Source organism: Mesorhizobium sp. M1142, assembly GCF_040318565.1.
GTDB lineage: Bacteria > Pseudomonadota > Alphaproteobacteria > Rhizobiales > Rhizobiaceae > Mesorhizobium.
Map to the genome: position 1 here is coordinate 114,935 of NZ_JAMYMK010000004.1, position 55,630 is coordinate 170,564.

The following is a 55,630-nucleotide window of genomic DNA, read 5'->3' on the forward strand; positions in this document are numbered from 1 at the left end:
TGCGACAGAACAAGACCTCGCCCGGCCTTCGAACGGAGCCAGACCCTTGCGGCAGACAGGCATTCTTCCCGATCAGCATATTTCCGAGCTGTTCCAGACGGGCGCGCTGAAATCGCCGCGCATGCTCGATGCCGATCAGATCCAGCCGGCCAGCCTTGACCTCAGGCTCGGCGACAAGGCCTGGCGAGTGCGTGCTTCCTTCTTGCCCGGCCCGGACCACAGGGTTGTCGACAAGCTCGACCGGCTGAAGCTGCACGAGATCAACCTCGCCGAAGGTGCGGTGCTGGAAACCGGCTGCGTCTACATCGTGCCGCTGCTCGAAAGCCTGGCGCTGCCCGCCCATATTTCCGCCTCCGCCAACCCGAAAAGCTCGACCGGACGGCTCGATATCTTCACCCGCGTAATGACCGACCGTGGCCACGAGTTCGACAAGATCGCCGCTGGCTATGAAGGCCCGCTCTATCTGGAGGTCAGCCCGCGCACTTTCCCGATCATCGTGCGGACCGGCTCGCGGCTGTCGCAGATCAGGTTCCGCACCGGCAATGCGCTCTTGTCGGAAAGCGAGCTGCACGAGTTGCACCGCGCCGAAATGTTGGTCGCCACCGAACCACCCAACATCTCAGGCGGCGGAATCGCGCTGTCGATCGATCTCGACGGCGACAAGGACGGGCTGGTCGGCTATCGCGGCAAGCACCACACCGGCCTGGTCGACGTCGACAAGCGCGCCGCGCAGGATGTCGTCGATTTCTGGGAGCCGCTCTACAAAAGCGGCGCCGGCGAGCTGGTGCTCGATCCGGACGAATTCTACATCTTGGTGTCGCGCGAGGCGGTCCATGTGCCGCCACTCTACGCCGCCGAAATGACGCCTTTCGACCCGCTGGTCGGCGAGTTCCGCGTCCATTATGCCGGTTTCTTCGACCCGGGTTTCGGCCATTCGGCGTCGGGCGGCACCGGCAGCCGGGCGGTGCTCGAGGTGCGTAGCCACGAAGTGCCGTTCATCCTCGACCACGGCCAGATCGTCGGACGGTTGGTCTACGAGCACATGCTGAAACGGCCGCAGGCGCTCTACGGCACAGATCTCGGCTCGAACTATCAGGCGCAGGGCCTGAAACTGTCCAAGCATTTCCGCGCCGCGCGATGAGTTTGGAACTGCCAATCTCCCCCACGAGGGGGGAGATCACGCTGTCATCGACGCCTCAAAGCGCCTTCACCGCCACCTTCACCGGCTGCTCGATTTCAAGCGGGTTGCGCAGCGGCAGGCCGAAATCCTGCGCCTCGATTTCGAATACGTCACCGGCCTCGGTCCTGATGCCGTCGGCGAAGGACAGTGTTGCCGTGCCGAACATGTGTACATGCACATCACCCGGCTGGCGGAAGGCCGAGTATTTGAAGTGGTGATGCTCGAGATTGCCAATGGTGTGCGACATGTTCGCCTCGCCCGACAGGAACGGCTTTTCCCAAAGCAGCTTGCCGTCGCGCAGGATGCGTGAAGCGCCGCGGATATCGGACGGCAGGTCGCCGATCAGGATCTCCGGGCCGAACGAAGCGTTACGCAGCTTGGAATGGGCGAGGAAGAGATAGTTCACACGCTCGGTGACGTGGTCGGAAAACTCGTTCGACAGGGTGAAGCCGACGCGGAATGGGGCGCCGTCGTCGCCGATCACATAGATACCGGCGATTTCCGGCTCCTCGCCGGCATCCTGGGCGAAGGCCGGCGACACAAGCGCCGCACCGGGCGCCACCGCCATAGTGCCGTTGCCCTTGTAGAACCATTCCGGCTGCACGCCGATCTGGCCCTTCGCCGGCTTGCCACCCTCAAGCCCCATGCGGAACATCTTCATGGAATCGGTCAGCTGTTCCTCGCCGTCCGTGCTGAGCTTCTTGTGCATGGAATCGCGGGTCGCGGCGGAGCCGAGATGCGTCAGCCCGGTGCCGGTGAGATGGAGATGCGCCGGATCGGGATGGTTGATCGGCGACAGCAGTCGTCCCTTCTTGTAGGCTGCGTCCAGATCGATGGTTTCGCCGAAGCCCTTGCGCTCGATCAGGGCGACAAGCCCGCTGCCGGTGCGCGCGGCTTCCATCGCCAGCGAATAGACGCTGCGCGCGCCGTTGATGACGCGGGTCTTGCCGCCGTTGCGGGCAACGACGCGGATCGTCTCGGCGTCGTCGAGGATCTGTGAGATCAGCATGGTAACCCTCTCTGAATTGCGGGCTTGGCGTGCCTTTCTTGGCAAACCCTGCCCGGCGCGGCTCGGACCGTTGTCCGCGCCTCGATTGAAATTCTTCGTCCGGATTGCGCTCGCGGATCAGGTCCCTCGAGGGACTTCTTTGCGCCGCCCGGCAGCGCCGCGATGTGACCCGTATGCCTCCTGGTTGCCTCTCAAGCCTTGTTCTTGTTGTAGACGTCGAAGACGACGGCGCCGAGCAGCACCAGGCCTTTGACCACCTGCTGCCAGTCGACATTGACGCCCATGATCGACATGCCGTTGTTCATGACGCCCATGATGAAGCCGCCGACCACCGCGCCGATGACCTGGCCGACGCCGCCCATCGCCGAAGCGCCACCGATGAACACCGCGGCGATGACGTCGAGCTCGCTGCCGAGGCCGGCCGCCGGCACAGCCTGCCCCAGGCGCGCTGCGATAATCAGGCCGCCGAGTGCCGACAGCACGCCCATATTGATGAACACCATCAACGTCAGCCGTTCGGTCTTGATGCCCGATAGCTGGGCTGCCTTGGCATTGCCGCCCATCGCATAGATGCGGCGGCCGATCGTCATGCGTTTGGTAACGAAGACGAACAACGCGATCAGCACACCCATCACCATGAGAACGATGGGGAGGCCCCTATAGGTGGCGAATTGGTAAACGAGAAACAGCGCCAGCGCGCTGATCACCAGGGTCTTGACGACGAACAGCGAGAAGGGCTCGGCTTCGTAGCCATGCTTCTCGCGGGTGCGCCGTGCCCTGAGCCCGAAATAGGCATAGGCGAGCACGGCGACGAGGCCGATCACGATCGTCGTCAGGTGCAGCGTGAGGCCGCTGCCGACAATGGTTTTGCCGGCGGCGTTCACGGTTGGCGGTATCAGTGTCAATGGGCCGATCAGGTCCGGAATGAAGCCGGAACTGAGCGCCTTGAAGCCGACTGGAAGCGGCCCCACGGAAGACCCGCCACCGAGCAGCGCCTGGCAGATGCCGCGGAAGATCAGCATGCCCGCCAGCGTGACGATAAAGCTCGGTATTCGGTGATAGGCAATCCAGTAGCCTTGTGCCGCGCCGATCGCACCACCGACGATCAGGCAGATGATCGACACCACCAGCGGATTGCTCAATGGGCCAAGCGGCCAGATGACCATCATCATCGCCGCCAGTGCGCCGATGAAGCCGGCGACTGAGCCGACGCTGAGATCGATATGGCCCGAAACGATCACCAGAAGCATGCCCAGCGCCATCACGATGATGAAGCTGTTCTGCTGCACGAGATTGCTGAGGTTCACCGGCTTGAACAGCGTTCCGGACGTGGTGAACTGGAAGAACACCATGATTGCGATCAACGCCAGCACCAACCCGTATTCGCGCAGATTGGTGACCAGCGCCGAGACGGCAATGCGAGGTGCCTGTTGTATATCCTGGGCGACGCCGGTTTGCGGCCCGGGAGCGCTTTCGGTGCTCATGATGCTTTCCCTTCTCCACGGACGATGGCGCGCATGATCTTTTCCTGGCTGGCGTCGCTCGCCGCCATTTCGCCGACGATGCGTCCTTCGTTCATGACGTAGATGCGGTCGGTGATGCCGAGCAGTTCGGGCATTTCCGACGAGATGACGATGATTGCCTTACCCTCGGAGGCGAGACGCGCGATGATCGTATAGATTTCATATTTGGCGCCGACATCGATACCGCGTGTCGGCTCGTCGAGGATCAGCACTTCCGGATTGGCGAACAGCCATTTCGACAGCACCACCTTCTGCTGATTGCCGCCAGAAAGGTTGCCGGTCATCTGGTAGACGCTTGAGGCGCGGATATTGGTCCTGCCGCGATAATCGTTGGCGACGGAAAGCTCGCGCAAATCCTCGATCACGCCATGGCGCGAGACGCCGGGCAGGTTGGCCAGCGTGATGTTATGCTTGATATGGTCGATCAAGTTGAGACCGTAGGTCTTGCGGTCCTCCGTAACATAGGCGATGCCGTGTTCCACCGCCTTGCTCACCGAAGAGACATCGATCGGCTTGCCGTTAAGGAACACCTCGCCCGTGATGCGACGGCCATAGGACCGGCCGAACAGGCTCATGGCAAACTCGGTCCGGCCGGCGCCCATCAGCCCGGCAATGCCGACCACCTCGCCCTTGCGGGCGTTGAGGTTGATGCCCTTGATGACCTGCCGCTCGGCATGGATGGGATGGTAGACCGACCAGTTTTTCACTTCGAGAACGGTCTCACCGATCTTCGGCTCTCGCGGCGGGTAGCGGTCGTCGAGCGAACGGCCGACCATCGACGTGATGATGCGGTCCTCCGAGATGTCCTTCTTGGCCAACGTCTCGATGGTCCGGCCGTCACGGATGATCGTGACCTTGTCGGCGACCCGGTTCACCTCGTTGAGCTTGTGGGAGATCAGGATCGAAGTGATGCCCTGCCGCTTGAATTCGAGCAGCAGATCGAGCAGCGCCTGGCTGTCCTTTTCGGACAGGCTCGCCGTCGGCTCGTCCAGAATGAGCAGCTTCACTTCCTTGCTGAGCGCCTTGGCGATCTCGACCAGCTGCTGCTTGCCGACGCCGATATTGGTGATCAGCGTGTTGGGGTCTTCCTTGAGGCCGACCTTCTTGAGCAGGGCGCTGGTGCGCGTCTCGTTGGCATTCCAGTCGATGACGCCGTATCTGGCCTGCTCGTTGCCGAGAAATATGTTTTCGGCGATAGACAGCATCGGCACCAGCGCAAGCTCCTGGTGGATGATGACGATGCCCTTGCGCTCGCTGTCATGGATGCCTTTAAAATGGCACTCATCGCCGCGATAGATGATCTGGCCGTCATAGGTGCCGGACGGATACACACCCGACAGCACCTTCATCAGCGTCGACTTGCCGGCGCCGTTCTCGCCGACCACGGCATGGATCTCGCCTTCCTCGACCATGAGCTTGACGTTCGACAGCGCCTTGACGCCTGGAAACGTCTTGGTGATGTCGCGCATCTCCAAAATCGTCGATGCCATTGAGAATACCACTCCTGCGAGGTCCGCAAACAATACCGGGCTGGCTCGCCAACGAAAAGGGGCCCTGCCTGCGCAGGACCCCAGGCTTTGTAACCGCGATTACTTCAGTTCTTCGGCCTTGATGTAGCCGGAGTCGACCACCAGCGCCTGGTAGTTCGACTTGTCGACGTCATGCGGCGTCAACAGGATCGAGGGAACGACCTTGACGTCGTTGTTGTAGGTCGTGGTGTCGAGGCCTTCCGGCTTGCCGCCCGAGAGCACCTTGTCGACGAGTTCGACCGTCGCCTTGGCGAGTTCGCGGGTGTCCTTGAACACGGTCGAATACTGTTCGCCGGCAATGATCGCCTTGACCGAAGCGGTCTCGGCGTCCTGTCCGGTGACGATCGGCCATGGCTGATCGGCAGTGCCGTAGCCTACGGCACGCAGCGAAGCGATGATGCCGCGCGACAGGCCGTCATAGGGCGAGAGCACGCCATCGACGCGGCTGCCGTCCGAGTAGTTGGCGGAGAGCAGATTGTCCATGCGGGCCTGGGCGGTTGCCGCCAGCCAGCGCAGCGTGCCGACCTTGTCCATGCCCATCTGGCCGGACTTCACGACGAGGGTCTTGTCGTCGATCAGCGGCTGAAGAACCGACATGGCGCCGTTATAGAAGAAGAACGCATTGTTGTCGTCCGGCGAACCGCCGAACAGCTCGATGTTGAACGGACCCTTCTTCTCGGGATAGCCGAGGCCCTTGAGCAGCGATTTTGCCTGGATGACGCCGACGCCGAAATTGTCGAAGGTGGTGTAGTAATCGACATTTGGCGTCTTCTTGATCAGGCGGTCGTAAGCGACGACGACGACGCCTGCGTCATTCGCCTTCTGCAGCGCATCGCCCATCGTGGTGCCGTCGATCGAAGCGATGATCAGCGCCTTCGGGCCCTTGGTGATTTCGTTTTCCAGCTGGCTGAGCTGGTTCGGAATGTCGTCCTGCGCGTATTGCAGGTCGACAGTGTAGCCCAGAGCCTCGAGCTGGGACTTGACGGCGTCGCCATCGTTGATCCAGCGCTGCGAGGTCTTGGTGGGCATCAGCACGCCGACCAGGCCTTCGCCCGCCTGCGCCGGCAGCGTCATAGCCGCGATGCCTAGGGCCGCGACGGCGGCCAGTGTCTTGATAATCTTCACATTAACTCTCCCTGGTTGATGGACGCGTACCCTTGGGTTTCGTGGGCCGCGCAATCGTGCAGGAGCGCCAAAGGCGCCGCTGCCGTCAATCGATCTCCGGTATCCTCCCAATCGGCCCCGAAACTCTGGGTTCAATCGATACGAGTTTTCTCTCGTCGCCGATCGTCAAGTGTCAGGACGCGCGAAGGGTGTGTCGCTTTGCCATAACTGTCAAATGCGATCTTTGATGGTTGCTATATCGAGACTGATATGGCTTAGGCTAGTGAGGACGCTGCCGGATTTTGCCGGGGCGCCGGGCGTGCGAGTAGGGAAAAATCATGGCGGCGCTGCGAAATCCTGGCGGAATATCAGCCGGTTACGATGAAATCCCGGGCGATGGCGGAACCTTGCTGCGCAGCGGCTTGAGCCTGCGTCACATGCGCATGATCGCAGCCCTCGACGAGCACGGCCGGGTGAGCGCCGCGGCCCAGGTCATGAACATCTCGCAGCCGGCGGCCTCGCGCATGATCGCCGAGATGGAGGCCGTGCTCGATGTCAAGCTCTGCGAAAGGCTGCCGCGCGGCATCACGCTGACGCCCTATGGCAAGGCGTTGGCACGGCGCGCGCGATCGATCCTGCTCGAGATGCGCGAGGTCGACCGTGAGATTTTCGAGCTCAAGGCGGGCAAGGGCGGCTCGGTGTTCCTGGGAGCGGTAACAGCACCGGCGATCGAGCTGGCGGTACCGGCGATCCGCGAGATCCGGCGCCTCTATCCGCGCATCGAAATCACCATGCAGGTCGAGACCTCGAACGTGTTGGCGCGCGAGCTGATCGCCTCGCGCCACGATTTCATCATCGCCCGCATCCCCGACGACCTCAATCCGCGGCTGTTCGAAGCCCGCGTCATCGGCGTCGAGAAGGCCTGCCTGATCGTGCGCCGCGGCCACCCGCTGACCAAGGGCAAGGTGGTGCGGCTGGAAGACACCGCCGCCTATGACTGGGTTTTCCAGTCGGGCGGCTCGCCGCTGCGCCAGGCGATGGAGAGCAACTTTCTGAACCGAAATATCGCGTTGCCGGACCGCATCCTCAATACCAGCTCGCTGCTATTGACTCTGGTCATGGTCGCGCAATCCGACGCCATCGCGCCGGTTTCGATCCAGGTCGCGAAGTTCATCCAGAACCCGGAAGGCCTGGCCGGCGCCATCGATGTTGTCCAGACCGAGTTCGACATCGAGGTCAGACCCTACAGCCTGATCACGGTGAAGAACCGCGCGCTGTCGCCGGCAGCCAAGATGCTGCACGATTTCATTTTGCGAGAGGTGGGCTGAGGCTTGGAGCGAATAGCGGGGCGCATTCCGTGGCCCCGAGCGGCGCCGGTGCACGTTGGCAATAGCGAGGATGCTCAAAAAAGCCCGCCAGCAGAAGCCAGCGGGCAAAGGGTAGACATTCCGGTTGGGGTCATTCGAGGCCCCGCCGACCCTCAATGTGAAATATTCCAGGAACCGGTACATCGGCCAAACAGATGAAAGGCGGCCAGCCGGGTTGCAAAAAACTGCCTATAAATCCGCTGGTTTTCAGATTGGCCAAAACAAGTGCAATGCACTGGGGCAAAAGCTGGAGCGGGTAGCGGGAATCGAACCCGCGCGTTCAGCTTGGGAAGCTGACAAGCTACCATTACATCATACCCGCGCTGGTTCCTCCGATATCATGGCCCGGCGCCGATGCGCAATCCCGGTTTGAGGGCTCGGCTTGATGCAGGGCTGTCAACTGCGTATTTCTGGGCATGTGCCCGAATCGCGGCACCCGACTGTGGAGACAGGCCTTGTCCGCACTGAACCGCTTTCTCGGCGATACGCCGCTCCGGGTGATCCTTAAGCTGCTTGTGGTGTCGTTCCTCGTCGGCTTGGTCATGAATGCCTTCGGCTGGTCGCCGATGGACGTGCTTTACGGCATCCGCAAATTCTTCATCGACCTGTGGAACTTGGGCTTCCACGCCATCGACCGTTTCCTCGGCTACATCCTGCTCGGTGCTGCAATCGTCGTGCCGGCCTTCATCCTGCTCAGGATCGCCAATTTCAGGAAGTGAATTTCAGGCGTATTCCGCAGCCAGCTCGAACAGGATGGCGTGGCGTGCGGCGAGTGCTGCGACATCCGCCGAATAGCCGCCGCCGATGACCCCGCACACCGGGATATCGAGCGTGCGGAAATGGCGGATCACCATATCGTCACGGGCGCGCAGCCCGTCATCCGTGAGCGACAACCTGCCGAGCCGGTCCTCGACATGGACATCGACGCCGGCATTGTAGAAGACGAGATCCCAGCGCCTTCGCGCCGACAGCTCCGGCAGGATGGCGTTCAGCCGCTCCAGATAGGCTGCATCGCCGGCGCCGTCGGGCAGGGCGATGTCCAGATCGGAGGCGATCTTGCGCGCGGGGTAGTTGCGGTCGCCATGCATGGAGAAGGTGAACACGCGCGGCTCGTCGCCCAGGATGTCGGCCGTGCCGTCGCCCTGATGCACGTCGAGGTCGACGACCAGGATGTTTTGGGCAGCAGCTTCGGCAAGCAGCACCAGCGCGGCAACGGCTACGTCATTGAAGGTGCAGAAGCCGGCGCCGTGCGCGCGCCGCGCATGATGGCTGCCGCCGGCGGTGTTGCAGGCGGTGCCGGTCAGCAAGGCCAGCCGCGCCGCCAGCACCGTGCCGGCCGTTGCGAGCTGCGCCCTCAGCGAAACCCGCTGTCCAATGGGGAAACCGATCTCGCGCTCGATCCTCACCGGCACTTCGCAGGCAAGCACCTGGTCGACATAGTCTGCCGCGTGGGCAAGCTTCAGCCATGATGGCCGCGCCGCCTCCGGCATGTTGAGCGCTTTGGGCTGCGCCAGGCCGCGCGCCCGCAAGGCATCCATCAGCAGCGGATATTTGCTCATCGGGAAGCGGTGGTTGACCGCGAAGCCGGCGTCGTAGTCGGGATGATGAACGATCTGCAAGGGCATGGGACGGGCGGTGCGCCAGAGGCGGGTTTCGGTTGACCATAGCGGGGTGGATGGTTGCGCGAGGTCCCCAAATTGGGGCACATCGGCCAGCCGATCAAGCCGCAACAGGAAGCAACACGCGTTTGGAGCAGGCTTTACCCACCGAAGCCCACGCCACCGAAGCCAGGGCCTTCGTCGTCACCAACCGCTCGGTGCTCGCCATCGCCGTGCCGATGACGCTCGCCTATCTGACGACGCCGTTGCTCGGAATCGTCGACACGGCGGTGGTTGGGCAGTTCGGCGATGCCGCCCTTCTCGGCGGCCTGGCGGCCGGCGCCCTGATCTTCGACGTCGTTTTCACCACCTTCAACTTCCTGCGCTCCGGCACCACCGGCCTCGTCGCCCAGGCCTTCGGGCGCGGCGATGCGCTGGAGGAGCAGGCGGTGTTCTGGCGCGCCGTGCTGATCGCGGTCGTCGCCGGCGTCGTGCTTGCCGCGCTTGCGCCGCTGGTTTCCGCCGCCGGGCAATGGTTCATCGGCGCCGAACCGCGCGTCAGCGCGGCGATGGACGTCTATATCCGCATCAGGATGCTCGCAGCGCCGTTCTCGCTGATCAATTACACCATCCTTGGCTACGTGCTTGGGCGCGGCGAGGGCGGGCTCGGGCTGATGCTGCAATTGATACTGAACGGCATCAATATCGCTCTCTGCTTCCTGCTTGGGCTGGAGCTCGGCTGGGGCGTTGCCGGCGTTGCCTGGGCAACGGTCACCGGCGAATTCGTCGCCATGCTGCTTGGTCTTACCATTGTCGGCCGGCGCTTTTGGGCAGCGCCCACGCTGCCGCGCCACCGCGTCCTCGACTTGCCGGCATTCCTGCGCATGATGTCGCTCAATCGCGATATCATGATCCGCTCCTTTTCGCTGCTCGCCGCCTTTGCGCTGTTCACGCGTCAAGGCGCGCAGTTCGGCACGCTGACGCTGGCCGCCAACGCCGTGCTGATGAACCTCTTCCTGGTTGCCGGCTATTTCCTCGATGGTTTCGCCACTGCCGCCGAGCAGCTCGCCGGCCGCGCCATTGGAGCGCGCGCCGCCACCGCCTTTAACCAGGCGGTGCGGCTGACGCTGCTTTGGGGGCTCGGTCTGGCGGGCGCGGCGACGCTCTTCTTCCTGCTGGAGGGCACCGATCTCGTCGCCCTGATCACGACCTCGACGGACGTTCGCGCCATTGCCGACATCTACTTGCCATGGGCGGCGTTCACCGCGCTCAGCGGCGTGCTGGCTTTCGAGATGGACGGTGTCTTCATCGGCGCAACATGGTCGCGCGACATGCGCAACATGATGCTGGTGTCGTTCCTGTCGTTTAGCGCCGCCCTGCTGATTCTGGTGCCGGCCTTCGGCAATCACGGATTGTGGGCGGCGTTGCATGTCTTCCTGCTGGTACGCGGCTTCAGCCTGCTCGCCATATTGCGGCTGCGGGTGCGCACCGCCTTTAACTGATCGCTAAAGCGGTTTCACCGCCCATTGATCGAGGCGGCTGTCGCGAAGCTCGCGCAGCGACTTCAGCCCTTGACTGTCCATGAAACGGGCCATGCCGGAAAGAATGCGCCCCGGCAGCGCGGGCCCAGCATAGATCATGCCGGTATAGAGCTGCACGAGATCGGCGCCGGCGCGGATCTTTTCCAGGGCCGTCTCGGCGGAATCAACGCCGCCGACGCCAAGGATAGTGGGATCCGGGCCAAGCAGTTTTCGCATCCTTGCCAGGACGATGGTCGAGCGCTCGAACAAGGGTTTCCCCGAAAGCCCGCCAGCCTCGCTGGCAAGGCCGGCGCTGCGCAGGCCGGATCGCGCGATCGTGGTGTTGGAGACGATGAGGCCGTCAATCTGCTTCTCGGTGAGCTCGGCGGCGATGTCCTCCAACTCGGCCTCGACCAGGTCCGGTGCGATCTTGAGGAAGACGGGTGGTCTCGCGGATGCTGCCTCACGCGCGGCCATGACACGCGACAGAAGTTCGCCAAGTTGTTCGCGTGCCTGCATGTTGCGCAGGCCCGGCGTGTTCGGCGAGGAGATGTTGATTGCCAGATAACTGGCATATCGCGCAAACCGGACCACGCCGCGTTCATAGTCACTGACGCGGTCAGTGCTGTCCTTGTTGGCGCCGATGTTGACGCCGACGATGCCGGCACGGCCCATGCGGGCGGCAAGGCGCTTTTCCGCGGCCTCGTGGCCCTCATTGTTGAAGCCCAGCCGATTGATCACCGCCCCGTCCGAAGGCAGCCGGAAAACGCGCGGCTTCGGATTGCCGCCCTGCGGCAGCGGCGTGATCGTGCCGACCTCGGCGAAGCCGAAGCCGAGGCCGAGCAGCGCGTCCGGCACTTCGGCATTCTTGTCGTAACCCGCCGCCATGCCGAGCGGGTTCGGGAAATCGAGTCCGCAAAGGTTGACCTTTAGCCTGTTGTCCTGCGGCGGACGACCGGCGACCGGCAGCCCGCATCTCAGCGCGGCGATCGACAGTCCATGCGCGGTTTCCGGATCGAGCGTGAACAGCAGTTTCTGGCCGATCCGGCCGAGCGCGCTCATTCGGCCTCCAGCGCCGGGAATTCATGCTGCCCGTCGGCGCCGAGCGGCAATGCCCGCACCGAAACGACCGCATCGAGGCCGAGCGCGTCGTAGAGATGCGGGAACAAGGCGCCGCCGCGCGAGACCTCATATTTCAGCGCATTGCCAAGGTGCGCGCCGTCGACGGCGACCAGCAGCAACCCGCCCTGGCCGGCGAAATGTTTGGCCGCCGTTTCCCGAACCTGCCCGGCGGTGGAAAAATGGATGAAACCGTCGGCGACGTCGATCGGCGCGCCGGTGAAGCGGCCTTCCCTTTCGGCCTCGCGCCACAGCGCCTCGGGAACTATCTTGTAGATGATCTCGGACATGGTTGCGCTATAGTCCGAACCGACCACGCGGGGAAGGGCAGGCCCGTGTTCTTCCCCATTTCAGGTTCGTCCCCATTTCAGGCGCAAACTGTGATAGATTGCGCTGGATGGCTCATGGAGGAAAACATGCGTCTGAAACACGTCTTGATCCCCGCAGCACTGGTCTCGCTTATAACGGCGTCGGCCTTTTCCGAGGAAGCCGATCGCTACCGGCTGGAAAAATCGGCCAATGGCTATGTCCGCATGGATACGCAAACCGGCGCCATGTCGCTCTGCGAGGAGCGCTCCGGTCAGCTTGTCTGCAAGACGGCGGCCGACGAACGTGCCGCCTTCCAGGATGAGGTCGACCGGCTGCAAAATTCGGTGAAGGCGCTCGACGAACGTGTCGCCAAGCTCGAAAATTCGCTTGCCGCGCGTTTCGAATCGACTTTGCCCAGCGAGGAGGATTTCAACAAGACGATGGGCTACATGGAGCGCTTCCTGCGTAGCTTCATGGACATCGTCAAGGACATGGACAAGGACGAAGACGGCGCCAAGCCCAATTCGCAAAAGACCTAGGCAATTCGCAACAAGACCTGGGGCGGGAACAGCAAGCCGGCCACGCCGAACAGCAGGCGTAGCGTTATGATCGTTCAGATCCTGCAAGGCGGAAAATCGCCAACGGGATTGGGGGAGGGATATCACCGTTGGGCTACACATTCGTCATTGTCGACGATCATCCGCTTTTTCGCGGGGCATTGAGGGAGGCACTCGCGGGCATCGGAGACGTTGCCGCCATTCACGAGGCCGGCGACTTCGAAAGCGCCAAGGCGCTGGTCCTGGCCAATGAGGATGTCGATCTGGTGCTGCTCGATCTCTCGATGCCGGGGGCAAGCGGTCTTTCCGGCCTGATTTCGTTGCGCGGCATCCATCCGGCGGTGCCAATGATGGTGGTCTCGGCGCATGACGATCCGGTGACGATCCGGCGCGCGCTCGATCTCGGCGCCTCCGGCTTCATCTCCAAATCGGCCAGCATGGAGGAGATCCGCAATGCGGTGCAGTCGGTGCTCGCAGGTGATATCGCGGCGCCCGCCGGGGTCGATCTCGGCGTCGAGCGCGATCCCGAGATTTCCGACCTGATCAAGCGGCTGCAGGCGCTGACCCCACAGCAGACGCGCGTGCTCGGCATGCTGGCTGAGGGACTGCTCAACAAGCAGATCGCCTATGAGCTCGGGGTCTCCGAAGCGACGATCAAAGCGCATGTCTCGGCCATCCTGCAGAAGCTCGGCGTCGACAGCCGCACCCAGGCAGTCATCCTTTTGTCCAAAATAGGCAGCGACCCGCTGCAGACGGCCGGCTGATCCCTATTCGGCCGCCGGCGCCAGCGGCCTGACCCTGGCCATCATCGAGCGCAGCATCGCCGGTTTCAGCGGTTTGCTGATCACCGGCACGTCGAGCCTGCCGGCGGCGGCGCGAACCTCGCTGGAACGGTCGGCGGTGACCAGCACGGCCGGCAGGTCCTCGCCATGGATCGCACGCAACTGGGCGATCAATTCGAGGCCGGTCCTGTTGTCGAGATGATAGTCGGCAAGCACGATGTCCGGCCGATGCATGCCGGACCTGTCGAGCTCCTCCGCGCCGGATAGCGTGTCGACGCTGCAGCCCCAGCCCTCGAGCAGGAGCCGCATGCCGTCGAGGATGCGGCCGTCATTGTCGATGCAGAGCACATTGAGCCCGGCAAGCGAGGCCGCGGCACGGGCAGGCGGCTTCGCCTCGGCCTCGCGTCGCGGCGCCTGCACGGCCGCCGCAGGGAGCAGCACGGAAAAGCGTGTGCCCTTGCCGGGGTTGGAGAAGATCCGGATTTCGAGGCGCAGGACGCGGGCGATGCGGTCGACAATGGAGAGCCCAAGGCCAAGGCCTTCCGCCTCGCGCGCGCCCTCGTCCAGCCGGGTGAATTCGCGAAACACGGTGTTCAGCTTGTCGCCGGCAATGCCGATGCCGGTGTCGATCACCTGGATCTCGGCCAGTTCGCCGCGCCGCCGCACGCCGACCAGGATACGGCCACGGCGCGTATACTTGATGGCGTTGGAGACCAGGTTCTGGATCAGGCGGCGCAGCAAATTGCGGTCCGTCATCACGCTGAGCGACGACGGCATGATCGAGAGCTCGAGCTTCTTTTCGGCGGCAAGCGGCCGGAAGTCGTTGCCGATCTGGCGCAGCAGCCCGTCGAGGCCGAAGGTCGTATCGTCCGGCTTCATCGCGCCGGCATCGAGGCGCGAAATGTCGAGCACCGCGCCGAGGATGGTCTCGACCGATTCCAGCGACGATTCGATGTTCATCGCCGCCTTGCCGGCAGGCCCCTTGCCGGTCTTCTCGATCAGCGACGAGCAATACAGGCGGGCGGCGTTCAACGGCTGCAAGATGTCGTGGCCGGCGGCAGCGAGGAAGCGGGTCTTGCCGAGATTGGCCTCCTCGGCCAGCATCTGCGCCTGCGCCAGCTCCTCGTTGACGCGGGTGAGCTCGGCGGTGCGGCTCTTCACCCGCTGTTCCAGGGATTCGTTGGCGCGCTTAAGCGCCAGATCCTGCTCGACGCGTCCGGAAATGTCGGCGTAGGTGGCGACGATGCCGCCGTCCGGCATCGGGTTGGAGCGCAATTCGAGAATGCGCCCGCTGGTCTTCAGCTCCATCTGCCAGGGGCTGACGAAGCTGGTCAGGCGGTTCAGCATGGTAACGCGTTGATCTGCCGGTATATCGCCGCGCTCGGCAAGGTGGCGCAGGATACGATCGAGTGAGACGCCGACCTGGCCCATCTCGTCGGGCAGGTCGAACAGCGCCCGGTACTGGCGGTTCCAGCAGATCAACCGGAAATCCCGGTCGAAGACAGTGATGCCCTGTTCCATCTGGTCGAGCGCGATCTGCAGCAGGTCGCGATTGTGCTGCAGCGCCTCGGTGGCGTCGTCGAGCAGGCGGAAGGCGTCCTTGGATTCGCGGTCGTTGCGGCGCAGCAGCAGCGACAGGATCAGCCGCGCCGAGGACGAGCCGACGGCGCTGGCCAGAAGCTGCTCGGAGAAACGGATGACATCCATGCTGGCCTGCTCGTTGCCGTGCAGTGAAGTGCCGCTGCTCTTTTCGAATGACTGGAATGACCGCTCGGTGCGTTCGACACCGAGATAGCGCGCGATCGTGTCCTTGAGGTCGTTGACGGTGATGGTGGTGCGGAAGCGGCGCAGGCTCGGCAGCGGCCCCGCCTCGCGCGGCACGAAGATCGACGCCTGGATGCGCTCCAGCGGCACCGACGCCCGCGACAGCGAGCCGAACACAAAAAACAGCGTGTTGATCGACAGGCTCCACAGCACGCCATGGTTCAGCGGCTCGGCGACGGTGCCGAAAAGAGCTTGCGGCCGCAACGCATCTAAGCCGAACAGGCCGTGGACGAGGATGCCGGTATCGGGCGCGACGAGCGAGGGAAGCAGCAGCGTGTAGCTCCAGACGACGATGCCGGCGACCATGCCGAGTGCGGCACCCCGGCCGTTGGCGCCGCGCCAGACCAGGCCGCCGATCATTGCCGGCGCGAACTGCGCGATCGCGGCGAATGACATCAGGCCGATCGAGGACAGACGCGCGTTGTTGGTGCTCTCGCGGTAGTAGAGGAAGGCGATAAACAGCATGATGAAGATCGCCGCCCGCCGCACATTCAAGATGAGCGTCGACCAGTCCTCGTTCTCGGAGGTCGTGGTCCGCAGCAATCGCCTCACGAACAGAGGAATGACCAGATCGTTGGAGATCATGATCGACAGCGCGACGCTCTCGACGATCACCATTGCGGTCGCCGCCGACAGGCCGCCGATGAAGGCGGCCATGGCCAGCACGTCGTGGCCGCTGAACAGCGGCAGTGACAGCACATAGAGGTCGCTGCTGGTTCTCGTGCCGACCAGTTCCAGGCCGGCCAGCGCGATCGGCAGCACGAACAGGTTGATCGCCACCAGATAGAGCGGAAACACCCATGTCGCGGTGCGCAGCTCGGCCTCGCTGCGGTTTTCGACGATGGTGACGTAGAACTGGCGCGGCAACATGAGGATGGCAAAGCCGCTCAGGCATGTCAGCACCAGCCAGGTAGCGAGGGAGGTGTTGTAGCCCATCGCCTGGCGCACCTGCGTGTTTTCGGCGAGCCGGTCGAACATGTCGCCCGGCCCGCCGAAGATCAAGAACGTGACCATCAGGCCGATCGCCAGGAAGGCGGCGAGCTTGACCACCGTTTCGACTGCCACAGCCAGCACCAGCCCGTCCTGGTGTTCGGTGGCGTCGGCATGGCGCGTGCCGAACAGCACCGCGAACAGCGCCAGCAGCATGGCCACGACCAGTGAGATGTCGCTGACGAACGGATCGAAGGAGGGCGGCGCGCCGGTATAGTGTTCGACCATCAGGCTGACCGAGCCGGAGATTGCCTTCAATTGCAGCGCCATATAGGGCACCGCCCCGATGGTCGCGATCAGTGTGGCGATCGCCGCGACAGCAAAACTCTTGCCGTAGCGGGCGCCGAGAAAGTCGGCGATCGAGGTGATCTTCTCGGTCTTGGCCAGCCTGACGATGCGCTGCAGCAGCGGAAAGCCGAACACAAACACCAGCACCGGTCCGATATAGATGCCGAGGAACTCGAGGCCGCGCTCGGAGGACAGCCCGACCGAGCCGAAGAAGGTCCAGGAGGTGCAGTAGATGGCAAGGCTGAGCGCATAGATGAAGGGCCGGGCGCGGCCGGGGCCGGATGAAGTCGAGCGCCGGTCGCCCAGGCTGGCGATGGCAAACAGCAACGTCACATAGGCAATCGCGATGATGACGATGAACCAGCCCTGCACGCCTCGAACTTCCTCCCTGCGCCGGCTTTTCATCCGGCCTTGCTGACGCAATCACAGCTTGGCGATCGAGTCCATCGCGGCTTTCGGCGTATTATAGCGGCTGCGTCAGGCAATCGTGACCGGCTGAAACCAGCTTTTGCTCCTGTTGCAACCGCAGGTTTTTGCTATTCTGCTGGCCGGTCAATGCCGAGGAGCGGACGGCAGAACGGCCGGTCAGGACAAGGAGGAGTCGAATGCTGAAAGAGTTTCAGGAATTCATTTCCAGGGGCAATGTGATGGACCTGGCCGTCGCCGTCATCATTGGCGCTGCCTTCGGCAAGATCGTCACCTCGCTGGTCGACGACATCATCATGCCTATTGTTGGCGCGATCTTCGGAGGACTGGACTTCAACAACTACTTCATACCCCTGTCTTCCGCGGTGAATGCAACCTCACTGGCCGATGCGAAGAAACAGGGCGCTGTCTTCGCCTATGGCAGCTTCATCACCGTGGCGCTGAACTTCCTTATCCTCGCTTTCATCATCTTCCTGATGATCAAAGCGGTGAACAATCTGCGCCAGCGGCTGGAGCGCGAAAAACCGGCTGCCCCGGCCGCTCCGCCGCCAGCCGACGTCGCGCTGCTCACCGAAATTCGCGATCTCCTCGCCAGAAAATAGCACTTGCGAGAACCTCTCTGGACCAAAACCCTGGTCGCTTGCGGCCGGGGTTTTCTGTTTTCGCCCGCCCTGAAACACGCTAGCAGTCGAGCAAACGAAAACGGACCTATCCATGACCTTGATCGATACCTTGCGCGCCGAGGCTCGGGCGGCGCCTGAAAGCGGCATTGTCGCCGTCATGAACCGTGGCCGCGGCCGCGACGGCATGATCCCGCTCTGGGCCGGCGAGGGTGACCTGCCGACGCCCGCCTTCATCACCGATGCCGCCGCCAAGGCACTCGCCGGCGGCGAAACCTTCTATACCTGGCAGAGAGGCATTCCCGAACTCAGGCAGGCGCTCGCCCGCTACTACACCAGGCATTTCGGCAAGACTTTCGCCAACGAAGAATTCATCGTCACCGGCTCCGGCATGCATGCCATCCAGCTGGCCATCGACGCGGTGGCCGGCAAGGGCGACGAACTCGTCTACCTGTCGCCGGCATGGCCGAACTTCGCCGCCGCCGCCGGGGTAGCCGGCGCCGTGCCAGTCGCGGTGACGCTCGATCAGTCGGGCAATGGCTGGTCCTGCGATGTCGACAAGATCGCAGCGGCGATCACGCCACGGACCAAGGCGCTGTTCGTCAACACGCCGTCCAACCCGACCGGCTGGACTGCCGACAAGGAAACGTTGCAGGCGATCCTCGATCTTGCCCGCCAAAGGGGTCTGTGGATTATCGCCGACGAGATCTACTCGCTGTTTCATTACGGCCACGGCCGCGCGCCGTCGTTCATCGACATCATGGCCGATGAGGACCGCATTCTGTTCGTCAATTCTTTTTCCAAGAACTGGGCGATGACCGGCTGGCGCATCGGCTGGATCAAGATCCATCCCACCTTGCAGCAGGTGTTCGAAAACCTGGTCCAGTATTCGACTTCCGGCGTTGCCCAGTTCATGCAGCGCGGGGCCGTCGTTGCGCTGGATGAGGGCGATGCCTTCATCGTCGAGCAGGTGGAGCGGGCGAGGGCGGCGCGCGACCTGGTCTGCGGTATTCTTGCCGAAACCGGCCGGGCGCGCTTCACCGTGCCGCAGGGCGCATTCTATCTGTTCTTCGCGGTCGACGGCGTCACCGATTCCCGCGCCGCCGCCTTCGACATGGTCGACCGCGCCAATGTCGGCCTGGCCCCCGGCACCGCCTTCGGCCCCGGCGGCGAAGCCTTCCTCAGGCTGTGCTTCCACCGCCGCCTCGACCAGCTCGAAGAAGCCGCGCACCGGCTGGCGAAATGGATGACGAGTGTGTGAGCTGCCTCAAAGCCTGAGTAGAGTTTCAAACGGGCTTCACCCGCCCGACTTCGGCACCAGCAACGGAATGACGCGGTCGCTCTTGGCTACTGAAGGCCGGCCGGCCGAACCGTAGGGAATCCCCAACGCGTCCCATGTCTCGACCAGCGCGTCCTGCAGGGAGGCAATCAGCGCGTCCGAATGGAACGGTGTAGGCGTGATGCGCAGCCGCTCGGTGCCGCGCGGCACTGTCGGGTAGTTGATCGGCTGGATATAGATGCCGTGCACACCGAGCAAGCGGTCGCTGGCCATCTTGCAGAGCTCGGGATCGCCGACCAGAAGCGGCACGATGTGGGTAGGCGATTCCATCACCGGCAGGCCGGCTGCGGCCAGCACTTGCTTGGTCCGTGTCGCCTGACGCAGCTGCGCGTCGCGCTCGGCCTGCGAACGCTTGAGATGGCGGATCGAGGTGGTTGCCGCTGCAGCGATCGCTGGCGGCAACGCCGTGGTGAAGATGAAGCCCGGCGCATAGGAACGCACCGCGTCGATCACCGCAGTGTTGCCGGCGATGTAGCCGCCAAGCGTGCCGAACGCCTTGGCCAGCGTGCCCTCGATGATGTCGATGCGGTCGGCCAGCCCTTCGCGCTCGGTGATGCCGCCGCCGCGCGGCCCGTACATGCCGACGGCGTGGACCTCGTCGATGTAGGTCATGGCGTTGTAACGCTCGGCGAGTTCGACGATCTGCTTGATCGGCGCGATGTCGCCGTCCATCGAATAGACGCTCTCGAAGACGATCAGCTTGGCGCGCTCGCGGCCAGCCGTCTGCAGCAGGCTTTCGAGATGTGCCACGTCATTATGGCGGAAGATCTTCTTCTCGGCGCCCGAGCGCCGCACGCCCTCGATCATCGAAGCGTGGTTGAGTTCGTCCGAGATGATCAGGCAATTGGGAAGCAGCTTTGCAATGGTCGAGATCGACGCCTCGTTTGAAACGAAGCCGGAGGTAAAAACCAGTGCCGCTTCCTTGTCGTGCAGGTCGGCAAGCTCCAGTTCGAGCTCGACCAGCGGGTTGCTGGTGCCGGAGATGTTGCGGGTGCCGCCGGCACCCGACCCCATCTTGCCTGCCGCCTTCTGGAACGCGGCAATGACGTCGGGATGCTGGCCCATGCCGAGATAATCGTTGGAGCACCAGACGGTGATTTCCTCGGCGCGGCCATTGGCGCGCCAGATGGCGCGCGGGAATTTCCCGACGATACGCTCAAGGTCGGCGAAGACGCGGTAGCGACGCTCCGCATGGAGCTGGTCGATCGCTTCCTCGAAAAACCGCTGGTAGTTCATGTCGCCTTCCCAATTTTGCGCGCGATCATAGTCATTGGCCCATTCGTCGTCCACTTGGCCTTTTTGGTCAAAATGCCACGCCCCGAGCCTGTTCCTAACGACCACGGAACGTGGCCTATTCCCTTGATGTGGATCAATCTTGTTTCAGGACAATGCCACGCGCCGATGAGACCGGTTACCGCAGGTTCTAATGGCTCGGCGGCAGGTTTTCCAGTAAGGCGACGATTGAGACAGTTCCGACAAATCATGAATAGCGAGGATGCGGATGACGGTTTTGGTGACAGGCGGGGCCGGCTATATCGGTAGCCATATGGTCTGGGAATTGCTGGACACGGGTGACAGCGTCGTCGTCCTCGACCGGCTTTCCACCGGCTTTGAATGGGCAGTGGCTCCGGAAGCAAAGCTCGTCGTCGGCGACGTCGCCGACAGGGAACTGGTTGCCTCGATCATCCGCGACAATAAGGTCGACGCGATCATCCATTTCGCCGGCTCGATCGTGGTTCCCGAATCGGTCGCCGACCCGCTTGCCTATTACGAGAACAACACCTGCAAGACGCGCACCTTGATCGAGACCGCGGTGCGCGAAGGCGTGCCCAATTTCATCTTTTCCTCGACCGCCGCCGTCTATGGCGGCGCCGGCCTGGAGCCGGTACGCGAGGATGCCCGGCTTGCGCCGGAATCGCCCTATGGCCTGTCCAAGCTGATGAGCGAATGGATGCTGCGCGACGCGGCGATTGCCCATGGGTTGCGCTATACGGCGCTGCGCTATTTCAACGTCGCCGGCGCCGATCCGAAGGGCCGCACCGGCCAGTCGACGCCCGGTGCCACGCATCTGATCAAGGTCGCCTGCGAGACGGCGCTCGGCAAGCGCTCCTTCATGCAGGTGTTCGGCACCGACTATCCGACGCCGGACGGCACCTGCATGCGCGACTATATCCACGTCAGCGACCTGGCGGCGGCGCATCGGCTGGCGCTTCAGCGGCTGCGTGCCGGCGGATCGAACCTGGTCGCCAATTGTGGCTACAGCCACGGCTATTCGGTGCTCGAGGTCATCGACAGCGTCCGCCGCGTCTTCGGCCATGATTTCGACGTGCGGATGGGCCATCGCCGCGCCGGTGACGCCGCCGCGGTGGTCGCCAATTCGGAGCTGGCGCGTGGCGAGCTCGGCTGGACCCCGCAGCGCGACAACCTCGACCAGATCGTTGCCGATGCGCTTGCCTGGGAGCGCATCCTGACCAGCAAGAATTCGGCTCTGGGGTGAAGCGGGCTCTCCGCAAAGGTTGGTTCGGCGCGCTGGGGGCGGAATGAAAATCCTGGTATTTGGGGCCGGCGTCGTCGGTACGGCGGCGGCCTATTATCTGGCCAGCGACGGCCATGAGGTGACGGTGATCGAGCGCCATCCGGCGGCAGCACGCGGCACCAGCCGGTCGAATGCCGGCCTGGTGTCGCCCGGAGACGCCACCGCTTGGGCCTCGCCAGCCGCGCTGAAGACGTTCCTGCGCGGCCTCTACAACCACGATCTCGGCATCAAGGTGCGGCTGCGCTTCGATCCGTATTTTTTCGCCTGGAGCCTGCGCTTCCTGCGCCAGTGCACGCATAAGCGCATGCGCGCCAACACCGATGTCAAGCTGCGTCTGGCGCTTTATTCGCGCGACTGCATCAACGCCGTCTCCGCCGAGACCGGCATCCACTATGACGAGCGCAAGAAGGGCATTCTGTATTTCTTCCGCTCGCAGCAGAGCTTTGATACCGGCACCGACAATTACCGCTATCTCGGCGAACACGGCCTGCCGATCGAGATCGTCGGCCGCGACCGGCTGGTCGAGCTCGAGCCGGGCCTCGCCGGCGCCAAGGACAAGATTGCCGGCGGCGTCTATTCGCCGATCGACCAGACCGGCGACTCCAGCCAATTCACGCAGCGCCTCGCTGCCTATGCCGCCGAGAAACTCGGGGTCCAATTCCTCTACGGCACCACGGTCGAAGGCCTCGACATCGACGGCGGCCGCGTGCGCGCCGTGATGACCTCGGCCGGCCCGGTGGCCGGTGACGCGGTGGTCATTTCCATGGGGCCGGAGAGCGGTCTGCTCGGCCGCCGCTACGGCATCGATCTGCCCCTCTATCCGGTGAAGGGCTATACCGTGACTGTTCCGCTGGAAGATGAAAGCAAGGGGCCGATCATGGGCGGCGCCGACGAGGACCGGCTGATCGGCTATTCCAGGCTGGGAAACCGGCTGCGGATGTCCTCGACGGCGGAGTTCACCGGTTTCGACCGCACGTTCAAGCCACGCGATTTCAACTCGATCCTGAACACCGGCAAAGACTTGTTCCCCGGGGCTTTCGACGAGAGCAAGGCCGAGCTCTGGGCTGGACTTCGCCCGATGATGCCGAACTCCGTGCCGGTCATCGGCCGGGCGCGGTACGACAATCTCTACCTCGACACCGGCCACGGCCATCTCGGCTGGACCATGGCCTGCGGCTCGGGAAAGTTCCTTGCCGACATAGTTGCCGGCCGCAAGCCGGAGATCGATCCGCAGGGATTGCTCTACGTGGGCTAGGCATCTCCGAACATCAGGACGCCATGAGCTCGGCGGTCAGGCTCGTTCGTCGACCGCCGAACGCCAGGAGCGCACGTAACTTGTCCAGACCGGATCGGCCGACGGTTCGGTCCTTTCGCCTCTGCCTTGCGGTGTCCCCTGGTCCGACGCCAGCAAGGCGGCGCCGATGCTGGTACCAGTCGCAGCCTCGGAGGCAATGGCGGCGCGCGCAGTCGCCGCAGCCAGCATGCGGGTGAACAGCCGGTTGCGGGCGAAGGGTCCTTCGACGACGGTGGGACCGTCCGCGCCGATCAGGTCGAGGCAGGTCGCGGTCATCAGCGCCAGGTAGAACGAGATGGCGACAAAGCGCTGGCCGGTGGTGATGCTTTCGGCACTGAGCCATGCGGCGGCGTGATGTGGAAACGGCCCCGAGCCCTGTTGCGTGGAAGGCAGCAGCATTGTCTTGTGCGCCAGCACCGCGGCGACATCGTCTTCCGTCCAGTCTTCCGATTGGCCCTCGGTCAGCAGGGAGAACTCACGGCCGCCCATGAAGCGCGCCGACGGCACGGGATCGCCGAGCGCGTTGACATTGACCAGCGTGTCGCGTGCCGGGTCGAGCCCGACCTTGTTGCCGCCAATCGCCATCGACACCACCCAGGTGCCGGTCGAGACAACGCAGAAAGGCGGCTTGTCGGACAGAAGATGCGGCAGCAGCGAGGCGTTCGAATCGTGCAGGCCGCAAAACACCGGCGTTTGCGGGTCTAGGCCGGTTTGTCGGGCAAGGGCGGGCAGGATCGGCCCCAGGCGGTCCTTGGCCGGCCGCATCGGCGCCATTAGCCGGCGCCATTGCAGCCGGTCGACCAGCGAGGAAAAATCCGCTTTCCACGGGTTCCATAGATCGGTGTGGCAGCCGAGCGAAGTCACCTCGCTGGCGGCGACGCCGGTCAGGCGCAAGGCCCAGTATTGCGGATACATCAGCATCGCGGCGGTTCTGGCGAAATCCGCCGGAAAGCGCTTCTGCTGCCAGAACAGCTGCGCGCCGAGATTGAGGCCGGCAGGCAGGCGCGGCGTGCCGGTCTCGAAGAATGCCGGACGGATCGTGTCATAGTCCCCGGCAAGGGCATCCGGTCCGTCGAATTCGTAATCGAGCACCGGCAGCGCCAGTTCGCCTGATGCATCGACCAGCACTCCCGTCGCGCCATGAGTGGTGATCGATATCGCGTCGACGGAATGCTCTTGATCGATCTCGGCCAGGCTGCCGAGGATGAACGACCACAGAAGCTCGACGTCATGATGCGGGTACGGCCCTTGTCGAACGGGCGCGTTGGCGACCCGCCGCAGCGCGACTTCGCTTGATGTGGCAAGATCGACCAGCGCCACCTTGGCGTTGGTCTTGCCGATATCGATGACGGCGACGTGACGGGTCATTCCATATGGAACATTGTTTCCAGCGGCACCGCCACCGGCTCGTTGTTTGTCTTCGTCTCCATGATGTCGGTCATTTCGGCCCACCAGCGCTGCATCACCGGATGCTTCGGCAATTCGTCCATGCCGTGGCCATCGCGTCGCCACAGCACGCCGAACAGTATGTTAGTGTCCTCGTCGAGATGGATCGAATAGTCGGATACGCCGGCCTGTTTCAGCAACGCGACGAGGGACGGCCAGATCTCGTCATGACGCCTCTTGTATTCGGCCTTCATGCCGGGATTGAGCTTCATTTTGAACGCGTATTTCTCGGGCATCAGGTAAAGCGCTCCCGCCGCACGCGCCGCCACAGGATCGGCAGCGCGATGACGATGATCAGCAGCAGGCCGATGAAGATCGACATGACGATCCCCGGCACGTTGAGCAGGCCGAGGCCGAAGGTCACCAGCCCCATGATGAAGGCCGCGAGCACGACGCCCACTATGCTGCCGGCCCCGCCCAGGATGCTGACGCCACCAAGCACCACCATGGTGATGACTTCCAATTCATAGCCTTGCGCGATCGACGGCCGGGTCGAGCCGAGCCGCGAGGTGATCAGCACCGAGGCGATGCCCGCCATCAGGCCGGTCAAGCAAAACAGGATGAATTTGATGCGGCCGACACGTACGCCGGAAAACTGCGCCGCGACCGGGTTGTTGCCGATGGCAAAGACCCGGCGGCCGAAGCTCGTCCGGTGCAGAAGGAACCAGTAGACGACTGCCGCGATCAGGAACAGCGTCAGTTCGAACGACACCACCCACCAGACATAGCCCTGGCCGAAGAAGGCGAAGCTCGCGGGATAGCCCTTGTAGGCCTGGTCGCCCAGGATGATGAAGGCAATGCCGCGAAACAGGCTCATCGTGCCGATGGTGACGACGATCGACGGCAAGCCGAGCCTGGTGACGAGCACGCCGTTGAAGGCGCCGCAGCCGAGCCCGACGACGAGGCCGATTGCCACCAGCGCCGGAGTGCCGGCGCCGGCCTGCACTGCCATGCCCATCATCGTTGACGCCAGCGCAATGATGGCGGCGACCGACAGGTCGATTTCGCCGGAGATGATCAGCAGCGCCATGGCCAGCGCGATCAGCGCCTTTTCCGTGAAGTTGAAGGTCAGGTCCGAGAGTGACCAAGCGTCGAGGAAATAGGGCGAGGCAAAACTGTTGACGGCAAAGATGGCGACCGCCACCGCGACGAGCAGCGCCTCCCAGGAGAAGACCGCCGCAGTGAATGGCTTGTCGAGCCGGTCGGGAATGTGGCGTGGAGCAGGGGTGTCGGTCATGCCGCTTCCGCCTTCTTGAGAATGATGCGGCCTTGCCGGCGTTCGCCGCGCGCGTTGAGCACCACGGCCAGGATGATGGCGCTGCCTGAAATCGCCATCTGCCAGAAGGGTGAGATGTTGATCACCGGCAGCGCGTTGGAGATGATGCCGAGGAACAGCGCGCCGAGCACCGCGCCGCCGACCGAACCGATGCCGCCGGCAATCGAAATGCCGCCGATGACGCAGGCGGCGATGATATTGAGCTCATAACCATTCGCGACCTCGACCGAGGCGATGACGTAGCGCGAAATCCACAGATAGCCACAGAGGCCGCCGATCATCCCCGAGATGCAGAAGACGATGAATTTCGTCCGGCCGACATCGATGCCGGCATAGACCGATGCGGTCGGGTTGACGCCGATGGCATAGATCGAGCGGCCGAGCGCGGTGCGCGTCATCACGAGGAAAAACAATGCAATGACCAGTATGGCGATCCAGGACAGAACCGGAATGCCGAGGAAAGCGGCGCGCTGCAGGCCGATGAACTCAGCGCTCATCTGGTCGGCGTTGACCCAGGCGCCGCCTGATATGACGAAGGTGGCGCCGCGGTAGATGGTGAGGGTGCCGAGCGTTACCACGATCGAGGGAATGTTCAACCGCCATACCAGCAGGCCGTTGATGGCGCCGAGCACGAGGCCGACCAGCAGTGCGATGACGATCAGCAGCGGGATCGGGATCGCCGGATGCGCGGCGTTCAGCATCGCCACCACCATGCCGGTGAAGCAGAGGTTGGAAGCCATCGACAGGTCGATCGAGCGGGTCAGGATGACGACCATCTGGCCGAGCGCCAGGATCATCAGGATCGACGTGTCGTTGAACACCTGGCGCAGATTGGCCGGATCGGCAAAACCTGGAAACCGCGTTGAGATCAGCCCGATCAGCACGACGATTGCCGCCAGCAGCCAGACCTCGCGATATCTGAGAAAAGCCTTCATGACGCGATCCCCGCTGCCGTCCTGACCAAGGTTTCGGCGTCGAGCCCCTTATTGTCGTAGACCGCGGCAATGCGGCCCTCGCGCATGACGACGACGCGGTCGGACATGCCGAGGATTTCCGGCAGTTCGGACGACACCATGATCACCGACAGGCCTTGCGCGACGAGCTCGGCCATGAAGCCGTGCACGGCCGCCTTGGAGCCGATGTCGATGCCCTTCGTCGGCTCGTCCAGGATGATCACCTTGGGCGCGGTCGCCAGCCATTTGGCGATGACGATCTTCTGCTGGTTGCCGCCCGACAGCGTGCCGACGTCCTGGCTGAGCGAAGAGGCGCGCAGATCGAGCCGCTCTGTGTAGGAACGGGCCAGCGCGAACTCTTCGGCCAGCCGCAATATGCCGGATTTGGATGTCCGTTTGAGCGAAGGCAGCGAAACGTTCTGGAAGATCGGCAGGCCGATCACCACTCCTTGTTTGCCGCGTTCCTCCGGCACATAGACGATGCCGGCATCGATCGAATCCGCCGCCGATTTCGGCGCGATTGCCTTGCCTTCCAGCGTGATCGTGCCGCGGCTGGTGCGGGTGATGCCCGATATCGCCTGCATCACCTCGCTGCGCCCGGCGCCGACAAGGCCGTAGAAGCCAAGGATTTCGCCCCTGTGCAGCTCGAAGCCTATGTCGTCGAACTCGGTCGGGTGCGACAGGCCGGAGACGGCCAGCACCGGCGCGCCGATCTCGGCCTTGCGCTGCGGAAAGATGAGATCGACCGAGCGGCCGACCATCATACGCACGATCTGGCTCTGGCCGGCGTCCTTGATCAGGCCTTCGCCGACCATCTCGCCGTCACGGAACACGGTATAGCGGTCGGCGATGCGGTAGATCTCATCGAATTTGTGGCTGATGAACAGGATCGCCTTGCCGTCGTTCTTGAGGAATTCGATCAGCAGGAAAAGCTCTTCGATCTCCTTCATCGAAAGCGCTGCCGTCGGCTCGTCCATGATGACGATCCGGGCGTCGATCGACATGGCGCGGGCAACCGCCACGAGGTGCTTGTTGGCGATGCCGAGATCCTTCAGCCTGGCGTCGGCTTCGATATGGCCGGCGCCCATCGTATCGAGCACCTCGCGGGCATTCTTGCGCATGGTGCGCCAGTCGATGGTTTTGAAACGCGTGCGCGGCGCATGGCCGAGGAAGATGTTTTCGGCCACCGTCAGGTCGTCGAACAGCACGGTTTCCTGGTGGATGGCGGTGATGCCATGCCCGAACGCGGCGTGGGCGCTGGGCAGTGTGACCGGCTGGCCGTCGATGCTGATGGTGCCAGCATCCGGTTGGTAGATGCCGGTCATTATTTTGACCAGCGTCGACTTGCCGGCGCCGTTTTCGCCGATCAGCGCGGTCACCTGGCCGGGATAGAGCGACAGGCGGACGTCGTGCAGCGCACGCACGCCGGGAAAGCTTTTCGAGATGCCGGACAGCGTCAGGCGCGGTCCGGAAGACAAAGGCGCTTCCTTTGCCATTTCGTGTTGGGCTGTCGTGTCCATAATCGTATCAAGCCCTGAAACAAGGTTCGTTTGAAAGCGCGGCGGGACCTGAGCCCCGCCGCACCGTTTCGAAGGCTCCAGGATCAATAGATCTTGGAGAACTTTTCGATGTTCGACTTGTCGAACTGGAAGGGCGGAGCCATGGCAGCCGAATTGGTGTCGTCGAGCGTGACCTTGCCGACGCGGCCGATCGACAGCGTAGCACCGGGCTTGGCTTCTTCCTTCTTCACCGCCAGGTCGTGGGCGAGGTAGACGGCGGAGTAGCCGAGATCGATCGGGTTCCACAGCGCAACCGCCTGGCTGGCGCCATTGTCGATGAACTTCTTGAACTCCGACGGCAGCGCCAGGCCGGTGACGTTGACCTTGCCGATCAGGCCTTCATCGGTCACCACCTGCGCGGCGGCAACGACGCCGACCGTGGTCGGTGCGATGATCGCCTTGAGGTTCGGATAGGACTTCAAAAGACCCTTGGCTTCATCCGTGCTCTTGGCCGAGTCGTCGTCGCCATAGACGGTGGCGACGAGCTTGATCTTGGGGAACTTCTCCGGCAGCACCTTCTTGGCCGCGTCGATCCAGGCATTCTGGTTGGTCGCGGTCGACGAAGCCGACAGGATGGCGACGTCGCCGCCTTCAGGCAGGTAGTCGGCGGCAAGCTTGATGATGGTCTCGCCGATCAGGTTGGTGTCGGAGGGGTTGAGGTGAAGCTGGCGTCCTTCCGGCGCGACGCCCGAATCCCACGAGATGACGGTGATGCCGCGCTCCATCGCCTTCTTGAGCACCGGCACCAGCGCGTCGGCGTCGTTCGCCGAAATGGCGATGGCGTTGACCTTCTGTGCGATAAGCGAATTGACCACTTCGATCTGCGCTTCGGCGGTCGCCTTGGTCGGGCCGGTGTAGATGATGTCGACATCGCCTAGTTCCTTGGCCGCCTCTTCGGCGCCTTTGTTGGCGGCGTCGAAGAAGCCGTTGCCGAGCGACTTCACCACCAGCGCGATTTTGACGTTCTCAGCATAGGCGGCATTCACGAACATGGCGGCGGAGAACGCCGCCGTAACCATCAATTTCCTAAAGAAGCTCATCGAACATCCTCCCTTGAGCGTTGCATTCCATCGCCGCTGCGGGCGTGAGTTTTCTCAGGCCTGCAGCGAAGATTCTTCTTTATTGCTTGCCGTTGTGCGGGCGATGATCAGCGTCACGCCGGCGGTCTCCAGCATCTTGGCTTCGCGATCCTCGATGCCGTCGTCGGTGATCACCGTGGCGATGCGCGACAGGCCGCACAGGATCAGGCTCGAGCGTCTGCGGAACTTCGAGGAATCGACCAGCACCACCAACTCGTCTGCCTGGTCGATCAGCTTCTGCTCGGCCTGGATCAGCAGCGGGTCGCCTTCCATCAGACCGAGCGGTCCCAGTCCCTGCGCGCCCATGAACATGCGGCGCGCGTAAAAATTGCGCGTCACGTCATTGTCGAAGGGCGACAGGATGATGTTCTGCTCGCGGTAGATGGTGCCGCCCGACAGCATTACCGTGTTCTTGGAATGTCTGAGCAGGTGCTCGGCGATCGGAAAGGAATTGGTGAAGATCGGCATGCGCCGGCCGGTCAGGAAATGCACCATCTGGAAGGTGGTGGTGCCGCCATTGATGATGATCGGCTCGCCATCCTTGCAGAGTTCCACGGCTTCCCGCGCGATTGCCCGTTTCTGCGCAGCGTTGATGGTCTCGTTGACGGAAAAGGGCCGGCCGGCAAGGCCGATGAACTGCGGCGGCGAAAGCGCCTCTGCACCGCCGCGCACCCGGCGCAGGCGTTTTTGCACGTGCAATGCCGCGATGTCGCGCCGAATCGTCGCCTCGGACGACTCCGTCAGGTCGACCATCTCCTGCACCGTCACCACAGGTTTTTCCTGGACGGCGGACAAAATGATCCTGTGGCGCTCTTTCTCGTGCATGGTTCCTCCCTGCTTGAGCATCTAGGCACCCAAAGCGCGCAGTGTCAATCATTTCCGATCAGATAATTTCATTGTGCAATGCAATATGACTGATATTGATCGTTTGTGATTGACAAGACAGCCGCTTGCGTAGAAATTCGTACAAAAGGGACCGGCGCCGTTTGCGTGTCCCAAAGGGAGGATACCTATGCTCGACAAGCGCTCCGGCACGCGCCTCGCCAATCTTTGGGATAACGCAAAAGCGCAAGCAATGAGCGAACCGGAACGTCTGGTCTATCGCTCGAACGTCCTTGGCTCCGACAAGCGCGTCACCAATTATGGCGGCGGCAACACCTCCTCCAAGATCTGGCAAAACGATCCGCTCACCGGCGAAAGCGTGGAAGTGCTGTGGGTCAAGGGCTCGGGCGGCGACAGCGCCTCGATCAAGCTCGACGGCTTCGCCACACTGTACATGGATAAACTGCGGGCGCTGAAGGGTCTCTATCGCGGCCTCGAACATGAAGACGAGATGGTCGGCTATCTGCCTCACTGCACCTTCAATCTCAACCCGCGCGCGGCCTCGATCGACACGCCGCTGCATGCCTTCGTGCCGAAGCCTTATGTCGATCATATGCATCCCGACGCCATCATCGCCATTGCCGCCGCCAAGGATTCGCAGGCGCTGACCAAGGAGATCTTCGGCGACACGATCGGCTGGCTGCCATGGAAACGTCCGGGCTTCGAACTCGGCCTGTGGCTGGAGAAATTCTGCCTCGAGAACCCCGACGCCAAGGGCGTCGTGCTGGCCAGCCATGGTCTGTTCAGCTGGGGCGACACGCCGAAGGAATGCTACGAGACCACGATCTCGGTTATCAATCAGGCAATCGACTGGTTCGAGCGCAAGAGCCAGGGCAAGCCGATCTTCGGCGGCGAAGTCGTCAAATCCCTCGATGCGCCGGCGCGTCGCGCCGTGGCCGCAAAACTGATGCCGAGGATCCGCGGCCTGATCTCCGAGAACAGCCACAAGCTCGGCCATTTCGATGATTCGCCTGCCGTGCTCGAATTCGTCAATTCCAGGGATTTGCGGCCGCTGGCGGCACTCGGCACGTCCTGCCCGGACCATTTCCTGCGCACCAAGATCCGGCCGCTGGTCATCGAGTTCGACCCTCAAAATCCCGACGTCGATGCCGTCATTGCCCGTCTTGCCGATGACGTGGCGGAGTATCGCGTCGGCTATCAGGCTTATTATGACCGCTGCAAGCACCCGGATTCGCCGCCGGCGCGCGATCCCAACGCCGTGGTCTATCTGGTGCCCGGCGTCGGCATGTTCACCTTCGCCGGCGACAAGGCGACGGCGCGCATTTCAGGCGAATTCTACGTCAACGCCATCAACGTCATTCGCGGCGCCTCGACGGTGTCGGCCTATGTCGGCCTGCCCGACCAGGAAGCCTTCGACATCGAATACTGGCTGCTCGAAGAGGCAAAGCTGCAGCGCCTGCCGAAACCAAAGGCCCTTGCCGGCCAGATCGCGCTGGTCACCGGCGGCGCCGGCGGCATCGGCCGGGCCACCGCCAACCGGCTGCTGCGCGAAGGCGCGTGCGTCGTGCTGGCCGACATCGACGAAGCAGCCCTTGCCAGCGCCAATGAGGAGCTTGCCAAGGCTTATGGCAAGGATTTCGTGCGGCCCGTCGTCATCAACGTCACGTCCGAGGACCAGGTGATCTCCGGTTTTGCCGAGACGGCGGTCGAATTCGGCGGCATCGATATCCTCGTGTCGAATGCCGGCCTGGCAACCTCGGCGCCGATCGAGGACACCACGCTGGCGCTGTGGAACAAGAACATGGACATCCTGTCGACCGGCTATTTCCTGGTTTCGCGCGAAGCGTTCCGGCTGTTCCGGGCGCAAAACATCGGCGGCAACATCGTCTTCGTCGCTTCCAAGAACGGGCTTGCCGCATCGCCCAACGCCGCCGCCTATTGCACGGCCAAGGCCGCCGAGATCCATCTGGCACGCTGCCTGGCGCTGGAAGGGGCGGAAGCACAGATCAGGGTCAATGTCGTCAATCCCGACGCCGTGCTGCGCGGCTCGAAGATCTGGAGCGGCGAGTGGAAGGAACAGCGCGCCGCCGCCTACAAGATGTCGACCGACGATCTCGAGGAGCATTACCGCTCGCGTTCGATGCTGAAGCGCTCGGTATTCCCAGAGGACATCGCCGAAGCGATCTATTTCTTCGCCTCCGATATGTCGGCAAAATCGACCGGCAACATCATCAACGTCGACGCCGGCAACGCACAGAGTTTTACGCGATAAGCGACCGTCTTTGAGGGGTTGGCGCCGAGGCCGGAACTTTACCCTTCTCCCCGGGGGAGAAGGTGCCGGCAGGCGGGTAAGGGGCAGCGCCAACCGAACGCATTTGGGAGGAACCATGTCCGAAACCATCATCTCCGTCGACCTCGTCGACAAGCATAATGCCGCGCGCAACGCCGACCTCAAGCGCGATTACGACTCTCTCGGCGAGCGCCTCGACCGCCGCGGCATCGCCATCGACGCTGTCAGAGACAAGGTCGAGAAATTCGCGGTCGCCATTCCGTCCTGGGGCGTCGGCACCGGCGGCACCCGCTTTGCCCGTTTTCCAGGCGCTGGCGAGCCGCGCGACATTTTCGACAAGATCGAGGACTGTGCCGTCATCCGGCAACTGACGCAGGCGACGCCGACCGTCTCGCTGCATATTCCCTGGGACAAGGCCGATCCGAACCGGCTGAAGCAGGCGGCATCCCGCTTCGGTCTCGGCTTCGACGCCATCAACTCGAACACCTTCTCCGACGCCAGCGACCAGAAGCTTTCCTATAAATTCGGCTCGCTGTCGCATGCCGATGCAGCAACACGCCGGCAGGCGGTCGAGCACAACCTCGAATGCATCGAGATCGGCAGGACGCTGGGCTCGAAAGCGCTGACGGTGTGGATCGGCGACGGCTCGAACTTCCCCGGCCAGGTCAACTTCGCCAAGGCATTCGAGCGCTATCTCGACGCGATGAAGGAGATCTACGCCGGGCTGCCGGACGACTGGAAGCTGTTCACCGAGCACAAGATGTACGAGCCGGCCTTCTATTCGACCGTCGTGCAGGATTGGGGCACCAACTACATCATCGCCAAAGAGCTTGGCGACAAGGCGTTCTGCCTGGTCGACCTCGGCCATCACGCCCCCAACGTCAATATCGAGATGATCGTGTCGCGGCTGATCCAGTTCAAAAAACTCGGAGGCTTCCACTTCAACGATTCGAAATATGGCGACGACGACCTCGACGCCGGCTCGATCGATCCCTACCGCCTCTTTCTGGTCTTCAACGAACTGGTCGATGCCGAGCTTTCAGGCGCCGAAGGCTTCGATCCGGCCCACATGCTCGACCAGAGCCACAACATCACCGATCCGATCGAAAGCCTGATGCTGTCGGCGATAGAAGTGCAGCGCGCCTATGCGCAGGCGCTGCTGGTCGACCGCAGGGCGCTCGAAGGCTTCCAGGATACCAACGACGCGCTGATGGCGACGCAGACGTTGAAGATAGCCTATCGCACCGATGTCGAGCCGATACTTGCCACGGCACGGCTGAAGACAGGCGGCGCCATCGATCCAGTCGCCGCCTACCGCGCCGCCGGCTACCGGGCGAAGGTTGCAGCGGAACGGCCGGCGGTGGCGAGCGTCGGCGGCGGGATTGTTTGATGCTGGTGAAAATGAAAAACCCGCCTGAGGCGGGTCGTTGGAGCCAAATAGCACCATACCCAAATTAGTAGCATAGCTGCCGGCACAAAGCAAGAACAAAATTGCTTGTCAGCGTTGGATCGTGGCTTCATTTCAGCTTGGGTTCCTCTCCGCCATGAATGGGTGCCATGAATGGTGTCGATAGAAGGCGCAAGCCTCGCCATATCTTCCCATTAATGTCAGTAGACTCAACCTCTCCAGGCGCGTTTCCTAGGCCTACCCACGCCTCGGAGAACGGCCATGCACAACACCCGCCGAACCCTAATCGCCGTCACCCTTTCCCTCACCCTGACCTTCGTGCCGTTCCTCGCCTTTGCCGCCTCGCCGCAGCCGGCGAAGGGCGAGCACGGCATGGTGGTGACCGCCCAGCATCTGGCGTCGGAAGTCGGCGTCGAGGTGCTGAAGAAGGGCGGCAACGCGGTCGATGCAGCGGTCGCTGTCGGCTACGCTCTGGCTGTCGTCTACCCGACCGCCGGCAACATCGGCGGCGGCGGCTTCATGACCATCCGCTTCAAGGACGGCCGTTCGACCTTCGTCGATTTCCGCGAGCGCGCGCCGCTCGCCGCGACCAAAACCATGTATCTCGACAAGGACGGCAAGCCGGTAAAGGGCGCCAGTCTCGACGGCTATCTGGCGGTCGGCGTGCCCGGTTCGGTGGCCGGCTTCGAGATGGCGCGGGAGAAATACGGCACGCTGACGCGGCAGGATTTGCTGGCGCCGGCTATCCGCTATGCCAAGGACGGTTTCGTGCTGGAGCAGGGCGATGTGGCCTCGCTCCTGGGCGGCGCCGAGCGGCTGGCCAGGGACCCAGCGGCGGCCGTCATTTTCCTCAAGCCGGACGGCAAGCCCTATGCCGTCGGCGAGCGCCTTATCCAGGCCGATCTCGCGGCCTCGCTTGCCGCGATTTCGGAACGCGGCGTGGATCCCTTCTACAAAGGTGCGATCGCCGACGCCATCGTCAAGGCGAGCGGCGAGAAGGGCGGCATTCTGGCCAAGGCGGATTTCGAAAATTATGCCGTGCGCGAGCTCAAGCCGGTGACCTGCAATTATCGCGGCTACGAGATCATTTCCTCGCCGCCGCCAAGCTCCGGCGGCGTCATCATCTGCGAGATCCTCAACGTGCTTGAGTTCTACCCGCTGTCCTATCTCGGCGCCGGTTCGGCCGAGACGGTTCACGTCATGGTCGAGGCGATGCGCCACGCCTATGTCGACCGCAATTCGGCGCTCGGCGATCCCGGCTTCGTCGACAATCCGGTCGCAAAACTGCTCGACAAGAATTACGCCAGGGAAATTCGCGAAAAGATCGATCCGTTCCGGGCCGGCGTCTCGCAGGAATTGATGCCGAAGGGCTTTGGCGAGAGCAGCGAGACGACGCATTTTTCGATCATCGACAATGATGGCAATGCCGTCGCGGTAACCTACACGCTGAACGGCTCGTTCGGCGCCGGCGTCGTCGCCGCCGGCACCGGCATCCTGCTCAACAACGAGATGGACGATTTCACCCAGAAACCCGGCGTGCCCAATCTCTATGGCCTGGTCCAGGGCGAGGCGAATGCGATCGCGCCGAAAAAGACGCCGCTGTCGTCGATGAGCCCCACCATCCTCGCCAAAGACGGCAAGCCGTTCATGGTCATCGGCAGCCCCGGCGGTTCCCGCATCATCACCATCACGCTGGAGGCGATCGTCAACGTCGTCGACCACGGCATGAACATCCAGGAGGCCATCGACGCACCGCGCATCCATCACCAATGGTTGCCCGACACGGTCTATATCGAACCTTTCGGCCTGTCGCCCGATACCGAAAAGCTGCTTACCGGCATGGGCTACCGTCTCGATCTTGCCGACACGACCTGGGGCCAGGCGGCCGGCATCCTGGTCGGCGGCAAGAGCCTGGCGGAAATCGAGAAGGGTGGCGGCGCCCGCTACAATGGCGCCATCGACAGCCGCGCCGCAGCCGGCAAGGCTATCGGGTATTAAACCCCAAAAAGTGGGAACCGGTTTTCGGATAAGATCATGGTCAACAAGAAGATTGCGCCTTGCTTCAGGTGACCAGCGCGATTGTCGACGCAATCAGCATCAGCGCCGCGATGCCGACGAACAGCGCGTAGATGCGCGGCCGGTCGAGCAGAAGCGCATTGCCGGATATCCATGCTGCAGTGGCGCCGCCAAGCGCGAAAAAGAAGGTGCTGCGGCGCCCGAAGCTCAAGCCGGCAGCCATCAGGCCGCCGATGATCAGGGCGCCGAACACGATGATCACGGCGACTGCGTATTTTTCGAAATCGTTGCCGCCGGCGCTCGGGCCGATTGCGTTCAACCTCGACAGATCGTCCGGATCGAACGGGCTGGTCGACCCATATTCGTCTTGACCGACAGGCTCATGCATCATTCGTTCTCCGCAAACCGACAGCAAATCATCAAGCCTCGCCGAGCGCAACCGCTCGCCGAATGTGATTGGCACGGTGTTCAACACTTTCTGGCGGCGGCTTGCCAGAGATTTTTGGGTGCGTGCCTTGATCGCCCCGCTGTGCGGTCTGGTCAAGCGCTTTGCAGGAGTTGAATCTTCATGCCGCTCTGGCCAAAGACTGCGTTGCCTGAACGGAAGCTCCAAGCACCGCCTGTGCGGTGTCGGCCTGCCTTTCATCGACATGCGCCAGCACCAGAATCACACCCTGTTCGGCATCCCGCCGGCCTGGCTGCCTGCCGCTAGCGGACGATGTGTCGAAAAGCCTGCCGGCAACGCAGCCCAGGACCGCGCCGACGAGGGCCGATGCCAGCCATCCCGCGCCGACGGGATCGATGCCTGGGATATCGAAGGCGCCGAGGCCGGCCAACAAACCCGCCGCCGCGCCAAGGGCGGCACCGCTGCCTGGACCGCGCAAGACGGCGCCGATTTCATCATCGTAGGGTCCGATGACGCTGATCTGGTGGCGCGCAATTCCTGCCGCCTGAAGCGTTTCGACGGCACGCGCGGCCTGGTCATGGGAATCGAAAAGTCTGCTGATTGTTCGCATTGAAACTGCCTGTGAGGACCCCCGGCCGTCCATGTACGGCGGGTTCCTGCCGAGCGACGACGCCGCGGAGCCGCCTAACGCAAACGTCACCCGCCGCTCGTTCTGAGCGGCGGGTGACGGCTGCCTGAATTTCACGTCACTCGATGATCTTGACGATCTTGCGCGTGCCGGGGTCGACGACGACGGTGCGGTTGTCGACGACGACATAGCGGTATTTGACGTTGGGGACCTCATGAAGCTCGACGGTATCGGGAAGCGTCGAGCCGATATTGAGCTCCACCCCAGGGATTTTCACCGAGGCCAGCGGCTGCTTCTTCACATACTCCTTGATGACCGTTTCCTGCTCCGGCTCGATCACGACGTCTTGCGCCGCAGCGGCGCCGACGCCTGCCAGCAGCAGAAATCCCGCCACTGCGGTGGATAAATGCATTCTCATGGTCGTCTCCTTTGCGAACTCGGTCCGCTCTTCACGCCAAGGCTCACTCGAACGGAAGGCAGCTGAAAACGTTCCGTCGACGGGGCTTCGGTCCCGTCCGGCAGGGACCAACCGACGTGTTGCCGCAGGACCTAAGTCTGATCCTTGCGCGCAAAGGGTGGGTTCGCCGCGTGACCCGGAACCGCGGCGGCGCCTAGCCGTTGCTGGCTGCACGTTCCGGGAGGATTCCATGGAAAAGTCGACGGTTGCTCGCACCGATCTTGGCTGTTTCCACTCCGATCCAACCCGGCTGCTGCGCAGCCTGTCCCTTCCTGCGCCGATAGGTTCGCCCGTCACCTTGCGGCGAGCGAACCCTCAAATTGCTGCGTGCATCAAAGCTGACCCCCGAAGAGAAGGGGCGAGGAGAACAGAAATGGCCGACGACAAGAGCAAGCGAGACTTCAGCGACCGCAAGCGTGTTTCGGTGGATGAGTATTACGAGGTCGAATATTTCGCGCGGGAAAATGGTGTTTCGCCCAGCCAGGTGAGCAAGCTGATCAAAAGGACCGGCGGTGACCGGATGATCCTCTCGCAGGCGGTGAAGGCATTGCGCGAGCGCAAGTGAGATGGTGGCGAAGCCAACGGTGGAGAGGCACTGATCGCGATTGGCCGAGATCGCGGCCATCGGCCGACAACGTTCCCGGATGCCGAGCTTCGGCCAAGCGCAATGCCCCGCTACTTCCTTGATTCCGATGAAGACGGAATCGTCTATTCCGACGATCAGGGAACCTTATATGACGATTTCCCGCTGGTCAGGAAAGAAGCCCTTCGCACATTGGCCGAGATGGCCAGGGATGGCCTTCCTCACCGCAGGATTGCAGTCAAGGTCCGGGACGACCGTGGCGGTCTGGTCCTTGAAGTGGCTTTGACCTTTGCCGTCGAAACGCGGCATTTCGACGAGCGTATTTTCCAGATCGACTTGCGCACGAACTGACGCCTCGATCGTCATCGCGCCGACCATGAGGTTTCTGGTGCAGCCGCATCTTCTCTAGACTGGAACATTAGAAGTCTCTAATTGTTATCCTAAGCAGCGGGAACCTCCCGGGTTTCTGCTGCAGATCGGGGTGCAAACCCGGTCGGCCCGCGCCCTCCGCCAGAGGCGCGGGCTTCGTTTGTTTAGCCGATGCGCAACGCCGTTCGGCAGCAGCATATTGGAGACCTGCGGGAGCATTCGTAGCATCAGTCGCTACCGCGGCGCCCTGGCGCCCAGGCAACGGAGCCCGTCGTCCGACAGGGCGGCGGGCTTTTGACGCTGTGCGCAATCGGTGGAATTCTGGCCGGCGCCAATTCGTGTGGCATGGATGAGGTGCCCCGACGCAGCGCCGGCCAAGCGGAAATCAGGTCCGCCGCAGCCAGATAGTAGCCGGGTCAGCGCGGCAGGGAATTGCGTGATCGCGGAAGCTGCCGCTGGCCTATTGCACTCGCCACGAGCCCGCCTGTGCAGCGGCTGACCCGAGGCATTCATTCATTCTGACGATGCACCGGACGCCCCGACGGCGGAAATTGGACGCCGCGCTCGCTCTGGCCGGTGGTGTTCCCCCGCAGATTTCGGACGAAAGGCCATTTTATCCTTGTTGCGCCTGGATTCCTATCAGATCGTGGCAAGGATTGCCTTTCCGGCCGCGTTTGCCGGCGTTCTGCTGTTCGCCCTTTTGCCGGAGCAGCTCCTGCTGGGTCTTGGCCTGGCTTTCACGTTTGATCACGACAAGCTCAATCACGCCGCCGCCTTCGTCGTCTTGGCGGCTCTCGGAAGTCTCGGCTGGCCGGAACGCAAGGCGAAGCTGATCGTACTGCTCGTTCTCACGGGCGCAGCGATCGAGGGGCTTCAGGCCGTGCAACTGATAGGGCGCGACCCGGATCTGTTCGACTGGGTTGCTGACTGCGTGGGAATTGCGTGCGGACTGATGGTTGCAGGCTGGACAAAGCGGCTCGCTGGCGGATTGCCATAGGTGCTGAGAGCCTAACGTCGCCGGCGCACCCGCGCTCCAGGGTTGTGAAAATGGCCGGCGCCACTTGGGGGGCGCGTTGGGGTAAGTTGCCTGATCGGGCGCCGGCCAGGCGGAAAAATCAGATCCGCCGCAAAGTAACGTAGCAGGAATGGCAATGCGCGGCAGTAGCGTGATCGCGGAATGTCCGCGCTCGCGCCTCCGGTGCGGTGACCCGTTTTGGGTCAACAATTCTGGCACCTGAATTGCACTGTAAGCAATGCCGGGGAACACTCCGGCGATCGTCCCCGATATGGGGCCTCGCCGCTTCGCAAATGGGGCGGCGGGCCTTTTTGTAAAGTTCGGTGGCGTCGAAGGTTTCCGACCCGTGGGCGTCGAAAAGCGGCCGATCAGCGGCTTAGCTGATTACGGTGCGCTTGCCCGACTTTCCCTATCAAGTGCTTATTCTCACAAGAGAAATTCTAACGCGCGCAAGCTTCTGTGCTTGACACAGGTCTCGACAACTGGATAAGTGGATACACAGATACGCTTTGACCGGACCAAGGACGTGGCAGCAGACGCAATCGAGCCGTTGGGTATCACGACCGCCGAGGAGGAGGCTTATCGCCACATTCAGCGGGCCCTGAGGATGGGGCGTTACCGGGCCGGGGACCGGCTGATCCCGGAAGAGATCGCGACGGAAATCGGCATGAGCCGCATGCCGGTTCGCGAAGCATTCCGCCAACTGGCTGCGGAAGGTCTTGTGGTCATTCGCCCGAACCGTGGCTGCATCGTCGCCGGGCTTACCCTCGATGAGATCTACGAAACCTTTGAAATACGCTCCGTGCTCGAAGGGTTGGCGGTGAGGCTTGCCATGCCGCACATCGATGTCGAAGTGCTTGAAGAACTGGAACGCCAGCTCGACCGGATGGAGCGCGCCAGCCAGACCGGCAGCAGCGACTGGGTCGTGCGCCATCAGGCCTTCCATCTGCAGATTTGCCAATTGAGCAACAGAGCCAAGCTGGTCCGGCAGATTGCCAGCCTGCACGTCGTGATCGAGCCCTACCTGCGCATCTGGTTCGACTATGTCGACAAACCGGCCAGCGCGCGCGCCGAGCACGAGATCCTGATCGAGGTGTTGCGGTCAGGTGATGCCGGCAAGGCAGAGATCGTCATGCGGGATCATATCGTCGAGACAGCGCCGCTTCTGGCTAGCTTTGCAAGTCCCGGCCGCCGCTAGGAATACCATCTAAATCGTTGAAGCCGGAAGATAATCCGGCACGACGGAAGGGAACTGCCATACCGGCAAAAGAGGAGATTGACATGAAAATTAGCCGCATCGCAGCCATTGCGTCGGTCCTGTTCGGCCTGGTCCAGGCCGCTGTCGCACAAGAAACGCCAAAGGCAATTACCATTGCCACCGAAGGAGCCTACGCGCCTTGGAACTTCACAACGGCCGACGGCAAACTGGACGGCTTCGAGGTCGATCTGGCCAATGATCTGTGCGGGCGAATGAAGATCGAGTGCAAGATCGTCGCACAGGACTGGGACGGCATGATCCCCGCGCTGACCGTCGGCAAGTTCGACGTGATCATAGCGAGCATGTTCATCACTGAAAAACGTCTGAAGGTCATCGATTTTACCCAGCCATATGCCGTGGATCCCTCAGGTTTCGCGGTCGCCAAGGATAGCGAACTGGGCAAGCTCGGCATTTCCAACGAGCGGTTCAAGCTGGACAATGAAGCCTCTGCGCAGGCGGCAATCGACAGGCTCAAGCCATTGCTGAAGGGAAAGATCATTGGAGTTCAGGCTGCGACGGCAAACCTCGAATTTGTGAAAAAATACTTCTCGGACGTCGCCGAGATTCGCGAATACAAGACCACCGAGCAACACGATCTCGATCTCGCCGCGGGTCGCATCGACGCGCTCTTCGCACAGCAGACAGCGCTGGCTGCCACGGTGAGCAAACCGGAGTTCAGCGACTATACGCTTGCAGGACCAGGATTTGTCGGGGGTCTCTTCGGTCTTGGCTCCGGGGCCGGTATCCGCAAAGAGGACACCAAGCTGAAAGACATGCTCAACGGCGCCATCGACGCCGCGACCGCCGACGGCACGATCAAAACCCTGTCGCTTAAATGGCTCAAGAGCGACGTCACTCCAGTCAAGTAGGCGCTTGCCGGCGAACGGCCATTCCTGACCCGTTTCGGAGCTGAGCCGTTCGTCCTGCCGGGGGTATTAATGGTTGACGCATTCCGGCTGCTTGGTTTCCAGAACGGAGGTTGGGGGGCTGCTCTTCTCATGGCGGCCTCGATCACAGTGCTCCTGTCTGTGCTGGGCTTTGCGCTTGGCGCTGTATTTGGCGGGCTGGCAGCGGCCGGGCGTCTCCACAACTCCCAACTGCTAAGGTTCTTGGCCCTTGGCTATTGCACGGTTTTCAGGGGCGTGCCCGACCTTCTGACCATTTATCTGCTTTACTATGGAGGTAGTGTCGCCCTGACCTCGCTTGGTCATAGCCTGGGCGGGTCCGGATTCGTTGGCGTTCCGGCCTTTGCCACTGGAACCTTGGCTATCGCAATCATCTCGGGCGCCTATCAAGCCGAGGTCTATCGAGGGGCTTACGTCGCCATCGACCAGGGACAGCACGATGCCGCTTGCGCGCTTGGTCTCAACCGGCTGCAGCGGCTGCGCCAGATTATTTTTCCCCAGCTCCTGAGATACGCGCTGCCAGGCCTCGGCAATGTGTGGCAATTGGTTCTGAAGGACTCGTCGCTGATATCGGTAATCGGCCTCGTTGAACTGATGCGCCAGGCACAGATCGCCGCAGGTTCGACCCGTGAACCGTTCATCTTCTACATTGCTGCAGCCTTGCTCTATCTGGCTATCGCTTCCGTCACGGGCAATGCCTTTTACCGTCTGGAACGAAAGGCGCCGTGGCGCGTCCGGTCGGCATGATAGATTTCAGGTTTTTCCTCGAAATCCTGCCGAAACTACTCGCCGGCCTGCCGCTTACGATGGAACTGGCCCTGACTTCCATCGTTGCCGGCTTCGTTCTTGCCGTCACATTGGCGCTTGCCCAGCAATCGGAATCGCCCTTCGTCGTCCTGCCGATCCGTGGCTTCGTTGCCGTGTTCAGGGGGACGCCCCTGCTGGTGCAGATTTTTCTGACCTATTATGGCCTTGGTCAGTTCCGGCACCAACTGTCGGCAATTGGATTATGGGCCGTTTTCCGCGAACCCTACTGGTGCGCAATCATCGCGCTGACACTCAACACCACCGCCTATGGCAGCGAAATCCTGCGCGGCGCGATTCAATCGGTGCCACACGGCCTTGTCGAAGCGGCCCGGTCTGTCGGCCTGTCCACCTGTTTGACCTATCGGCATGTTATCCTGCCGCTGGCCTTTCGCCAGGCGCTGCCGAGTTACGGCAATGAAATCATCCTGATGATCAAGGGCACGTCTCTGGCTTCCATCGTAACCTTGATGGAGGTGACTGGAATTGCCCAGGGATTGATCTCCCAGACCTACCGCGCCTTTGAAGTCTTCATCTGCGCGGGCGCCATTTATCTCACTTTGAACTTCGCGATCATCCGTGCCTTGGCGGCACTCGAATACTGGATGTCGCGGCATCTGCGGCACCGCCCCTCGACGATGAGCGACGCCGCCTCTTGAGCACGACCAGAAGGGCATAGCATGCGAAATTTTGAGAAACCAACGCGCTCGGTTGTCGTTTCACGCGAGGCCATGGCCGCCACCTCTCATCCGTCGGCGACCCTGACGGCGGTGGAGATCATGGCGGCCGGCGGCAACGCCATGGATGCCGCCATCGCAGCCTGCGCCGTGCAATGTGTCGTCGAGCCAGCCTCGACCGGCATTGGAGGCGACTGCTTCGCTCTTCTGTCGCGAAACGGATCCGGCGAGGTCATCGCCTACAACGGATCGGGCAGGACACCCGCCGCCCTGACAATTGACTGGTTCCTCGAACGTGGCATGGCCGAAGTGGTCCGCAATTCTCCTGGCTCCGTCACCATCCCGGGAGCCATCGATGCATGGACCAGATTGCACGCTGATCATGGACATATGCCCTTCGATCAAATTCTGGCCCCCGCTATACGTTTCGCCGAGGAAGGCTACGCCATTTCACCGCGGGTCCATCGTGATTGGGCGTTGGAAGAAGAACTTCTGGCCTCTGATGTTACGGCGAAACGGATTTTCCTGCCAAACGGCCGCGCGCCAGACGTTGGCGAAGTGCATCGCCAGCCTGAGTTGGCTGCAACGCTGCGGCTGATCGCCAAGAAGGGACGAGAGGCCTTCTACACTGGCCCTGTGGCCGAAGACATGGTCGCCTATCTTCGTGGGCTCGGCGGATTGCACACACTCGAAGATTTCGCCGCGGCAACAGGTGAGTACGTGACCCCGATCAGCGCGGCGTTTCGAGGCTGCGATGTGTTCGAATGTCCGCCGAATGGCCAGGGTGTGATCGCCCTGCTGATTCTAAACATCCTCTCGCGCTTCGAAGCCCACGGCGATCCGCAATCCGCGGACCGGCTTCACCTGGAAATTGAAGCAACGCGCCTCGCTTACGCCGCGCGTGACCTGCTCGTCGCCGATCCCGACATGTCCGAGGTCCCGGTGGCCGACATGTTGTCGAATGCCTGGGCCGATCGTCTGGCCGGCATGATTGACCTAAAGCGCGCCCGCGCGGATCTGCCGGCGTTCGATATGCCGCTGCACAGCGACACGGTCTATATTTCCGTTGTCGACAAGGATCGCAATGCGGTCAGTTTCATCAACTCGGTCTTCGACAGCTTTGGCTCGGGCCTGGTCTCGCCACGCTCCGGTGTCGTCTTGCACAATCGCGGGCAAAGCTTTTCGCTTGACCCCAGGCACCCTAATGCAGTGGCGCCGAACAAGCGACCTTTGCATACCATCATACCCGGGATGCTTGCGAGAGGCGGCCGGGCAGAAATGCCTTTCGGCGTCATGGGTGGCTACTACCAGGCAATGGGCCATGCGCACCTGCTGACGAAAGTGCTCGACTTCGGGATGGATCTGCAGGAGGCGATCGATCTGCCGCGGATCGCCCCTGTCAGCGGCACGATGAAGGTCCAGGCCGAACACGGGCTCGCTGGCGAAACCCCAGCTGAACTTAGCCGACGCGGTTTCGAAATCATTCCTGCCACGGACCCGATCGGAGGTGCGCAGGCCATTCGCATCGATTGGGCAAACGGGACCCTGCTGGGCGGTTCTGAACCGCGCAAGGACGGCTGCGCCCTCGGTCTGTAGGTTGTGGCCAGAGCGGGATCCGAGATGCCGAAGACGTTTTTCATCGACATTTGACCGGCGTCGCCGGCGCCATGGTCCAGATAATTCTCGCACGCCATCGGCAACGGCAGGCAGCTGGATGTAGCGACAAATCATAAGTCGCGACTTGTGCTAATCTGGTGAATTGAGCGTGGCAAAATCGATCTGACTCAGGCGAGCGGGATCGCCGATCACTTCAATGGCTCGGATTTTCTCCCCTGCCGCGTCTATCGTCAGTGCATATCGCGCACGTCCGGTCGGCGCCACAACAATCCCTGGCGCCCCGTTCAGAAGCATTGGCGTCGCGAATTGCGTACGTGCCGCGAAGGCAAGAGCCCCCCTCGCAACTGTTGTGGACCCATGTGCTTCCACCGCTCTTCCGTCAGGAGCCGCAGACGAATCAACACGGATAACGACGTCCGGGTCGAGGAGGGCCACGATCGCATCAATGTTGCCGGAACGAACTGCGTTAAGAAACTCATCCACAAGCCGCCGCCGCCCGTTCAATTCAGCAGCGGAAACAGTGGGCTGACCCCGTATGCGACGACGAGCTCGGCTTGCCAGTTGCCGCGCCATGACCGGGGTGCGGGCGACGATAGGGGCAATCTCTTCGAAGGGCACATCAAAGACGTCGTGCAGCACAAAGGCGACACGTTCGGCAGGAGCAAGCTTTTCGAGTACGACACTCAACGCAAGGCCGACCGAATCGGCAATCGCTAATTCCTTGTCGAGGTCCGCGGCGTCTCCCGAATCCGCGCCCCACGCGGAGAGCGCCTGCAGAGTCTCCGCGCGTGATTTGCGCGCCCGCAGCATGTCGAGGCAGACGCGCGCAACGACAGTAGTGAGCCAAGCGGTAAGATTGTCGACGCTCCGGGCATCTGAGCGGCTGAGGCGCAGCCACGCTTCTTGCACTGCATCGTCGGCCTCTGTCGATGAACCGAGCAGGCGGTATGCAACCTTCCGCAGACGCGTGCGGTCAGCTTCGAAGCGCTCTGCCAGCCATTCATCAGGTTCCATCTGTCACATTTTCCCATCGCTGTCCGTCACAGTGATGACGGAGGAGGCTCATCCGATGTGACAACTCCATTTCAACGGCCTGGGATGAGACAAAGGAGATATCATCATGGAACCGACCAACCCACTGATTCCGATCTTTGTTGCCTTGCTCGGGACTTGGTTCGGCGCAGCCGTGTTTTATGTGGTGGTCATAGCCCCCGCCGTCGTTCAAGCGGGGCCGTCCGGCGTCGGATTCCTGCAGACGCTCGCGCGACGCTACGGCACCGGCCCCTTCTATGCCGTCTTGGCCTTTCTGACGGTTGCGACCGGCATGTGGATGTACGTGGCCGGTGCCCGCGGCGTGTGGACAACGCTGAGCGTAGGCTTGGCAATACTGGCGCTGTTTCTCGGTGCATCGGCCAATCGGATCGCCGAGAGGAAGTGGGTCCACCTGGTCGGGAACATCCGGGGCTCTGCAACAGGAGACCAGGGCAGCGACGTGGCGACAGCAATCGCCAAAGCCGAAAGGGTCAACGTCGTGACGACGGTCGTGCTCGGGCTCGCGCTCCTCTGCGTGGTTCTGAGTCGAACTATGGAGTAACAACTCGCAAACGCGCGGCAATCCACATTGATCGCGGGAATTCGTATTCCCTCAACCACCGGCTATTTGTTCAAGCTCAGTCCTTCTTGAACTCGAATAGCTCGATGACGTTGCCCGATGGATCTTCGAGCAAGATGGCGCGACCGGCACCGCCGTCGCTGATGTCGCCGCGGAATCTTGCATCAGCCCGGCGCAACCGCTCAATGAGCACATCGAGTCCCTTCGTAACGATCATAAATCGGTTCCACCCGCCCGGCTTCGGAACGCCGCCCGCCTGACCACCGCTCCCCGCACCTGGGGCGCTGAGATACAGCGTCAAGTCGTCACGCAGCAGCGCGGCGAACTTGCCCGGATTGCGCATTTCGATCTTGAAATCGAGATAGTCTCGATAGAATGCGGCCGCCTCATCGACGTCCGCAACGATGTATCGGACGGAAGCCATTCAACCTTCTCCTCTGTCTTGGAGCTACAACAGTCAATTTCGGCAAAGGTTTCCCTGTCGGTGGAGCTGAGTGCAGAAGCGGGCTTTCTGGATGCCAGCCGAAAAAGTCGGATGAGGTTTTTGGACAAAAAGATCAACCTCGGCCAGGTCTTCGCAGGCCAGACCGTCGGCATCAAACAGGCCGAGGACCATATCTGGCTGGTCAGTTTCCTGGACTATGATCTGGGCTATTTCGACGATGAGACATGTAGGCCCGAACCACTCCAAAACCCTTTCGGGCCAAAAGTGTTACCTATGTCTCCGGTATAAACCGTAACCTATGTGTCCAGAATGGACCGGAGGTGGATGGTGCCCAGAGGCGGATTCGAACCACCGACACGCGGATTTTCAGTCCGCTGCTCTACCAACTGAGCTATCTGGGCTTGCTCCGGTAGGCGGCAATCTGCACACCGGGTTCATGAAAGCGCCGTCGGCACCCCTTGAAAGCGCGTGGGTTATAGCACGGGAATTCGGCCTGTCCAGCGCTTAGAGCATGATCCCGAAAAGTGGAATCCGGTTTTCGGAAAAAGATTATGCTCAGACAAAAAGCATGATCCCGAAAAGTGGAATCCGGTTTTCGGAAAAGATCATGCTCAGACAAAACGCCAAAACCTGTTCCGTCCGACACTACCCGGATGGAACAGGTTCCGGACATTGATTTCAGTCAGAAGCGACAGGCAGTCCGCAAGGCCGATCATCGGTCACGATCGCGGCTGCGAAACCGTCCCAAGCCTGTGGAAAACCGCAGGTGGACGGTGCTATTTCTGGTCGTCGTTCTCATCCTCGTCGTCGCGGCCCGGGATGACGTAGACCCCCTTCAGCCAGCGGTTGAGGTCGATGTCCTTGCAGCGCGTCGAGCAGAACGGATAGGTTTCGCGCGCCGATGGTTTGCCGCATTCCGGGCAGGGCCGCTTGGGACGCAGCGGCGTGACCTTGTCGTCCGAGCTCATATCCGTGCACCCGACAGCCAGTTGGCGTGCACCTTGAAGCCTTCGCCGCTGAGCAGCGCCACCGTCTCGTAGAGAGGCAGGCCGACGACGTTGGTGTAGGAGCCGACAAGCTTGACGACGAAGGCGCCGGCAAGCCCCTGGACGCCATAGCCGCCGGCCTTGCCGCGCCATTCTCCGGATGCGATGTAGGCCTCGATCTCCTCGCGCGGCAGCCGCTTGAAACGCACCCTGGTCTCGACCAGCCGCAAGCGCTGCTTGCCGCCCGGCGTGATCAGGCAGATGCCGGAATAGACGCGGTGCGAACGGCCGGACAAAAGCCCGAGGCAGTTGGCGGCGTCGTCGAACGTCTCGGCCTTGGGCAGGATGCGCCGCCCGACGGCGACCACGGTGTCGGCGGCCAGCACGAATGTCGGCACGTAGTCGGTCTCGGTCTTCAGCGAGGCCAGCGCCTTCTCGGCCTTCTGCGTCGCCAACCGCTTGGCCAGCGAGCGCGGATGCTCGGCACGCAGCGGCGTCTCGTCGACATCAGCCGGCAACACACGGTCCGGCTCGATGCCGGCCTGCTGCAGCAGCTCTATCCGGCGTGGCGAACCCGAGGCAAGCACGAGCTTCTGCAAAATGCCCATCGCGATCCCGGCCGGGTCCTTGAACTTACTTGAAGCGGTAGGTGATGCGGCCCTTGGTCAGGTCGTAGGGCGTCATCTCGACCAGGACCTTGTCGCCGGTCAGAACGCGGATGCGGTTCTTGCGCATGCGGCCGGCCGTATGGGCGATGATTTCATGTTCGTTTTCGAGCTTGACCCTGAACATGGCGTTGGGCAGCAGTTCTGTCACGACACCCGGAAACTCGAGGACTTCTTCCTTCGGCATTCGATACCTTTGCTTGGATGGATACTTCCAGCGCCCCGGCCGGAAAGTTGCGCGGAACCTATATGATAAACGTCCGCTTGTGAACATGCTTAATCCGCGGCGTTTTCAGCCCCGTTGCCGAGAAAACGGCGGCCGATCCGCGCCTTCAGCCGCTCGCGCACGTCGCGATAGGCGGCCATGATCTGCTCGCGCGTGCCGCTGACGCCGGTCGGCTCGGGCATCGGCCAATATTCGACTTCGACGGCCAGCGAACGGGTGAGCTCGAGCGCGGTGTGGTGGGCTTCCGGCGCCAGCGTCACGATCAGGTCGAAATAATCGTCCTCGAGGTCGTCCATCGTTCTCGGGTGCCGTTCGCCCAGTGAAAGGCCCTCTTCGGCCAGTACGGCATCGACGAACGGGTCGCGTTCCCCGCCGCGCACCCCGGCCGAGGCAACGAAGGTGGTGGGCGGGAGCACCTTGCGTGCCAGCAATTCGGCCATCGGCGAGCGCACTGCGTTCATGCCGCAGACAAACAGGATCGAGCGGGGCAGATTCGAGCGGGGCAGCGGGGCGGCCAGCTCAGCCTCGCCAGTGCAGCACGCAAACCAGCGTGAACAGCCGGCGCGCCGTGTCGAAGTCAATCTCGATCTTGCCGGCAAGCCGGTCCATCAGCGTTTGCGAGCCTTCATTGTGCAGGCCGCGCCGGCCCATGTCGATCGCCTCGATATGGCTGGGCGTCGCGGTTCGGATGGCATCATAATAGCTTTCGCAGATCATGTAGTAATCCTTGACGATGCGCCTGAGTGGCGTCAGCGACAGGATGTGGGTGACCACGGCTGCGCCGTCCTCGCGCGTCACGGCGAAAACCAGCCGGGATTCGGCCAGCGACAGTTTTAGTCGGTACGGCCCGGCGCCATCGTCATTGACCGGTTGAAAACGGTTCTCCTCGATCAGGTCGAAGATCGCCACCGCCCGCTCATGCTCGACATCGGGCGTCGAGCGGCCGATCGTCTCGTCGAGCTCGACATCGATCAGCCTGGCGCGGGTTTGGTCGTAGTCGGACATTTCTACATGTTCAGCCGGATGCCGACGGAGCGTCCATGCGCATCGAGGCCTTCCGCCTTGGCGAGCGTAATCGCCGCCGGCGCCAGCGCCCGCAACTGCTCCGGCCCGAGCTTCAGGACCGAAGTGCGCTTGACGAAATCGAGCACCGAAAGTCCGGACGAGAAGCGCGCTGAGCGCGCTGTCGGCAGCACGTGGTTGGAGCCGGCGACATAGTCGCCGATGGCTTCCGGCGTATGGCGGCCGAGAAACACCGCGCCGGCATTGCGCATCCGCGCCAGGAATGCCTCGGGATCGTCGATGGCAAGCTCGACATGTTCGGCGGCGATGCGGTCGACCAGCGGCAGTGCCGCCTCGATCGTCGGCACCAGGATCACGGCGCCGAAATCGCGCCAGCTCGCCGCCGCCGTTTCTCCGCGCGGCAGGTTCTGCAACTGCCGCTCCACCGCCTGTTCGACCGCCTCGCCAAAGGCAGAATCATCGGTGATCAGGATCGACTGCGACGATACGTCGTGCTCGGCCTGGGCGAGCAGGTCGGCGGCGATCCAGTCCGGATCGTTGCTGCCGTCCGCCACAACCAGCACTTCCGAGGGCCCGGCGATCATGTCGATGCCGACCGTTCCGAACACCTGGCGCTTGGCCGCCGCGACATAGGCATTGCCGGGGCCGACGATCTTGGCGACAGGTTTTATCGTTTCGGTGCCAAAGGCAAGGGCGGCGATCGCCTGGGCGCCACCGACGCGGTAGATTTCGGAGACGCCGGCAAGGTCGGCCGCCACCAGCACCAGCGGCGGCACGTCGCCGCCGGAGGCCGGCACCACCATGGCGATGCGCTCGACGCCGGCGACCTTGGCCGGCACCGCGTTCATCAGCACCGAGCTCGGATAGCTCGCCGTGCCGCCCGGCACATAGAGCCCCACGGCCTCGATCGCCGTCCAGCGCGAGCCGAGCTCGACGCCGGCGGCATCGGTGTAGCGGTCGTCCTGCGGCAGCTGGCGCTGGTGATGGGCGCGGATGCGCTCGCGGGCGAATTTCAGCGCCTCGACCGTTTGCGGATCGGCTGCATCGTAAGCCTGGGCAATGTCGTCCCTGGAGACGGCGATGCCGAGCTCGGCCAGGTCGCCGCCGCCGAATTTCTGCGTGTACGCGACCAGCGCGGCGTCGCCCTCGGCGCGCACCTTGGCGATGATCTCGCGCACGACGGCGTCGACATCGGCCGAGACTTCCCGCTTGGTCAGCAGGAACGCGGCAAAGCGCTGCTCGAAATCGGCGTCGGACTGGCGAAGCGTGATGGCCATCGGCTCAAACCCTGTGGGCCGGGCGCGACGTCGCTTCCCAGGCGCCGCCGACATCGGCAAGCCGCGCCTCGATGCATTCGACATCGAGCATGATCGCGCCGCCGCCCGAAAAGATCAGCTCGACGATGCCGGCCGGCTTGTCGAGCGCGAGAAAGCTGATCGCCAGCAGCGACAGCACTTCGTCGGGCTTGTCGCGGGCAATGCCGCTGGTCTTGGCGCCGAGCACCCGGTCGAAATGCAGCACAGCCTGCCGCCGCTCGTTGTGCTGGCGAAAGAAGCCGGATTTGGCCTCCCAGACGAAGCGATTCATGGTCAGCACGAAGCGCTTTACCGAAGGCAGGTATTCAAGATCGCTGACCTTCATGACGGCATCCTGGACATGCGCCGAGATGATGCTCAGATCCTGATCGTCGAGCGCGACAAGCTTGAGGGCCATGCGGATTTCACACCTGAAGGTTGGACTATTCAGCCTTCTGTTAGGCGGTCTTTCCGGTCCGTGCAACCGCGCCACAAGCCCTGCGGAAAGGCTCTAGCCCGAAATGCGCTCGATCTCCGCGCCGCAGCCGGACAGCTTTTCCTCCAGCCGCTCGAAGCCGCGGTCGAGATGGTAGACGCGGTTGACGGTGGTTTCGCCTTCGGCGGCGAGGCCGGCGATGACCAGCGACACCGAGGCGCGAAGATCGGTCGCCATGACCGGCGCGCCCTTCAGCTTCGCCACCCCGTCGACGATCGCGGTCTGGCCGGACAGCGTGATGTGGGCGCCGAGCCGGGCGAGTTCCTGGACGTGCATGAAGCGGTTTTCGAAGATCGTCTCGGTGATGCGCGACTTGCCCTTGGCCATCGTCATCAGGCCCATGAACTGCGCCTGCAGATCGGTCGGGAAAGCCGGGAAGGGCGCCGTCGTCACGTCAACCGGTGAAATGCCGGCGCCATTGCGCCTGACGCGGATGCCGGAATTGGTCTGCGTGATCTCGGCGCCGGTCTGCGAAATGATGTCCAGCACCGTCTGCAACAGGTCGGGCCGCGCGCCTTCGAGCACGACGTCGCCGCCGGTCATCGCCACCGCCATCGCATAGGTGCCGGTCTCGATACGGTCGGGGATCACCCTGACGCGGGCGCCCGACAGCGCCTCGACGCCGTCGATGGCGATGGTCGCCGTGCCGGCGCCCGAGATCTTCGCGCCCATGGCGTTGAGGCATTCGGCGAGGTTGACGATCTCCGGCTCGCGGGCGGCATTTTCGAGCACCGTCTCGCCCTTGGCCAGCGAGGCCGCCATCATCAGCACATGGGTGGCGCCGACCGAGACTTTCGGGAACACATAACGGTTGCCGACAAGCCGTCCGTTCCTGGTCTTGGCGATGACGTAGCCGGTGTCGACGTCGATATCGGCGCCCAGCGCCTGCAGGCCTTCGAGGAAGAGGTCGACTGGGCGCGTGCCGATGGCGCAGCCACCGGGCAGCGACACCTTCGCCTCGCCCATGCGGGCCAGCAACGGACCGATCACCCAGAACGAGGCCCGCATCTTCGACACCAGCTCGTAAGGCGCCGTCGTGTCGACAATGTTGCGGGCGGAGAAAGTGATGGTGCGCGAATAGCCTTCCTGCTGCTTTTCGCGGCGGCCATTGACCGAGTAGTCGACGCCGTGATTGCCGAGGATGCGGATGAGCTGTTCGACATCGGCCAGATGCGGCACGTTTTCCAGCGTCAGCGTGTCGTCGGTCAAAAGCGAAGCGATCATCAGCGGCAGCGCGGCGTTTTTCGCGCCCGAGATCGGGATGCTTCCGGCAAGCTTGTTGCCGCCGACAATTCTGATGCGATCCATGAAGAGCGTCCCCTCGGCTAAAAGGCCGGTTTAAATCGGTTGAGTCTGTTGCCGCCCATCTAGACCATTGGCCGGCTTGGTTCAAGAAACAGGCTATTCCCCACTTTGGCCCACGCTGATTTGGCCAAAGTACCGGCGACCAACATAGCCGATTCGCGTTAATCTTTTTTCATCGCCGCCTGCAGCCCGTCCGGCCGCTGGTCGGCGTCGCCGGTCCTTCGTGAGCGCAATTGCGCCTTGCGCTTCTGCAGATTGGCGCGCAACTGCTCGGCCAGGCGGTCCTTGCGGCCAGTTCCTGCCTTTTTCGCGGAACCATCCTTCTTCGGTGGCTTGTTCGGAGAAACTGCCTTGTCGTTCATCGTTCCGTCCCCGGCCCGGCGACCCGCCGGTACGGATCAAGGGATAGCCAACATTGTGGCACGGCCATGTCCGCAACGATCGCCTGGTGCGGCCTTTCAACCCGGCCCCGTTTGTGCCCTTGTCTTGGCCTTGCGCTTGCCGGTTCGATATGGCAGAAGCCCCGCCATCGGCGGCTGCGGTAGCTCAGTGGTAGAGCACTCCCTTGGTAAGGGAGAGGTCGAGAGTTCAATCCTCTCTCGCAGCACCAGATCACCTACCCAGCACACGTCAGGCCAACGGCGAAGGTGGGTCTTTGTCAGCAGGGAGGCGCCGTTCCTGGGCGACACGCGGCTGACCCGACCGACTTTGTTGCCACCGACAGAGCCCCGGAACATAATACCCGCAGCGCACCCTATGGAGTTACGCCCAGGGCGCGCAGTGCCTTGCTTGCCGCGACATATTCGATGAAATCGCGGGGGCAGTCGCGGACGGCTAGCCGGTAAAGTCGCAAGGCCTTGTCGGGATGGCCCTTGAGTTGGTGGAACTCCGCGGCATAAAAATCGGCCTCACACACATTTCCCCGGTTCCTGCTCGGGACCGGGTCGTCTGCTTCGGCGAGTGCCGATTCGGGCGTCTGCTCCCCAAGGAACATGCGAACGAGCGGGGCAGGCCATTTGGTCATGTCCAACTTACTGGTAGCCTCACGCAAATTGCTAACGCCGCTATTGCGCTGCTCCGCCAGATCCGCCCAAATCGCATAATAGGCATTGTCGGGTGCTAGTGCTGCCGCCGTGGCAAGATCGGCTTGCGCTTTCGCCGGATCTCGGCCGTAGAAATAGTAAATTCCCCTGCTTCCATACGGGTTGACATAGGTCGGATCGAGTGTGATCGCCTGGCTATAATCGGCGACGGCGCGCTCTGCATCACCCTTTGCGCCCCATGAAATGGCCCGGTTATTGTAAGCGTAGGGGTGTTGGGGATTGAGGCTGATCGTCTCGTCGAAATCGGCGATGGCGCGGTCGAATTCGCCCATCCTGTTGAAAACGAAGCCGCGGTTGTTGTAGGCCTCCAGATATTTCGGATCGAGCTCGATGGCGTGGCTGTAGTCGGCGATGGCGCGAGTGTCGTGGCCCTTGTGAGCCCAAGCGAGACCGCGGTTATAGATGGCCATGGCTTTTTCCGGATCGAGCTCGATCGCCCGGTCGAAGTCGCTGATGGCGCTGTCGTTCTCGCGCTTATCGAGCCAAAGAAGTCCGCGCTCGTTGTAGGCATCGGTGTCGTTCGGATCGAGGGCGATGGCGTTGTCGTAGTCCACCATGGCCAGGTCATTGTCGCCGCTGTCAGCCCAGGCGATCGCCCGGTTGTGGTAAGCGTTGGCGCGACTCTTCGGGCTTCGCGCCCCGTCCTCGATGATCCGCGTGCAGGCGGCGATCCGCTGTGAGCCTGCAGCGGCGCCTCCGCAATCGTCAGTATCCTCAGCCAAGGTAGGGGCAGCGAGCGCAAGCAGCACAACAAGACCGACCAGCACCCGCTGTGCCGCTTGAATTGACCGTTCGATTGGCCGCCCATCAAACATCATGCCAGCAGATTTCGGATCACAATTGCGGGTTGTTGGTCTCCTGCCAATCTGATCAAACAAATCCTGGTTCTGCGCAAGGCATCGCCGCAAAGAAAATGGGTTGATAAATATTGGATTGAGCTGATCGCGAGATGTGGGCTTGCTCGCGCTCGAGTCCGCGCTCCAAAGGAGGCTAGGTCGTAAACTCATAAATGCGGAATGACCAAGATGGGTGAAATGGGAGCTGTCCTTAAAGGTTGCGGAGGTTCAGCCGGGGATAGGGGTGCGGAAGCCGTGAGTGTCGCAAAGCTTTTTGGCCCTGCCATCGACTTTGGAGTCACTATCAATTTCTTCGACTTCGACAGCCCCATCCGTCTTATGCGCAAAGAAGAGAATGGAGGTCGACATGCTGCCACCATCCGTAAGCCCACAAAGGTAGACAACCCCACTTTCTCCCATGCGAGCCATCGCGATCCACACTGTTGGTTCCGTCGAGATGGCAAGGTGCTTCCGGATTGCAAGCTTCAAGGGAGCTACATCGCTAAGCGTGGTGTCGTGGGGAAAGGTTTTCTCGGTGGCGTCTTGAGCTAATGCCGAACTAGTCCACGCTCCGACGACAATCCATGCAAGAAGAATCAAACCTCGCGTCATCCGAACTTCACCAGTGCAGGTTGCCTTTTGTGATTAGGATGTTTGCGAAGGGAAGGTATACAAGTCGGAAAGCGTCCGCAATGCGTCGGTGAGACCACATGGCACGCGATGCTCCCAGTGAAACTCTGGCAAGAAATAGATCGCTTAGGGCACTTAGCTAGGCCTCGATACCCTGCTTACTGTCGTCTACGTGCGGAGTCAGTTCTGGTGGGGTATCAAAATGAAAGACCGTAACTCGGCGATCCTGCATCGGCTCAGTTCCATCGCAAAGAAACAGGCACTGAGCACCACGACACGGCGCCGGACCACAGGTGGGCTGCTCATCGGGTTCGTGGCTGTGTTTCCTCTCGCAGCACCATCGAATTCAGCATGCACCTGTTAGCGTCAACTGGTCGCTAGTATCCTGGGCAGACTCCCGCATCATTCGAACCACACTGAAGCGATCGATGACAATCGCACCCTGGTGCGCTTCTCGTGTTTGGGCCGTACTTCACCAGACGACCGTGAATGCCGAGGAGGAGTT

General features: G+C 62.4%; 54 protein-coding genes, 3 tRNA genes and 1 pseudogene. 24 read left to right on the top strand and 34 right to left on the bottom strand.

The window, feature by feature from the left end:
* The first annotated feature begins 46 nt into the window (after positions 1-46).
* The gene (locus tag NKH42_RS08975; RefSeq protein WP_352506192.1) at positions 47-1,141 is read left to right on the top strand and encodes a 2'-deoxycytidine 5'-triphosphate deaminase; all 1,095 of its coding nucleotides are present in this window, start codon (positions 47-49) and stop codon (positions 1,139-1,141) included.
* A gap of 55 nt (positions 1,142-1,196) precedes the next feature.
* On the opposite strand, the gene araD1 is transcribed toward NKH42_RS08975, so the two are convergent.
* From araD1 to chvE, 4 genes are all read right to left on the bottom strand, one after another.
* Positions 1,197-2,189, bottom strand: coding sequence for an AraD1 family protein (gene araD1, locus NKH42_RS08980; protein ID WP_352475920.1), 993 nt, complete (start codon positions 2,187-2,189; stop codon positions 1,197-1,199).
* Between the two features lie 191 nt (positions 2,190-2,380).
* Positions 2,381-3,673: a multiple monosaccharide ABC transporter permease gene (mmsB, locus tag NKH42_RS08985; RefSeq protein WP_352506193.1), complete on the bottom strand. Its 1,293-nt coding sequence runs from the start codon at positions 3,671-3,673 to the stop codon at positions 2,381-2,383.
* Positions 3,670-5,202 carry a multiple monosaccharide ABC transporter ATP-binding protein gene (gene mmsA / locus NKH42_RS08990; protein ID WP_352506194.1) on the bottom strand — a complete coding sequence of 511 codons (1,533 nt, stop codon included), beginning with the start codon at positions 5,200-5,202 and terminating at the stop codon, positions 3,670-3,672. Before mmsA ends, mmsB begins: the two co-directional genes overlap by 4 nt.
* Positions 5,203-5,301: 99 nt before the next feature.
* A complete protein-coding gene (chvE, locus tag NKH42_RS08995) occupies positions 5,302-6,366 on the bottom strand; it encodes a multiple monosaccharide ABC transporter substrate-binding protein (RefSeq protein WP_023719486.1) in 1,065 nt (354 codons plus the stop codon).
* Between the two features lie 317 nt (positions 6,367-6,683).
* Between chvE and NKH42_RS09000 the strand changes: the two genes are divergently transcribed.
* The gene (locus NKH42_RS09000; RefSeq protein WP_352475919.1) at positions 6,684-7,673 is read left to right on the top strand and encodes a LysR family transcriptional regulator; all 990 of its coding nucleotides are present in this window, start codon (positions 6,684-6,686) and stop codon (positions 7,671-7,673) included.
* A gap of 287 nt (positions 7,674-7,960) precedes the next feature.
* On the opposite strand, the gene NKH42_RS09005 is transcribed toward NKH42_RS09000, so the two are convergent.
* Positions 7,961-8,034, bottom strand: a tRNA-Gly gene (locus NKH42_RS09005).
* 94 nt (positions 8,035-8,128) lie between these two features.
* On the opposite strand from NKH42_RS09005, the gene NKH42_RS09010 reads away from it, so the two are divergent.
* Positions 8,129-8,431 carry a DUF6460 domain-containing protein gene (locus NKH42_RS09010; RefSeq protein WP_254816341.1) on the top strand — a complete coding sequence of 101 codons (303 nt, stop codon included), beginning with the start codon at positions 8,129-8,131 and terminating at the stop codon, positions 8,429-8,431.
* A gap of 3 nt (positions 8,432-8,434) precedes the next feature.
* Here NKH42_RS09010 and NKH42_RS09015 read toward each other — a convergent pair whose 3' ends face one another.
* Positions 8,435-9,337: a histone deacetylase family protein gene (locus tag NKH42_RS09015; RefSeq protein WP_352686741.1), complete on the bottom strand. Its 903-nt coding sequence runs from the start codon at positions 9,335-9,337 to the stop codon at positions 8,435-8,437.
* A gap of 50 nt (positions 9,338-9,387) precedes the next feature.
* Here NKH42_RS09015 and NKH42_RS09020 point away from each other — a divergent pair, with 50 nt between their 5' ends.
* On the top strand, positions 9,388-10,812 hold the full coding sequence (locus tag NKH42_RS09020; protein ID WP_352506232.1) for an MATE family efflux transporter: 1,425 nt from the start codon (positions 9,388-9,390) through the stop codon (positions 10,810-10,812).
* A 3-nt stretch (positions 10,813-10,815) separates the two neighbouring features.
* Here the strand turns inward: NKH42_RS09020 and NKH42_RS09025 are convergent, their stop codons facing one another.
* Together NKH42_RS09025 and NKH42_RS09030 are read right to left on the bottom strand one after the other, a co-directional pair.
* A complete protein-coding gene (locus tag NKH42_RS09025) occupies positions 10,816-11,892 on the bottom strand; it encodes a quinone-dependent dihydroorotate dehydrogenase (protein WP_352974042.1) in 1,077 nt (358 codons plus the stop codon).
* A complete protein-coding gene (locus NKH42_RS09030; RefSeq protein ID WP_352506197.1) occupies positions 11,889-12,239 on the bottom strand; it encodes a DUF952 domain-containing protein in 351 nt (116 codons plus the stop codon). The genes NKH42_RS09025 and NKH42_RS09030 overlap by 4 nt, the downstream gene beginning before the upstream one ends.
* A 126-nt stretch (positions 12,240-12,365) precedes the next feature.
* On the opposite strand from NKH42_RS09030, the gene NKH42_RS09035 reads away from it, so the two are divergent.
* On the top strand, positions 12,366-12,797 hold the full coding sequence (locus tag NKH42_RS09035; RefSeq protein ID WP_352506198.1) for a hypothetical protein: 432 nt from the start codon (positions 12,366-12,368) through the stop codon (positions 12,795-12,797).
* A gap of 119 nt (positions 12,798-12,916) precedes the next feature.
* On the top strand, positions 12,917-13,579 hold the full coding sequence (locus NKH42_RS09040) for a response regulator transcription factor (RefSeq protein ID WP_502896127.1): 663 nt from the start codon (positions 12,917-12,919) through the stop codon (positions 13,577-13,579).
* 3 nt (positions 13,580-13,582) lie between these two features.
* On the opposite strand, the gene NKH42_RS09045 is transcribed toward NKH42_RS09040, so the two are convergent.
* A complete protein-coding gene (locus NKH42_RS09045; RefSeq protein ID WP_352506233.1) occupies positions 13,583-17,071 on the bottom strand; it encodes a PAS domain-containing hybrid sensor histidine kinase/response regulator in 3,489 nt (1,162 codons plus the stop codon).
* A gap of 233 nt (positions 17,072-17,304) precedes the next feature.
* Between NKH42_RS09045 and mscL the strand changes: the two genes are divergently transcribed.
* Together mscL and NKH42_RS09055 are read left to right on the top strand one after the other, a co-directional pair.
* Positions 17,305-17,727: a large conductance mechanosensitive channel protein MscL gene (mscL, locus tag NKH42_RS09050; RefSeq protein ID WP_352506200.1), complete on the top strand. Its 423-nt coding sequence runs from the start codon at positions 17,305-17,307 to the stop codon at positions 17,725-17,727.
* A 112-nt stretch (positions 17,728-17,839) separates the two neighbouring features.
* Positions 17,840-19,006, top strand: a complete 1,167-nt coding sequence (locus NKH42_RS09055; protein WP_352506201.1) for a pyridoxal phosphate-dependent aminotransferase — start codon at positions 17,840-17,842, stop codon at positions 19,004-19,006.
* Positions 19,007-19,042: 36 nt separating this feature from the next.
* Here NKH42_RS09055 and hemA read toward each other — a convergent pair whose 3' ends face one another.
* Complete coding sequence (gene hemA / locus NKH42_RS09060) at positions 19,043-20,320, bottom strand: 5-aminolevulinate synthase (protein ID WP_254816350.1); 1,278 nt, start codon at positions 20,318-20,320, stop codon at positions 19,043-19,045.
* A gap of 265 nt (positions 20,321-20,585) precedes the next feature.
* On the opposite strand from hemA, the gene galE reads away from it, so the two are divergent.
* Positions 20,586-21,581, top strand: a complete 996-nt coding sequence (gene galE, locus NKH42_RS09065; RefSeq protein ID WP_352754469.1) for a UDP-glucose 4-epimerase GalE — start codon at positions 20,586-20,588, stop codon at positions 21,579-21,581.
* 43 nt (positions 21,582-21,624) lie between these two features.
* Entirely contained in the window at positions 21,625-22,875 is a 1,251-nt protein-coding gene (locus tag NKH42_RS09070; protein ID WP_352974044.1) for a D-amino acid dehydrogenase, read from the top strand.
* 36 nt (positions 22,876-22,911) lie between these two features.
* Here the strand turns inward: NKH42_RS09070 and NKH42_RS09075 are convergent, their stop codons facing one another.
* The 7 genes from NKH42_RS09075 to NKH42_RS09105 form a co-directional block, all read right to left on the bottom strand.
* The gene (locus tag NKH42_RS09075; protein WP_352751511.1) at positions 22,912-24,282 is read right to left on the bottom strand and encodes an FGGY-family carbohydrate kinase; all 1,371 of its coding nucleotides are present in this window, start codon (positions 24,280-24,282) and stop codon (positions 22,912-22,914) included.
* On the bottom strand, positions 24,279-24,596 hold the full coding sequence (rhaM, locus tag NKH42_RS09080; RefSeq protein ID WP_352751512.1) for an L-rhamnose mutarotase: 318 nt from the start codon (positions 24,594-24,596) through the stop codon (positions 24,279-24,281). Before rhaM ends, NKH42_RS09075 begins: the two co-directional genes overlap by 4 nt.
* Entirely contained in the window at positions 24,596-25,597 is a 1,002-nt protein-coding gene (locus NKH42_RS09085) for an ABC transporter permease (protein WP_352751514.1), read from the bottom strand. The genes rhaM and NKH42_RS09085 overlap by 1 nt, the downstream gene beginning before the upstream one ends.
* Positions 25,594-26,571, bottom strand: coding sequence for an ABC transporter permease (locus NKH42_RS09090; RefSeq protein WP_254820007.1), 978 nt, complete (start codon positions 26,569-26,571; stop codon positions 25,594-25,596). Before NKH42_RS09090 ends, NKH42_RS09085 begins: the two co-directional genes overlap by 4 nt.
* Complete coding sequence (locus tag NKH42_RS09095; protein ID WP_352751516.1) at positions 26,568-28,109, bottom strand: sugar ABC transporter ATP-binding protein; 1,542 nt, start codon at positions 28,107-28,109, stop codon at positions 26,568-26,570. Before NKH42_RS09095 ends, NKH42_RS09090 begins: the two co-directional genes overlap by 4 nt.
* Positions 28,110-28,192: 83 nt before the next feature.
* A complete protein-coding gene (gene rhaS / locus NKH42_RS09100) occupies positions 28,193-29,188 on the bottom strand; it encodes a rhamnose ABC transporter substrate-binding protein (RefSeq protein WP_254820009.1) in 996 nt (331 codons plus the stop codon).
* 54 nt (positions 29,189-29,242) lie between these two features.
* The gene (locus tag NKH42_RS09105) at positions 29,243-30,052 is read right to left on the bottom strand and encodes a DeoR/GlpR family DNA-binding transcription regulator (protein WP_352702247.1); all 810 of its coding nucleotides are present in this window, start codon (positions 30,050-30,052) and stop codon (positions 29,243-29,245) included.
* 187 nt (positions 30,053-30,239) lie between these two features.
* On the opposite strand from NKH42_RS09105, the gene NKH42_RS09110 reads away from it, so the two are divergent.
* From NKH42_RS09110 to ggt (NKH42_RS09120), 3 genes are all read left to right on the top strand, one after another.
* Positions 30,240-32,342, top strand: coding sequence for a bifunctional rhamnulose-1-phosphate aldolase/short-chain dehydrogenase (locus NKH42_RS09110; RefSeq protein ID WP_352738466.1), 2,103 nt, complete (start codon positions 30,240-30,242; stop codon positions 32,340-32,342).
* 115 nt (positions 32,343-32,457) lie between these two features.
* A complete protein-coding gene (gene rhaI / locus NKH42_RS09115; protein ID WP_352506211.1) occupies positions 32,458-33,750 on the top strand; it encodes an L-rhamnose catabolism isomerase in 1,293 nt (430 codons plus the stop codon).
* Between the two features lie 279 nt (positions 33,751-34,029).
* Positions 34,030-35,766 carry a gamma-glutamyltransferase gene (ggt, locus tag NKH42_RS09120; RefSeq protein ID WP_352702242.1) on the top strand — a complete coding sequence of 579 codons (1,737 nt, stop codon included), beginning with the start codon at positions 34,030-34,032 and terminating at the stop codon, positions 35,764-35,766.
* A 64-nt stretch (positions 35,767-35,830) separates the two neighbouring features.
* Here ggt (NKH42_RS09120) and NKH42_RS09125 read toward each other — a convergent pair whose 3' ends face one another.
* The 3 genes from NKH42_RS09125 to NKH42_RS09135 form a co-directional block, all read right to left on the bottom strand.
* On the bottom strand, positions 35,831-36,175 hold the full coding sequence (locus tag NKH42_RS09125) for a hypothetical protein (protein WP_352702240.1): 345 nt from the start codon (positions 36,173-36,175) through the stop codon (positions 35,831-35,833).
* A gap of 175 nt (positions 36,176-36,350) precedes the next feature.
* The gene (locus NKH42_RS09130) at positions 36,351-36,800 is read right to left on the bottom strand and encodes a hypothetical protein (protein WP_352686710.1); all 450 of its coding nucleotides are present in this window, start codon (positions 36,798-36,800) and stop codon (positions 36,351-36,353) included.
* Between the two features lie 136 nt (positions 36,801-36,936).
* On the bottom strand, positions 36,937-37,236 hold the full coding sequence (locus tag NKH42_RS09135; RefSeq protein WP_352686707.1) for a DUF1236 domain-containing protein: 300 nt from the start codon (positions 37,234-37,236) through the stop codon (positions 36,937-36,939).
* Positions 37,237-37,465: 229 nt separating this feature from the next.
* On the opposite strand from NKH42_RS09135, the gene NKH42_RS09140 reads away from it, so the two are divergent.
* The 8 genes from NKH42_RS09140 (at position 37,466) to ggt (NKH42_RS09175) (ending at position 44,482) form a co-directional block, all read left to right on the top strand.
* A complete protein-coding gene (locus NKH42_RS09140) occupies positions 37,466-37,840 on the top strand; it encodes a DUF3606 domain-containing protein (RefSeq protein ID WP_352686704.1) in 375 nt (124 codons plus the stop codon).
* Positions 37,841-37,942: 102 nt separating this feature from the next.
* Complete coding sequence (locus tag NKH42_RS31220; RefSeq protein ID WP_352686701.1) at positions 37,943-38,209, top strand: DUF6894 family protein; 267 nt, start codon at positions 37,943-37,945, stop codon at positions 38,207-38,209.
* Between the two features lie 637 nt (positions 38,210-38,846).
* Positions 38,847-39,224 (top strand): VanZ family protein, encoded by a 378-nt coding sequence (locus NKH42_RS09150; RefSeq protein ID WP_352686698.1) that lies wholly within the window; start codon positions 38,847-38,849, stop codon positions 39,222-39,224.
* Between the two features lie 544 nt (positions 39,225-39,768).
* Positions 39,769-40,440, top strand: a complete 672-nt coding sequence (locus NKH42_RS09155) for a GntR family transcriptional regulator (protein WP_352506217.1) — start codon at positions 39,769-39,771, stop codon at positions 40,438-40,440.
* 83 nt (positions 40,441-40,523) lie between these two features.
* Entirely contained in the window at positions 40,524-41,369 is an 846-nt protein-coding gene (locus NKH42_RS09160; RefSeq protein WP_352751578.1) for a transporter substrate-binding domain-containing protein, read from the top strand.
* 69 nt (positions 41,370-41,438) lie between these two features.
* Positions 41,439-42,152, top strand: a complete 714-nt coding sequence (locus NKH42_RS09165) for an ABC transporter permease (protein WP_352506218.1) — start codon at positions 41,439-41,441, stop codon at positions 42,150-42,152.
* The gene (locus NKH42_RS09170) at positions 42,149-42,868 is read left to right on the top strand and encodes an ABC transporter permease (protein ID WP_352506235.1); all 720 of its coding nucleotides are present in this window, start codon (positions 42,149-42,151) and stop codon (positions 42,866-42,868) included. Before NKH42_RS09165 ends, NKH42_RS09170 begins: the two co-directional genes overlap by 4 nt.
* 21 nt (positions 42,869-42,889) lie before the next feature.
* Positions 42,890-44,482, top strand: a complete 1,593-nt coding sequence (gene ggt, locus NKH42_RS09175) for a gamma-glutamyltransferase (protein WP_352751522.1) — start codon at positions 42,890-42,892, stop codon at positions 44,480-44,482.
* A 150-nt stretch (positions 44,483-44,632) separates the two neighbouring features.
* On the opposite strand, the gene NKH42_RS09180 is transcribed toward ggt (NKH42_RS09175), so the two are convergent.
* On the bottom strand, positions 44,633-45,517 hold the full coding sequence (locus NKH42_RS09180; RefSeq protein ID WP_352751524.1) for a sigma-70 family RNA polymerase sigma factor: 885 nt from the start codon (positions 45,515-45,517) through the stop codon (positions 44,633-44,635).
* A gap of 106 nt (positions 45,518-45,623) precedes the next feature.
* On the opposite strand from NKH42_RS09180, the gene NKH42_RS09185 reads away from it, so the two are divergent.
* A complete protein-coding gene (locus tag NKH42_RS09185) occupies positions 45,624-46,097 on the top strand; it encodes a hypothetical protein (RefSeq protein WP_352751525.1) in 474 nt (157 codons plus the stop codon).
* A gap of 76 nt (positions 46,098-46,173) precedes the next feature.
* Here the strand turns inward: NKH42_RS09185 and NKH42_RS09190 are convergent, their stop codons facing one another.
* Positions 46,174-46,539: a VOC family protein gene (locus NKH42_RS09190; protein WP_352702230.1), complete on the bottom strand. Its 366-nt coding sequence runs from the start codon at positions 46,537-46,539 to the stop codon at positions 46,174-46,176.
* A gap of 123 nt (positions 46,540-46,662) precedes the next feature.
* Between NKH42_RS09190 and NKH42_RS09195 the strand changes: the two are divergent.
* Positions 46,663-46,848, top strand: a pseudogene (locus NKH42_RS09195) (IS481 family transposase); the annotation flags it as partial.
* A gap of 37 nt (positions 46,849-46,885) precedes the next feature.
* On the opposite strand, the gene NKH42_RS09200 reads toward NKH42_RS09195, so the two are convergent.
* The 10 genes from NKH42_RS09200 to NKH42_RS09245 all read right to left on the bottom strand — a co-directional run bounded on the left by NKH42_RS09200 (position 46,886) and on the right by NKH42_RS09245 (position 52,918).
* A tRNA-Phe gene (locus NKH42_RS09200) sits at positions 46,886-46,961 on the bottom strand.
* Positions 46,962-47,336: 375 nt separating this feature from the next.
* Complete coding sequence (yacG, locus tag NKH42_RS09205; protein WP_352702195.1) at positions 47,337-47,528, bottom strand: DNA gyrase inhibitor YacG; 192 nt, start codon at positions 47,526-47,528, stop codon at positions 47,337-47,339.
* Positions 47,525-48,154 (bottom strand): Maf-like protein, encoded by a 630-nt coding sequence (locus NKH42_RS09210; protein WP_352702192.1) that lies wholly within the window; start codon positions 48,152-48,154, stop codon positions 47,525-47,527. The genes yacG and NKH42_RS09210 overlap by 4 nt, the downstream gene beginning before the upstream one ends.
* A 25-nt stretch (positions 48,155-48,179) precedes the next feature.
* Entirely contained in the window at positions 48,180-48,398 is a 219-nt protein-coding gene (gene infA, locus NKH42_RS09215; protein WP_006200926.1) for a translation initiation factor IF-1, read from the bottom strand.
* Positions 48,399-48,487: 89 nt separating this feature from the next.
* Positions 48,488-48,898 carry an arsenate-mycothiol transferase ArsC gene (locus NKH42_RS09220; protein WP_502896124.1) on the bottom strand — a complete coding sequence of 137 codons (411 nt, stop codon included), beginning with the start codon at positions 48,896-48,898 and terminating at the stop codon, positions 48,488-48,490.
* 58 nt (positions 48,899-48,956) lie between these two features.
* A complete protein-coding gene (locus NKH42_RS09225) occupies positions 48,957-49,442 on the bottom strand; it encodes a UPF0262 family protein (protein ID WP_352747096.1) in 486 nt (161 codons plus the stop codon).
* A gap of 2 nt (positions 49,443-49,444) precedes the next feature.
* Entirely contained in the window at positions 49,445-50,737 is a 1,293-nt protein-coding gene (hisD, locus tag NKH42_RS09230; protein ID WP_352702190.1) for a histidinol dehydrogenase, read from the bottom strand.
* A 4-nt stretch (positions 50,738-50,741) separates the two neighbouring features.
* Positions 50,742-51,173, bottom strand: coding sequence for a DUF2948 family protein (locus NKH42_RS09235; RefSeq protein WP_254820565.1), 432 nt, complete (start codon positions 51,171-51,173; stop codon positions 50,742-50,744).
* A gap of 93 nt (positions 51,174-51,266) precedes the next feature.
* Positions 51,267-52,559, bottom strand: coding sequence for a UDP-N-acetylglucosamine 1-carboxyvinyltransferase (gene murA, locus NKH42_RS09240; RefSeq protein WP_352751527.1), 1,293 nt, complete (start codon positions 52,557-52,559; stop codon positions 51,267-51,269).
* A gap of 158 nt (positions 52,560-52,717) precedes the next feature.
* Positions 52,718-52,918: a hypothetical protein gene (locus tag NKH42_RS09245; protein WP_352475882.1), complete on the bottom strand. Its 201-nt coding sequence runs from the start codon at positions 52,916-52,918 to the stop codon at positions 52,718-52,720.
* 173 nt (positions 52,919-53,091) lie between these two features.
* Between NKH42_RS09245 and NKH42_RS09250 the strand changes: the two genes are divergently transcribed.
* Positions 53,092-53,166, top strand: a tRNA-Thr gene (locus NKH42_RS09250).
* A gap of 144 nt (positions 53,167-53,310) precedes the next feature.
* Here NKH42_RS09250 and NKH42_RS09255 read toward each other — a convergent pair.
* Both NKH42_RS09255 and NKH42_RS09260 read right to left on the bottom strand, forming a co-directional pair.
* Positions 53,311-54,666 carry a tetratricopeptide repeat protein gene (locus NKH42_RS09255; protein WP_352751529.1) on the bottom strand — a complete coding sequence of 452 codons (1,356 nt, stop codon included), beginning with the start codon at positions 54,664-54,666 and terminating at the stop codon, positions 53,311-53,313.
* A gap of 57 nt (positions 54,667-54,723) precedes the next feature.
* Positions 54,724-55,107: a hypothetical protein gene (locus NKH42_RS09260; RefSeq protein ID WP_352644254.1), complete on the bottom strand. Its 384-nt coding sequence runs from the start codon at positions 55,105-55,107 to the stop codon at positions 54,724-54,726.
* Positions 55,108-55,630 lie beyond the last annotated feature (523 nt).

What these genes read in the sequence shown, in the direction of transcription:
- araD1 (WP_352475920.1), bottom strand. Translation starts at nt 2,189, where the DNA reads ATGCTGATCTCACAGATCCTCGACGACGCCGAGACGATCCGCGTCGTT.
- mmsB (WP_352506193.1), bottom strand. Translation starts at nt 3,673, where the DNA reads ATGAGCACCGAAAGCGCTCCCGGGCCGCAAACCGGCGTCGCCCAGGAT.
- mmsA (WP_352506194.1), bottom strand. Translation starts at nt 5,202, where the DNA reads ATGGCATCGACGATTTTGGAGATGCGCGACATCACCAAGACGTTTCCA.
- NKH42_RS09000 (WP_352475919.1), top strand. Translation starts at nt 6,684, where the DNA reads ATGGCGGCGCTGCGAAATCCTGGCGGAATATCAGCCGGTTACGATGAA.
- NKH42_RS09010 (WP_254816341.1), top strand. Translation starts at nt 8,129, where the DNA reads ATGTGCCCGAATCGCGGCACCCGACTGTGGAGACAGGCCTTGTCCGCA.
- NKH42_RS09015 (WP_352686741.1), bottom strand. Translation starts at nt 9,337, where the DNA reads ATGCCCTTGCAGATCGTTCATCATCCCGACTACGACGCCGGCTTCGCG.
- NKH42_RS09020 (WP_352506232.1), top strand. Translation starts at nt 9,388, where the DNA reads ATGGTTGCGCGAGGTCCCCAAATTGGGGCACATCGGCCAGCCGATCAA.
- NKH42_RS09025 (WP_352974042.1), bottom strand. Translation starts at nt 11,892, where the DNA reads ATGAGCGCGCTCGGCCGGATCGGCCAGAAACTGCTGTTCACGCTCGAT.
- NKH42_RS09030 (WP_352506197.1), bottom strand. Translation starts at nt 12,239, where the DNA reads ATGTCCGAGATCATCTACAAGATAGTTCCCGAGGCGCTGTGGCGCGAG.
- NKH42_RS09035 (WP_352506198.1), top strand. Translation starts at nt 12,366, where the DNA reads ATGCGTCTGAAACACGTCTTGATCCCCGCAGCACTGGTCTCGCTTATA.
- mscL (WP_352506200.1), top strand. Translation starts at nt 17,305, where the DNA reads ATGCTGAAAGAGTTTCAGGAATTCATTTCCAGGGGCAATGTGATGGAC.
- NKH42_RS09055 (WP_352506201.1), top strand. Translation starts at nt 17,840, where the DNA reads ATGACCTTGATCGATACCTTGCGCGCCGAGGCTCGGGCGGCGCCTGAA.
- hemA (WP_254816350.1), bottom strand. Translation starts at nt 20,320, where the DNA reads ATGAACTACCAGCGGTTTTTCGAGGAAGCGATCGACCAGCTCCATGCG.
- galE (WP_352754469.1), top strand. Translation starts at nt 20,586, where the DNA reads ATGACGGTTTTGGTGACAGGCGGGGCCGGCTATATCGGTAGCCATATG.
- NKH42_RS09070 (WP_352974044.1), top strand. Translation starts at nt 21,625, where the DNA reads ATGAAAATCCTGGTATTTGGGGCCGGCGTCGTCGGTACGGCGGCGGCC.
- NKH42_RS09075 (WP_352751511.1), bottom strand. Translation starts at nt 24,282, where the DNA reads ATGACCCGTCACGTCGCCGTCATCGATATCGGCAAGACCAACGCCAAG.
- rhaM (WP_352751512.1), bottom strand. Translation starts at nt 24,596, where the DNA reads ATGCCCGAGAAATACGCGTTCAAAATGAAGCTCAATCCCGGCATGAAG.
- NKH42_RS09085 (WP_352751514.1), bottom strand. Translation starts at nt 25,597, where the DNA reads ATGACCGACACCCCTGCTCCACGCCACATTCCCGACCGGCTCGACAAG.
- NKH42_RS09090 (WP_254820007.1), bottom strand. Translation starts at nt 26,571, where the DNA reads ATGAAGGCTTTTCTCAGATATCGCGAGGTCTGGCTGCTGGCGGCAATC.
- NKH42_RS09095 (WP_352751516.1), bottom strand. Translation starts at nt 28,109, where the DNA reads ATGGACACGACAGCCCAACACGAAATGGCAAAGGAAGCGCCTTTGTCT.
- rhaS (WP_254820009.1), bottom strand. Translation starts at nt 29,188, where the DNA reads ATGAGCTTCTTTAGGAAATTGATGGTTACGGCGGCGTTCTCCGCCGCC.
- NKH42_RS09105 (WP_352702247.1), bottom strand. Translation starts at nt 30,052, where the DNA reads ATGCACGAGAAAGAGCGCCACAGGATCATTTTGTCCGCCGTCCAGGAA.
- NKH42_RS09110 (WP_352738466.1), top strand. Translation starts at nt 30,240, where the DNA reads ATGCTCGACAAGCGCTCCGGCACGCGCCTCGCCAATCTTTGGGATAAC.
- rhaI (WP_352506211.1), top strand. Translation starts at nt 32,458, where the DNA reads ATGTCCGAAACCATCATCTCCGTCGACCTCGTCGACAAGCATAATGCC.
- ggt (WP_352702242.1), top strand. Translation starts at nt 34,030, where the DNA reads ATGCACAACACCCGCCGAACCCTAATCGCCGTCACCCTTTCCCTCACC.
- NKH42_RS09125 (WP_352702240.1), bottom strand. Translation starts at nt 36,175, where the DNA reads ATGATGCATGAGCCTGTCGGTCAAGACGAATATGGGTCGACCAGCCCG.
- NKH42_RS09130 (WP_352686710.1), bottom strand. Translation starts at nt 36,800, where the DNA reads ATGCGAACAATCAGCAGACTTTTCGATTCCCATGACCAGGCCGCGCGT.
- NKH42_RS09135 (WP_352686707.1), bottom strand. Translation starts at nt 37,236, where the DNA reads ATGAGAATGCATTTATCCACCGCAGTGGCGGGATTTCTGCTGCTGGCA.
- NKH42_RS09140 (WP_352686704.1), top strand. Translation starts at nt 37,466, where the DNA reads ATGGAAAAGTCGACGGTTGCTCGCACCGATCTTGGCTGTTTCCACTCC.
- NKH42_RS31220 (WP_352686701.1), top strand. Translation starts at nt 37,943, where the DNA reads ATGCCCCGCTACTTCCTTGATTCCGATGAAGACGGAATCGTCTATTCC.
- NKH42_RS09160 (WP_352751578.1), top strand. Translation starts at nt 40,524, where the DNA reads ATGAAAATTAGCCGCATCGCAGCCATTGCGTCGGTCCTGTTCGGCCTG.
- NKH42_RS09165 (WP_352506218.1), top strand. Translation starts at nt 41,439, where the DNA reads ATGGTTGACGCATTCCGGCTGCTTGGTTTCCAGAACGGAGGTTGGGGG.
- NKH42_RS09170 (WP_352506235.1), top strand. Translation starts at nt 42,149, where the DNA reads ATGATAGATTTCAGGTTTTTCCTCGAAATCCTGCCGAAACTACTCGCC.
- ggt (WP_352751522.1), top strand. Translation starts at nt 42,890, where the DNA reads ATGCGAAATTTTGAGAAACCAACGCGCTCGGTTGTCGTTTCACGCGAG.
- NKH42_RS09180 (WP_352751524.1), bottom strand. Translation starts at nt 45,517, where the DNA reads ATGGAACCTGATGAATGGCTGGCAGAGCGCTTCGAAGCTGACCGCACG.
- NKH42_RS09185 (WP_352751525.1), top strand. Translation starts at nt 45,624, where the DNA reads ATGGAACCGACCAACCCACTGATTCCGATCTTTGTTGCCTTGCTCGGG.
- NKH42_RS09190 (WP_352702230.1), bottom strand. Translation starts at nt 46,539, where the DNA reads ATGGCTTCCGTCCGATACATCGTTGCGGACGTCGATGAGGCGGCCGCA.
- yacG (WP_352702195.1), bottom strand. Translation starts at nt 47,528, where the DNA reads ATGAGCTCGGACGACAAGGTCACGCCGCTGCGTCCCAAGCGGCCCTGC.
- NKH42_RS09210 (WP_352702192.1), bottom strand. Translation starts at nt 48,154, where the DNA reads ATGGGCATTTTGCAGAAGCTCGTGCTTGCCTCGGGTTCGCCACGCCGG.
- infA (WP_006200926.1), bottom strand. Translation starts at nt 48,398, where the DNA reads ATGCCGAAGGAAGAAGTCCTCGAGTTTCCGGGTGTCGTGACAGAACTG.
- NKH42_RS09220 (WP_502896124.1), bottom strand. Translation starts at nt 48,898, where the DNA reads ATGAACGCAGTGCGCTCGCCGATGGCCGAATTGCTGGCACGCAAGGTG.
- NKH42_RS09225 (WP_352747096.1), bottom strand. Translation starts at nt 49,442, where the DNA reads ATGTCCGACTACGACCAAACCCGCGCCAGGCTGATCGATGTCGAGCTC.
- hisD (WP_352702190.1), bottom strand. Translation starts at nt 50,737, where the DNA reads ATGGCCATCACGCTTCGCCAGTCCGACGCCGATTTCGAGCAGCGCTTT.
- NKH42_RS09235 (WP_254820565.1), bottom strand. Translation starts at nt 51,173, where the DNA reads ATGGCCCTCAAGCTTGTCGCGCTCGACGATCAGGATCTGAGCATCATC.
- murA (WP_352751527.1), bottom strand. Translation starts at nt 52,559, where the DNA reads ATGGATCGCATCAGAATTGTCGGCGGCAACAAGCTTGCCGGAAGCATC.
- NKH42_RS09245 (WP_352475882.1), bottom strand. Translation starts at nt 52,918, where the DNA reads ATGAACGACAAGGCAGTTTCTCCGAACAAGCCACCGAAGAAGGATGGT.
- NKH42_RS09255 (WP_352751529.1), bottom strand. Translation starts at nt 54,666, where the DNA reads ATGAGTTTACGACCTAGCCTCCTTTGGAGCGCGGACTCGAGCGCGAGC.
- NKH42_RS09260 (WP_352644254.1), bottom strand. Translation starts at nt 55,107, where the DNA reads ATGACGCGAGGTTTGATTCTTCTTGCATGGATTGTCGTCGGAGCGTGG.